Here is a 42,871-nt window from a genome sequence, read left to right as displayed (position 1 = left end):
TGGCTGACAAGTTTAGCTGCTGCAAGGCAAACGGATAAGCAATCATGGCCAGCGTCGACATGACCGTGACACCGACAACCGCCAGCAAGGTGAACTGCTCGTTTTCCTTCGTGGCCGGCAGCACGGATGAAACGGCCAGCACGGCCGATGCACCGCAAATACCTACAGCGCAGCCAGACAACAAACCTTCCTCACGAGACCTGCCTAGCCAGCTCGCCAGCAAAACACCCAGATAGATGGTCATGGCAACAGCCGCGAGGATAACTAGCGCCGTCTGAAGCCCCAGGCTTGCCACCTGGGGTGCGGTGATACGTGCACCCAGCAGGGCCACTCCAACTCGCAGCAGGGAACGACCGCAAAAATTAATGCCTACGGCCATCGCAGGATAGGCTGCCAGGAAATGAAACGACAGGCCAATCAGCAGGGCATAAAGAACCTGTGGTCCACCGTACGTGCTACTTAAAAAAGTAGCGGCTAATGCCAGCACCAAGCAGGTCATGATGCCTGGTAAATAAGTCTTTGCTAGAGCTTGTCCCTGAACCAATCGGGTGCTAAGCAGAGGACGTATTTTTTTAAGCATGATGATCTGAGCGCGTAAAGGGGTAATTCAGTGGCACCTTGATCGATTGAGTGGCTGAGCTTGCTCAAAAATGGAAATTTACGGATGATTTGTCGGATTTTTTGAGTCTGAAATCAAGGCTCGTGAAATTCCTTAATAAATCAATTGCCCTAAAGCTGTTACTTCTCAACATTGTTGAGTCTAGTCCGCAATGGCAGTGTTGCTCACTCCAGATCACCCGCGTCCTCATTGGCATATGCAATCGACCTGAGCGTGTCGCTCACTAATTTCATCTTATGCTGGCCGAACATGCGTTCGTAGTCGCGCTCGATCTGCGTGATGCATTTGTGCATGCGGGTCATGTAATCCAGTCCCACTTCGGTGAACTTGACGAGGGCGGCCCGGCCGTCGGCGTCGTCTGCTTCGCGGCTGAGCAGGCCTTCTTCCTCCAGCTCTTTCACCATTCGGGCCACTGCCTGTTTGGTTACGCCCATGCGGCGAGCCAGGTCGATGCTGCGCGTGCCGTCGACGTCGATATAGGGCAGTAGCCTGCCGCGCGCGTGCATGACCATGTCGGCTTCGCCGTTCATCTTGCCGGCAAGGCGGGAGATGAAGTCGCGGCGCGCCAGGAGGAGTAGTCGACCGATGCCGTAGCGCCGTGATTCTTTCAATGCATTAATTTGCTTCTTGGTGACCATGCAAGAAATATAGCATCCACATTGCGGCGGCTCGCTAAAAATCCTCATATGGTTCACACTGTTGACTATATATACATCGCAGCGTAGATTTGAAATCCAAGGGTCGTCGTGGCCTTGCTGCCCCTCACTTGTCAACACTGGAGACACTTTATGAAGCCGTTAACTTGCGTCCTGAGATTCCTCGCCAGCGTCTGTTCTATCGCGCTTTTGGCCGCTGCCGCCCAGCCTGCTGCCGCGCAGGACCGATTTCCCAACCAGCCCATCAAGATCGTCGTTCCCTACCCGGCGGGCGGCAGCACCGACCTGATTGCGCGCCAGTTCGCCGAGCAGCTCACCCGTGAAATGGGTCAGACGGTCATCATCGACAACCGCCCCGGCGGTGGCACCAACATCGGTGCCGAGGCCGTTGTGAAGTCCAAGGCTGACGGCTACACGCTGCTGTTCGGCAACAACAGCCAGGTACTGAATCCCGTATTCGGCCCGAACCCGCCATTCGATCTGAGCGCGCTTGAAGCAGTCAGCCTCGTCGCGCGCGTGGCCTTCGTTGTTGCAGCCAATCCAAAGACCCCTTTCAACACGGGCGGCGAGCTGCTGGCCGCGGCCAAGGCCTCCCCAGGCAAGATATCGGTGTCTAGTGCGCAACTCGAGCTGTACGTCGAACTGCTCAACGCCAAGGCGGGTACCAGCCTGCTGCACATTCCATATAAGGGCGGCGCACCTGCCACCACCGACGCGATATCTGGGCAGGTCGACATGGTCTATGCCTTGGTTCCTGTCTTGCTACCGCACATCCAAGCCGGTAAGCTTAAGGCGCTGGCGGTCACCACTGGCAAGCGCCTTGGCTCCTTGCCCGACGTGCCAACCTTGACTGAATTGGGCGTGGATTACGACGTCGCCATTTGGTACGGCCTGCTGGCCCCGGCAGGCACACCCAAGCCTGTCACGGACCGGATCGCCGCCGCCACCCAGAAGATCATGAGCAGCCCCGAAATGGGCCAGAAGATCCGTGCCGTCGGCGCGGAGTCGGCGTGGAACAAGCCGGAGGAATTCCAGGCGATGTTGCGCAAGGACCTGGTGTTCTGGCAGCAAGTGGCCAAGACCATGCCACACCTCGTGAAGAAATAAATCCTTTTCCTGGAAGAAATTGACATGGCATTTGAAAAAGAACTGGCCGAGTTCGAGGCGCGCCGAGCCCGGGCCTTGGCTATGGGGGGCGAGAAAAAGCTGGCCGAGCGCAAGGCCCTGGGCCTGCTGAATGCCCGCGAACGAATCGAGCACTTGGCTGACGCCGGGACCTTCATGGAGTCGGGCCTGTTCGCCACTTCCCTGCGTCCCGAGGCCCGCGACAAGTCGCCCGCCGACGGCAAGATCGCCGGCTTCGCCCACATAGATGGCCGCCAGGTGGCGATTGTGTCCAACGACTTCACGGTGATGGGCGCGTCCAGCAGTGATGTCAATACCTCTAAGGTCGGCCACGTCAAGAAGGTTGCCACTGGGCGCGGTATGCCCATGGTCTTTCTCGGGGAGTCCACCGGCGCACGCATGCCCGACGTGATGGGGGCCGCCGCCATCACTGGCGGCGACCGCCCGACGCAGTACCTGCGCATGCGCGAAACGCCTTGGGTCTCCGCCGTTCTGGGCCACTGCTACGGTTCGTCGTCTTGGTATGCCGCGTTAGGCGACTTCGTGGTCATGCGCAAGGGCGCGATCACGGCGGTCTCCAGTGTCAGACTGACTTCGATGGCGATCTCCGAAGAGGTCGATCCCGAAGAGCTGGGCGGCTGGAAGCTGCACACCGAAGTCACCGGCATGGTCGACCTGGCCGTGGACACCGACGAGCAGGCACTGGACGCGGTGCGCCGTTTCCTGTCCTACCTGCCCAGCCACCACAAGGAAACGCCGCCGGTACACCCGGTGCCGCCCGATTCGGGCAAGGAGGCTCACCGTATCCTAGAGATACTGCCCGAGTCTAGAACCAAAGTTTATGACGTGCGTAAAATACTAAATATTATTTACGATACTGGCAGCCTGTTCGAGTTGAAGTCCCGCTTCGGCCGCTCGGTGGTCACCGCGCTGGCGCGCCTGGACGGCAAGACCGTGGGCATCGTCGCCAACAATCCCTTCGTCAAGGGCGGCGCCATCGATCCCGACAGCTGCAACAAGGTCGTGAGCTTCCTAGTGCTGTGCGACTCGTTCAATATCCCGTTGATTTTCATGGTGGACCAGCCGGGCTTCCTAATCGGCGTCGAGGGCGAGCGTGCCGGTGCGATTGGCCGGGTGATGAACTGGATGAACGCGATCTCGTTGGTCACCGTGCCCAAGATTTCGGTGTCGATGCGCAAGTCTTATGGCCAGGCGGTGCTCAACATGGGCGGCGCAGGCAATGCGGACGAAGTGGTGGCCTGGTTCACCGCCGAACTCAACTTTATGGACCCACGATCCGCCGTCACCATTGTTCACGGCGTAACCGAGAAGAATGACCCCGAGCGCTTCCAGCAACTGCTCACCGAGATGAGCAAGGGTACTACGGCCTACGACGCGGCCGCCACCAACGCGGTGCATGCTGTCATTAACCCGGCCGATACACGCGACTACCTTATCCGCGTGCTGGACGTGCATCGCATGCGAATGAGCAACGGCGTCGGGCAGCACCTGATGCGCACCTGGCCCACAAGTTATTGAAACCATGACCGAATCACCCAATAGGAACCAGAGCGGCCCTCTAAGCGGGCACCGCGTCATCGAGCTGTCCTCTACGATCGCAGGCCCGGTTTGCGCGCGCCTGATGGCCGACTTTGGCGCCAATGTCATCAAAATCGAATCGCCTGAGGGCGACCCGGGCCGCAACTTCGGCGCACAGGTGGACGGTGTCTCGCTGTACGGCACGTCGATGTATCGCAACAAGCGCGCCATTGTGCTCGACCTGAAGAACCCAGAGGGTCGCGACATCGCGCTGCGGCTGCTCGATAAGGCTGATGTGCTGGTGGAGAACTTCCGCCCCGGCGTGCTCGACCGCCTAGGCCTAGGCGAGGAGGTACTGCGAAAGCGTAACCCTGGCCTGGTGACGGTGCGTATCAGCGGCTATGGTCAGACCGGCCCTTACCGCGACCTGCCGGGCTATGGCGCTATCTGCGAAGCCGTGGCCGGTGTGCGCCACCTCACCGGTGATCCCGACCGGCCGCCTGCGCGCTGCGCCTTGCCTACGACCGACTACCTCACCGCTGTCTACGCCGCCTTCGGAGCTGTTATGGCGCTGTATGAACGCACGCGCAGCGGCCTGGGCCAGATGATTGACGTTGCGCTTTACGAAAGCGCATTCTCCCAGATGGAAGAAGTCGTGCCATCGTATGATCGCACCGGCGCCATCCCCACCCGTCAGGGACCTCGCCTGATGAACACGGCGCCCAACAGCCTATACCCGACTAACGACAACCACTGGGTTTTAATCGGCGCCAATAATGACGCCATCTTCAGGCGGTTGGCCAAAATCATGGGCCGTGCCGAATGGGGTACTGACCCTCGCTACGCCACTCAGCGCGCGCGCGGCGAGCGCGTGGAAGAGGTCGACGGCTTAGTCACGGATTGGACATCCAAGCGCAGCGCAGACGAGGTAGAGCGCCTGTTGATCGAGGCCGAGGTGCCCGTGTCTCGCGTGAATACAATCGCCGACATCTTCGAGGACCAGCATTACAGAGCGCGCGAGATGTTGATGAAAATTCCGCATCCGAAGATTGGCGAGGTGACCATGACGGGCGTCGTACCCAAGATGTCGCGCACGCCCGGGCAGATTGTCAAGGCCGGCTCGGGCATTGGTGAGGACACGCGTGACGTGCTAGTGCGCGACTTGGGTCTGAGCGATTTGGAAGTCGATCGCCTTGCCGCTTCGGGCGCCGTGTGGTGCGGCGAGACGGGCGTCGCATCGACGCACACTAAAACATCTAAGACCGCGACTGGCTGAACCAAGAGCGCAGCATGTTCAAAAAAGTAGTCGTTACCAACCTTAGTGCGGTCGCCGCCCGCGTGCTGCGCACCCTGAAGGGGCAGGGCATTAAAACTGTGGCGGTTTATTCCAAGGCCGTCAGGGAGCTGCCCTGCATCGGTTTGGCCGACAAGAGCTGCGCCATCGGTGCGTCAGATCCACGCGCCAGCTTCTTTAACCAGGAGGTGCTGTTCGATGTGCTCAAGCGATCCGCCGCCGACGGCCTGCATCCGGGCTATGGCTTCCTGTTAAAGAATGCGGGCTTCGCGCAACGCGTCAACGAAAGCGGGGCGAGCTTCAACGGCCCCAGCCCGCGCTGAGTCGAAGCCATGGGCCACAAGACTCTCGCGCGCGATCTGATAGATGCCCATGGCATGCCCATGGGTGTGAGCTCGGGGCTGTTCAACACCGACGACGCCCTCACCTTGACCGAGGCAGCGCGGGTTTATTCTGTATTCGTTAAGCCGGCGGGCGGCGACGGTAACGGCATGTCGGCCGTAGGCGATGATGCACAACTGCTGCAAGCCGTGGAGCGGACCCGCTCGCTCGCGCAACGCAGCCTTGACAGTGCAGAATTGTATCTAGAGCGCCTGGTTGAGCGGCCGCGCCATGTCTAATTTCAAATCCTAGCCGACAGCCATGAAAATATACGCCAATTGTTCGAGCGAGACTGTTCGATCCAGCGGCGGCACCAGAAGGTGATCGAGGAGGCGGGCGCCCCCGTCATCGCGCGCGCCGAAGTGGCCGCCGCAGCGGAGACCATCACTCGCATCTTGGACCAACTTGGCTTCGACGTGATCGGCACGGTGGAGACTCTGAATGACGGCGCAGGCAATTTCAATTTCCTGGAAATGAACACTCGCCGGGCCAAGGCGGCGAAGCAGGCAGCGGCTACCACGAACACAGAAACAAGCACCATCACTTAAGGAGAAAAAATATGGCACGCATTGAAGTCAAGTCAGAAGTCACGGGCAAGGTCTGGAAAATTGAGGTCCCTGCCGGTTCGAAGGTGGACGCCAACGAGCCGGTGATGATCGTCGAGTCGATGAAGATGGAAATCCCAGTGTGCAGCGAAGAGGGAGGCACCGTCATCGAGCTGCTTGTGGCCGAGGGCGATGCCGTCGAAGACGGCCAGTTAGTGGCGATTCTCAAAAGCTGAAGGACTTTCGTGATTACCATGACCTCCACCGCCTCGCTGCTGCCGGGCACCCCCCTGCCCAACCTCGATAAGCAGCGCTTCACCAGCACCCACATCCTGCGCTGGCTTGCCGCGCAGCAGAACTGGGACAAGATTCATTTCGACCAGCAGTTCTGCCAAGACGTTGCTAGGCTTGATGCCCCGGTGATCAACGGCGCCCTGAAGCAGCACTTGATCGTGCAATTCCTGACCGAAGCCATGCCCTGCGCCTGGCCCTGGCGCGTGGACTACCAGTTCATCGGCCCTGACTACGTCGGCGACAAGCTGCGTGTGCAGGGCGTTGTCACGGGCAGCCAGGTGCTGGACGGCCGGATTTTTGTGTCGGTGGATGTAGAGATTCTTAACACCGACCGGGGCGAGGTCACCGCGCGCGGCAAGGCGGTGGTGGTGCAAAATATATCGGGCGTTCCCGTGCTCAACGCCATCGGCATCGCCGCGCCCGATGGCATGGGCCTGCCGCTCGCGACGTCACCGCCCGACGCTGCGACGGCAGAACATATTAGCCGACTCCTTGGCACTCAGATCGATGCTCGTGAATCGCATTATTCCATCGACCTGAGTCGGCTACGGCTGTTTGCCGACGCGGTGATGGGCCTGCCTCCCAAGCACTTCGACGCGCAAGCGGGCGCGGCGTCCCCTTGGGGCTGTGTGGTGGCCCCGCCGCTTTTCCCCCTGCATGGTATCGAAGCCCTGCCGGGCGCGCTGCCCTTGAGCGAAGATCCGCGCTCGCAAGGCCGCGAGGGTGTTAACGAAGTCGGCCGCGACCTGGCCCATATGTTCGGCATCGACCCCGCTGGCGGCATGAATGCCGGTAACCGGGTCGCGATCCATTCGCTGGCGTGTGCCGGCGAGCGCATCCACGCCGACAGCACACTGGTCGGGGCGCGGCGGCGCAGCGGCAAGCGCGGCGGCGACATGATTTTCTTCGAGACCCTGAACCGCTACTCAGAGGCCAGCGGCCGGCCGCTGGTCACCGAGCGGCAGACGGTTGTGGTCCGTCTAGTTGGCGACTGACGGGGAGATTCAGTACTGGTCTTAGATGGCGAGTGTGATCGATGGCAATTTCAATTGAAAGGCAGAAAGTAATGTGCCTCAGTTGGTAAGTGAATCGCCCCGTAATTCGTGGATGCCATTTGGAGTCTAAGTTTCGAGGCCTTTAGACATCTAACTTACTTGATGCAGATCCTAAGCATAGAATTATTTCACTTAGATATAATTAAGAAAGCACCTGCTTTTCACCGCGTAATGCCCCTTGACATGGTGGGGGTCGCTAGTTCGAATCTAGTCGCGCCTGCCAAATTCGGTAGAAAAAATAAGCATTTAGCGGTAACGCTCGGTGCTTTTTTTTATGGGCCCCCATGCTCATCCAGATCAGAAGACTTCAATTGCGCCAACGTCACGAAGTCAAGCGCACGTTCATGCGTGCAGGCCAGCACAACCGGGGGTGCCACACCGGACTCCCACGCCTCTTTCCATCGCAGCGAGCACAAGCACCAGCGGTCACCCGCTTTCAATCCAGCAAAACGGTAATCCGGGCGAGGCGTGATCAGGTCGTTGCCCCGATTCAGTGAAAAGTCCAAGAATGCTTGCGTGACTTTCGCGCACACCACATGGCTGCCCTGGTCCTGCGCATCGGTATTGCAGCAGCCATCGCGGTAATAACCGGTGAGCGGGTCATAAGAACAAGGAACCAAAGGGCTCCCCAAGACATTCAAGGCGTTTTGGCTCATGGAAGGACTCAGGCCGCGACCATGCCTTGGTGTCGCAACAAGGCGTTCAGGCTGGGCTCCCGACCCCGAAAAGCCTTGAAGGACTCCAGCGCTGGTCGGCTGCCACCCGCTTCCAAAATCGCTTGGCGGTACAAACGCCCGGTTGCCACATTGGGGGTGCCATCATCGGCGGCCGTTTCCTCAAACGCAGCGTAAGCGTCAGCACTGAGCACCTCGGCCCATTTGTAGCTGTAGTAACCGGCCGCATAACCGCCGGCAAAGATGTGGCTGAAGGTGTGGACCATGCGGTTGAAGGCAGGCGGGCGCATCACCGCCACTTCCTCACGCACCTGAGTCAACAGCGGCATAAAGTCTTGTGCGGGGTCATGTTCGGAGTGAACCAACATGTCAAACATTGAAAACTCGATCTGGCGCAGGGTTTGCAGGCCACTTTGGAAGTTCTTGGCCGCCAGCATTTTGTCGAACAAGGCGCGGGGCAGCGGCTCGCCTGTTTCCACATGCGATGTCATGTGGCGCAACACCGACCATTCCCAGCAAAAGTTTTCCATGAACTGGCTGGGCAACTCCACCGCGTCCCATTCCACGCCACTGATGCCCGAGACATCGCGTTCATTCACCTGAGTGAGCATGTGGTGCAGGCCGTGACCAAACTCGTGGAAGAGGGTGATCACGTCGTCATGGGTGAGCAAGGGCGGATGGCCGTTCACGCCCTCTGCGAAGTTGCACACCAGGTGCGCCACAGGCGTTTGCAAGGCACCGGTGTCCGGGCGCTGCCAGCGACCGCGCACATCGTCCATCCAAGCCCCACCGCGTTTGCCCGAACGTGCAGGTGGGTCCAGGTAGAACTGTCCAAGCAACTGGCCATCGCGCTCGATGCGGTAAAACGCCACGGCGGGGTGCCAACCCGGGGCTTGGTCAGTCCGGATATTCACCTCAAACAGGGTTTCAATGATTTTGAACAAACCGGCCAGCACTTTGGGTGCCGTAAAGTAGGGCTTGACCTCTTGCTCGCTGAAGCTGTAACGGGCTTCCTTGAGCTTTTCGCTGATGTAAGGCACGTCCCAAGCGTTGAGCGGTCCGCCGATGCCCAAAGCGCCGGCAGCGAACTCACGCAAATCGGCCAGGTCTTTTTCTGCAAAAGGACGGGCTTTGGCCGCCAAATCGCGCAAAAAGGCGATGACTTTCTCCGGGGACTCCGCCATTTTGGGCACGACCGACACCTGGGCATAGTTGTCAAAACCGAGCAGACGGGCTTCTTCTTGGCGCAAGGCCAGAATTTCCTGCATCAAGGGCGTGTTGTCGAATTTCCGAGCCTCTTCTGGCGCCTGGTCAGAGGCTCGGGTGACGTGGGCTTTGTAGAGCTGCTCGCGCAAAGCACTGCTGTCGGCAAACTGCATCACCGGCAAATAAACCGGCATTTTTAGGCTCAAGCGGTGGCCCTCTTGACCCTCTTTTTGGGCTGCGTCGCGCGTGGCCTGCAGCACATCGGCGGGCACGCCCTTCATTTGGTCTTCGCTCACGACAAGGGCAAAGCTGTCTGTCGCGTCGAGTGTGTTTTCGCTGAACTTCTGAGTGATTTCAGCCAGCCGCTCCTGAATCGCAGCGTAGCGCTCTTTGGCTGGGCCTTGCAGTTCGGCACCGCCCAATACAAAGGCGCGCAGAGCGTTTTTGCGGGCTTGCGTCTGTTCGGTATTGAGGCTGGTTGCGTCAATGGCTTTGTATTTGGCATACAGGCGCTCATCGCTGCCCAATCGGGTCCAGAACTCGGTCACTCGGGGCAGCGCCGCGTTGTAAGCCGCGCGCAACTCGGGGGTGTCGGCCACGCTGTTGAGGTGGCTCACAGCCCCCCAGGCCATGCCCAGGCGTTCGGTGGCCACACCCAAAATTTGTGCAATGGCCGTCCAGTCTGCAGGGAAGTCTTGCGCCGTGACTTGGTCCAATGCCTGCTCGGCGTTCTTGAGAAGCTCATCCAAAGCGGGGGCGACATGGTCGGGTGCAATGCGGTCAAAAAGGGGCAGGACAGACGTGTCAAGCAATGGGTTGGTCATGGGTTATCCAGAGTCAGTTCAATCAAGGCGTTGGATGCTCAAGCCATGCACCGCGGGTCCAGCGCGGAATGACACAACTCAAGCCTTGTATAGTTTTATCAGTTGGCGGCGCGTTCTGCAGCCTCAAGGGTATTGACCAGCAGCATGGTGATGGTCATTGGGCCGACACCGCCCGGGACAGGCGTGATGTGGCTGGCGACTTGTTTCACGCCTTCAAAGTCCACGTCACCGCACAGCTTGCCTTCGTCATTGCGGTTCATGCCCACATCGAGCACCACCGCACCGGGTTTGACCATGTCGGCCGTCAAGACATTGCGCTTGCCCACCGCAGCCACAATCACATCGGCTTGCAAGGTCATGGCTTTGAGGTCTGGGGTGGCACTGTGGCAAATCGTCACCGTCGCGTTCTTTTGCAAAAGCATCAGCGCCATGGGTTTGCCCACAATGTTGCTGCGCCCGATCACCACCGCATGCTTGCCCTTCAGGTCATAACCAATGCTTTCGAGCATCTTCATACAACCAAAGGGCGTACAAGGCCAAAACCCGGGCATGCCCGTCATCAAGGCCCCAGCACTGGCGATGTGAAAACCGTCCACGTCTTTGGCAGGACTGATGGCTTCGATCACTTTTTGCGCATCCATATGCCCAGGCAAAGGCAGCTGGACCAAAATGCCATGGATGCTGGGGTCCTGGTTGAGGGCATGCACACGGGCGAGCAAGTCGGATTCGGTCAATTTGGCGTCGTACCTTTCAAGCACCGAATGCAAACCGCTGTCCTCGCAGGCCTTGACCTTGTTGCGCACATACACCTGACTGGCCGCGTTGTCGCCCACCAACACCACGGCCAGGCCTGGGGTCACGCCTTTGGCCTTCAGAGCTTGGGTGCGGGCGGCCACTTCGGTACGCAGCTGTTTTGACAGGGCATTGCCGTCGATGGTGTGAGCAGTCATGTGTGGGGTTCGATCCAGTCAAAAAGTTGAACGCAAAACGCCCGGCGGATGCGGGCGTTTTGGGGAGAGGGCGAAAGATCAGGCCTTGGGTGCGTTTTGACCCAGGGCAATTTTGAGCAGGTCGGCCACCGTGTTGGCGTTGAGCTTTTCCATGATGTTGGCGCGGTGTGCCTCCACTGTTTTGATGCTGATGCCCAGGTCGTCAGCGATCTGCTTGTTCAGTCGGCCCGCCACGATGCGCTCCAGAACCTGTGCTTCACGGCCCGTCAACTTGGACAACAAAGCATCCCGGCTGGCGGCACTTTGATATTCAGCGAAGGCATCGCGCGCTTCGTCGAGCATGCGCTCGACCAAGCTCAAAAGTTCTTCTTCCTTGAACGGCTTCTGGATGAAATCCATCGCGCCTTTTTTCATGGTGTTGACCGCCATGGGCACGTCACCGTGACCCGTGATGAACACAATGGGCAAAGGCGACTTGCGCTCAATCAAACGGTCTTGCAGTTCCAGTCCGGTCATCCCGCCCATGCGGATGTCGGCAATCAAGCAGGCCACTTCGCGGGGGTCATAGCGGCCGATGAAGGATTCTGCACTGTCAAAACAACGAACCCGATAATCCTTGCCTTCAAGCAACCACTGCAAAGAGTCCCGCACCGCTTCGTCATCGTCCACAACGTAAACAGTGCCTTTTTTTGGAATCAAACTCATTCTTCTATCCCAGTGGGTTGTTGTTGGGCCAAAGTGTTTTCGACCGGAATCCAGAAGGAAAACCGGCAACCGCACACACCGCTGGCATTGTAGAGGTTCTCGGCAACGATCCTGCCCCGATGAGATTCAATGATGCTGCGGCACAAATTGAGGCCAATGCCCATGCCTTCCACCTTGGTCGAGAAAAAGGCTTCATAGACCCGCTCTATGTCTTCTGGCGGTAAGCCTTGACCCGTGTCGGAGACAGAAAACTCCACCACCTGCTGGTTGTCAATTTGCTTGGGCACGATGCGCAGTTCAACTTGGCGCTGTCCATCGGGCCGATTGGCGTTGTCAATGGATTCCGCTGCATTTTTCATCAAGTTGATGAGCACCTGTTCGATCAGGATGGGGTCGACCGTCAGCTGCGGCAATCGGGCTGCCACATGGTGGGTCAAGCGCACATGGCGACGGCGCATTTCGATTTCGGCCAGTTCCAAGGATTCGCTGACCATGGCCGACACATCCGACAAGCTTCTGTTGGGTTCGCTGCGTTTGACGAAACTGCGGATGCGCAAAATGATTTGCCCCGCCCGCTGCGCCTGGCGGGCGGTTTTATCGAGCGCCCACAGCAAGTCTTCTTCTTTGACTTGCTGGGTTTTGATGCGAGAGATCATGCCACTGCAGTAGTTGCTGATGGCCGTGAGCGGTTGGTTCAGCTCATGCGCCACGCTGGAGGCCATCTCGCCCATGGTGATCAAGCGGCTGGCCGTTTGTGCCCGCTCGGCTTGCTGGGCAGCCAACTCCTCTGCTTGACGTCTGGGCGTGATGTCGCTGGCAATCACCATTTGGGCCAATCGGCCATCCGCCCAATTGATGTAACGTGATCGAACTTCCAGCCATTTGCCCAGTTCAGCGACATAAATTTCGGCGTTTTCTGAGCGCGTGATGGTCAGGCTTTCCGTGGGAAGACCCGCCATGTCATCCACATCATCTGAAGGGGGCGGACTTTGGGATGCCCCCGCTTGCTGAACCAAGCGCAAATGGCCTTGGGTGTTTTGGCCAAACCACAGTCGGTACAACTTGTTGGCAAAGAGCAACTCCTCGCTTCCCAGTGGTGCCACCGACACCGATGCATCCAAGGCTTCCAAGACGATGGTGAAGCGTTCATGTGAGCTGGCCAATTGTTGCCGGATGCGGTTGGGCTCGGTGATGTCGGTCATCGAAGTCATCCAGCCCGTTTGCTTGCCCGTGGCATCGATCAAGGGCGACACGTACATGCGGGCATCGAACAATTGCCCACTTTTTCGCTTCACACGAACTTGAAATCCCCCAGCCGAGTGTTGACCACTGATTTCTTCTTCCAGCCTTTGGGTGAGCAGCTCGCGGTCTTGTTCGGGCCAATAGGGAAATGGCGCCACAGCGCCCACCAAGTCAGACTCGTTCCAACCCGTCATTTGGCAAAAAGCGGGGTTCACGTAGGTAATGCGTCCGCGCAGGTCGAGCGCACGCATGCCGGTCAACATGGAGTTTTCCATGGCGCGGCGAAAGTTGGTTTCGGCGACCAAGGCTTTTTGAGCTTGGATACGCCGACGGGTGTGGCGCCAGTTGCCGATCAGCATCCAAGCGGTCATCACGCTCAACATGCTCACCAGCCAAAACAAGCCGCTGCCCACCAGGCCTTGCGAAGTTCGCCAGGCTTGGGCCTTCAAAATGAGATCGTTGCCGACGGGGGACACCGGCACTTGGTAGTCGTTGTTGGGTTTATCGCTGCCGGGCAGCAAATTCCACAAGGCGATGCGTCCCGCAATGGTCTGTCCAGCCAACAGGCGGCCATTGCCGTCTTGCAGTGCCACCGCGTATTTGGCCAGCACTTCGGTGGGCACCCCGTAACGCAGCAGGCCCTCCATGCTGTATTCGGCCAAGATCACACCGTTGAACCGCCCTTGGTCATTGCTCAGTGGCGAATGCAGTTGCAAGACCGCCATTTGGGCATCCCGATCGGCCTCGCTGTCGATTTGACCGTAGATGGGTTGCATCAAGTCGCGGGCCAGGCTGAAGTGGCTTTCGGTTTCGCCCACTTTGAGGACCGAGCCAGCGCGCAAATGTTGGCTGGGCGATATGCTCGATACGCTTTGGTTGGCCAAGATACGGCGGCGATCGTCTATCCAGGTCAGAGATAGAAATTCGGGGTATTGCTGCACCAAGGCTTCGGCCCGGGACAGAAATTGCTCGGTTTTGATCTCTCGGTTGGACACATCACGCGCCAATCGCATCACTTGTTCTTGTCGCTCCAGCAAACGCAAACGCAAGCGCTGCTGCGCGTATTCAACGTCGCGTTTGATGGCTTCTTGTTCGCGTTCAATTTCTTCAAAACGCAGGTACCAAAAGGCGCTGGCGATCGCCGCCAGGAAAAGTACCACGGCCGCAACAGGGGCCAAATTGGCAAACCGGTCCTGCCGGTTGGGCGATTGACTTCGCCACCACGAGAGCCACCACGCCCAAGGGCCGACTTTCTGGACAACAGATGCTGCTTTGTTCAATTCCATGCATTCGAGTTTAGGTGACAACCCTTGGGGATTTGCCCTAGACATTCGCGCTTGCAAGGTAAATTCACTTGAATATTTCACTATGCAAAATCATTAAGCACGATTTGAAAAATTTAAAAATATATGTGAAAATTGGGGCATCATTTTCAAACTATACCCACAGGAGACAATCATGACCGCGGGAACACCTCATCGGCCGGCGCAGGATTTGGACAGCCAAGAAACACGTGAATGGATGGACGCGCTGTCCGCAGTCATCGAGAAACAAGGGGGCGAACGGGCGCACTTCTTGATTGAACAATTGCTCGAACATGCACGCGAAAACAGCATCGACATGCCGTTTTCTGCAACGACCGGTTATATCAATACGATTGAGCCCGATCAAGAAGCCCATTGTCCCGGCAACATCGAAATTGAAGAGCGCCTGCGCGCTTACATGCGCTGGAACGCGATGGCGATGGTGGTCAAGGCCAACCGCCACAACCCCGCTGACGGCGGCGATCTTGGCGGTCACATTGGCTCATTCGCATCCTTGGCCCACATGTTTGGTGCCGGCTTTAACCACTTTTGGCACGCCGAAAACGACTCCCACGGTGGTGATTGTCTGTACATCCAAGGCCATGTGTCTCCCGGCGTTTATGCCCGTGCATATTTAGAAGGGCGTTTGACCGAAGAGCAGTTGCTCAACTTCCGTCAAGAAGTGGATGGCAAAGGATTGTCGAGCTACCCCCACCCCAAACTCATGCCGGAGTTCTGGCAGTTTCCCACGGTATCGATGGGTTTGGGCCCATTGATGGCCATCTACCAAGCCCGCTTTTTGAAGTACTTGCATGCCCGGGGCATTGCCAACACCGAAAACCGCAAGGTGTGGGTATTTTGCGGCGACGGTGAGATGGACGAAGTGGAGTCCTTGGGCGCCATTGGTTTGGCGGCTCGTGAGAAGCTCGACAACTTGATTTTTGTTGTCAACTGCAACTTGCAACGCTTGGACGGCCCTGTGCGGGGCAACGGCAAGATCGTGCAAGAACTCGAAGGCGAATTCCGCGGCTCTGGCTGGAATGTCATCAAGCTCTTGTGGGGCAGCGAGTGGGACAAGCTCTTGGCGCGCGACAAGGATGGCGCTTTGCGCAAGATCATGATGGACACCTTGGATGGCGACTTCCAAGCCTTCAAAGCCAACGATGGCGCTTATGTGCGCAAGCACTTCTTTGGTCGCGATCCGCGCACCCTCGAGATGGTGGCGCACATGAGCGACGACGAGATTTGGAACTTGAAGCGTGGCGGTCATGACCCGCAAAAGGTTTATGCCGCCTACCACCAAGCGGTGAACCACAAAGACCAACCCACTGTGTTGCTGATCAAAACCGTCAAAGGTTTTGGCATGGGCAAAGCGGGTGAGGGCAAGAACAACGTTCACCAAACCAAAAAACTCACAGACGACGACATCCGCTACATGCGTGACCGCTTCAACATCCCGGTGCCCGACAGTGAGTTGGCCAATGTGCCTTTTTACAAGCCCGCGGACGACACCCCGGAAATGCGGTACCTGCACGATCGCCGCAAGGCCTTGGGCGGCTACTTGCCACACCGACGAACAAAAGCCGATGAGCACTTCACGGTGCCTACGTTGGACATCTTCAAATCGGTGATGGAGCCCACGGCCGAGGGCCGTGAAATCTCAACCACACAAGCCTATGTGCGCTTCCTAACCCAGCTTTTGCGTGACCAAGCCTTGGGGCCGCGCGTGGTGCCGATTTTGGTGGACGAAGCCCGCACGTTTGGCATGGAAGGTTTGTTCCGCCAGATCGGAATTTACAACCCCGCTGGTCAGCAGTACACACCCGTCGACAAAGACCAGGTGATGTACTACAAAGAGGATGTGGCAGGCCAAATCTTGCAAGAGGGCATCAACGAAGCTGGTGGCATGTCCAGCTGGATTGCCGCAGCCACCAGCTACTCGACCAGCAACCGCATCATGGTGCCGTTCTACGTTTACTACTCGATGTTTGGCTTCCAGCGCATTGGCGACTTGGCATGGGCTGCGGGCGACATGCAGGCACGCGGCTTCTTGTTGGGCGGCACATCGGGTCGCACCACCTTGAACGGCGAAGGCCTGCAGCACGAAGACGGTCACAGCCACATCATGGCCAACACCATTCCCAACTGCGTGTCTTATGACCCCACCTTCGCGCACGAAGTCGGCGTCATCCTGCACCACGGTTTGAAGCGCATGGTCGAGAAGCAAGACAACGTCTTCTACTACCTGACGCTGCTCAACGAAAACTACCCCATGCCTGGCCTCACACCCGGCACTGAAGAACAAATCATCAAGGGCATGTATTTGTGCAAGCCTGGCGCTGCGGGCGACAAGCGGGTGCAACTGCTGGGCTCGGGCACCATCTTGCGTGAATCCATTGCCGCGCAAACGCTGCTGGCCACCGACTGGGGCATTCAAGCCGATGTGTGGAGCTGCCCCAGCTTCAACGAGCTCACCCGTGACGGCCAAGACGCCGAACGGCACAACATGCTGCACCCCATGGAAACCCCTCGCGTGTCCTTTGTGGGTCAACAATTGGCCCAGCACAAGGGACCTGTGGTCGCTTCGACCGACTACATGAAAGCCTATGCCGAGCAGATCCGTCCGTTCATTCCAAAAAATGCGGACGGTACGGGCCGAACCTACAAAGTTTTGGGCACCGACGGTTTTGGCCGATCCGATTTTCGCAGCAAATTGCGTGAGCACTTCGAGGTCAACCGCCACTACATTGTGGTGGCCGCCCTCAAAGCACTGAGTGAAGACGGTGCTGTGCCCGCCACACAAGTGGCCGAGGCGATCCAAAGATACGGCATCAATGCCGACAAGATCAATCCTCTGTACGCATAACCTGAAACTTTGCCGGACAGACCGAAACGGTATTTTTCTGTCCTCAACTGAAAAAGCGAGACACATATGGCACTGTTAGAAGTACAAGTCCCGGACATCGGGGATTTTGATGAGGTGACCGTCATTGAATTGATGGTCAAAGTGGGCGACACCGTCAAAGCCGAGCAATCGCTGATCACGGTCGAGTCCGACACAGCCTCCATGGAAATTCCTTCCAGCATGGCGGGTTTGGTCAAGGAAATGCGCGTCGCCTTGGGCGACAAGGTCAAGCAAGGCTCGGTCGTTCTGTTGGTCGAGGCGGCGGGTGCTGCCGCAGTCCCTGCGGCCGCTGTGGCTGAAGCCCCAACTGCTCTTGCTGTCGCCCCTGTTGCTGCAGCTCCTGTAGCTTCAGCACCTGTTGCTGCACCAGCAGCATCAGGCCCCGTGCCAGTGCATGTGCCCGACATAGGGGACTTCAAAGACGTGGTCGTCATCGAAGTCATGGTCAAGCCGGGGGACAACATCAAGGTCGAGCAGTCGCTGATCACAGTCGAGTCCGACAAAGCCTCGATGGAAATCCCGTCCTCGGCGGCTGGGGTGCTCAAAGAGCTCAAAGTCAAAGTGGGCGATAAAGTCAACATCGGTGACTTGCTGGCCGTGCTGGAAGGCGCCGCATCTGCAGCAGTCGCTGTTACAACTGCTCCTGCAATTTTGGCTTCGGCTGCAGCCACAGTGGCCTTGCCATCGACTGTGGCAGCACCTGCCCACGCGCCAGGTGGCGCGACCTTGGGTTTGCCTCATGCCTCGCCATCGGTACGCAAGTTCGCGCGGGAGTTGGGCGTTCCGCTGGAAGAGGTCAAAGGCCATGGCCTCAAAGGCCGCATCACCGTCGACGACGTACAAGCCTTCACCAAGTCCATCATGTCGGGCGCAGTCCAAACCAAGGCACAGGCGGCCAAGGCCCCCGCAACTTCAGGTGGAGACGGGGCTGCCTTGGGCCTCATCCCATGGCCCAAGGTGGACTTCGCCAAGTTCGGCCCCATCGAACGCAAAGAAATGGGCCGCATCAAGAAGATCAGCGGTGCCAATCTGCTCCGCAACGCGATCATGATTCCAGCCGTCACCAACCATGACGATGCCGACATCACCGAGCTCGAAGCGTTCCGCGTCTCCACCAACAAAGAGAACGAAAAGTCGGGCGTCAAAGTCACCATGCTCGCGTTCTTGATCAAGGCTTGCGTGGCCACTCTCAAGAAATACCCCGAGTTCAACAGTTCACTCGATGGCGATGCACTGGTTTACAAAAACTATTGGCACATCGGCTTCGCTGCCGATACACCCAATGGTTTGATGGTGCCCGTCATCCGCGATTGCGACAAAAAAGGCGTCTTGCAAATCAGCCAAGAAATGTCAGAACTGGCCAAGAAAGCCCGCGACGGCAAACTCGGTCCCGCAGAAATGTCGGGGGCGACCTTCACCATCTCCAGCTTAGGCGGTATCGGTGGAAAGTACTTCACACCCATCATCAACGCGCCCGAAGTCGCCATTTTGGGAGTGTGCAAGAGCACCATGGAACCCGTCTGGGACGGCAAGCAATTTGTGCCCCGCTTGATGCTGCCCCTGTCGCTGACATGGGACCACCGCGTCATCGACGGCGCCGCAGCGGCACGCTTCAATGCGTTCTTGGGTCAAATCCTCAGCGACTTCCGTCGCGTATTACTTTGAACTTTGGGGGCGGACCAAAGCGAAGCTTTGCTCGGACCCCAACAAATTGAGAAGACTATGGCACTGATTGATATTCAAGTCCCCGACATTGGCGACTTCGACGAGGTGGCTGTGATCGAGTTGCTGGTCAAACCCGGCGACACCGTCAAGGCTGAGCAATCGCTCATCACCGTCGAGTCCGACAAAGCGTCGATGGAAATTCCATCGTCACACGCGGGCGTGGTGAAAGAGTTGAAGATCAAGCTGGGCGACAAGGTCAAGCAAGGTTCGGTGGTGTTGGTGCTGGAAGGCGAGAGTGCAACTGCAGCCCGGACTGCTGCGCCTGCTCCAGTTGCCGCGCCTGCTGTTGCACCGGTAGCAGCGGCCCCCGCACCCGTGGCCTCCAGCTTTGGCAGCTCGGCCGACATCGCGTGCGATGTGCTCGTGCTCGGCGGCGGCCCCGGCGGTTATTCGGCCGCGTTCCGCGCCGCCGACCTCGGCTTGAACGTGGTCATCGTTGAGCGCTACGCCACTTTGGGTGGCGTGTGTTTGAACGTGGGTTGCATTCCTTCCAAAGCGTTGTTGCATGTGGCAGCGGTGATGGACGAAGTGGCCCACATGGCCGACCTCGGTGTGGACTTTGGTGCCCCCGTGGTCAATATCGACAAGCTGCGCGGCCACAAAGAAAAAGTCATTGGCAAACTGACCGGTGGCTTGGCGGCCATGGCCAAAATGCGCAAGGTCACGACCGTGCGCGGCTTGGGCCAATTCGTGGGTGCGAATCACCTCGAAGTGTCGGAAACCACCGGCACAGCACAAGAACAAAACGGCAGCAAAAAAGTGATTGCCTTCAAGAAGGCCATCATCGCTGCGGGCTCGCAAGCGGTGCGCTTGCCTTTCATGCCGAACGATCCACGCGTGGTGGACTCCACCGGCGCGCTAGAACTCAAAGAAGTGCCCAAGCGCATGCTGATTCTCGGCGGCGGCATTATTGGCTTAGAGATGGGCACGGTTTACAGCACGCTGGGCGCACGCCTGGACGTGGTGGAAATGATGGATGGCCTCATGCAAGGCGCTGACCGCGACTTGGTCAAAGTCTGGCAAAAGATGAACGCCAAGCGCTTTGACAACATCATGCTCAAGACCAAGACCGTGTCCGCACGCGCCTTGCCCGAGGGCATTGAAGTCACCTTCGAAAGCGCCGAACCTGAGAGCACCGCCCCCGCACCCCAGGTGTACGACCTCGTGCTGCAAGCCGTGGGCCGCACGCCCAATGGCAAAAAACTCGCTGCCGAAAAAGCCGGTGTGGCCGTGACCGATCGCGGTTTCATCAACGTGGACATTCAGATGCGCACCAACGTGCCCCACATCTTTGCCATTGGCGACATCGTGGGCCAACCCATGCTGGCGCACAAGGCCGTGCACGAAGCCCACGTGGCAGCCGAAGTGATTGCCGGTGAACTGCAAGGCAACAAGGAACTGGCATCCGCCGCATTCAACGCCCGCGTCATCCCCAGCGTGGCCTACACCGACCCCGAAGTGGCCTGGGTAGGCTTGACCGAAGATCAAGCCAAGGCCCAAGGCATCAAGGTGAAAAAGGGCTTGTTCCCATGGAGCGCCTCGGGCCGAGCCATTGCCAACGGCCGCGACGAAGGTGTGACCAAGCTGTTGTTTGACGACTCCCCAGAAGCACACGGCCACGGCAAGATCCTGGGCGGCGGCATGGTGGGCACCCACGCGGGCGACATGATTGGCGAGATCGCCCTGGCCATCGAGATGGGTGCAGACGCGGTGGACATTGGCAAAACCATCCACCCCCACCCCACGCTGGGCGAAAGCATCGGCATGGCGGCAGAAGTGGCGCATGGCAGCTGCACGGACTTGCCGCCTGCGAAGAAGTAAACGCTTCGCGGTGCAAACAAAGAAGACCGGGCGGGAAACCGTCCGGGCTTTTGTATTTGGTCAGCAAAGGGAATTCATCCTATCTCAATGCGCCCCGAGGTAACACCCCTCAAGCCGCTCAACATCCACCTCATCACCTTCTTCGCTGCACAGCGCCGCAATCAAGGCTGAGTCCACCACTTGGCCTGGCAGCAGCAGTTCTTCGTTCGGCCAGCGCTTGACCAAATGGCCGTTGGCCACACCGCCGGTGTGTGGGGCTTGGTAGGCCCGGCGGTGTTGCATGGTGATGCCGCTGTTGGCGTTGGCGATGAAGCGGCTTTCACCCAAGGACCAAGGTTCAAAGTAGGCATTGGCCGCAGCATCCACGAGGCGGAAGTAGCTGCGCGCGCCCTCGGCGTTGAGCTTTTTGCGCACCGTACGCGTGATGAGGCCTTGCAAGTGGTCCAGAGCGGGACCGGCCATCTGGTCCACGGCGGCAAGGTTCAAGTCTTGCCCAATCAAAGCGGCGTTGACAGACAACTCGGCAGGCAGGACTTGCACCATGGCTTTGACCACATCAAGGTGTGGCGCTACGGCAGTGGCCACGCCGCGGGTTTGTGGCTGAATAGGGCAGCGAATTTCGACAAAACGGGGTTTGACGGGGCCTGTGCAGCCGTCGTGGTGGTAGTACTCGCCTTGGCTCAAACGTCCTTTGCTGGAGCGCCCGCGCACATCGCGGTAAGTGGGGTGATGGGTGTGTGAATTCCGGCAGACGACCAAGCCGGTGGCATCGACCAATTGGTAAAAGGCTTCGCGCCATTCGGGCAAGAGCAACTGTTCGTGCAAATAGTCGCTTGGCGCTTGCGCCTCTTGGCCCACTTCGCCTTCAATCACCAACACAAAGGGCTTGGGCCTGCGTACCCGCCATTGGCAATTGGCAAACTCCAGAACCACGCTGTCGTGTTCAGGATGATTGAAGCCACTGGGGAACTTGAGTGGGGTCATGTGAAGAGGCAATGAGGGTAGGCTTGAGCAATTCGCTGGTCGCTGATTTTAGGGCTTCCATCGGATGCCAAGGCTGAGCGAGGCGCATGCCATTTGACGATCAGGCAGGAGTCCCCCACAAGACATGGCCGCCTTGATCGATGCCTTGACTCTCGACACACTGATTCCTTCAATGCCCAGGAGTATTCGATGATTGCCATAGGAACCCGCGCCCATGGTGCGACCAAGCGGCGGCAACTGCCCAAGATGGCTGAGCATTTCTACAAGTCCGAATGGCTGGAGGCGGGCGAAGACCCTGTTCTTTCCCCAACGGCTTCTTTGATTGAGCAACCGCCCCATGCAACATTGGAAGCGCATTTCCATCGGCAAAACCAGTTCCAGGTGTTTGTTGAGGGCGATGGGCACATTGGCCCCCATGCTTTGGACTGCGTGTTGGTGCATTACGCCGGGGCCTTCACAAGCTTGGGAGTACCTGCAGGCACTCCCAAAGCGGTCTACTCCCTTGAACATCCAAATTCGCCATGCTTTTTACCTTCTTCTTGGTCGACAAACCCGATCACGCCACTACGCGCCAGCGTGTGCGGCCTGAACACAAGGCCTATTTGGCCGCTGTGGCAGACCACATCGCATTTGCAGGGCCGCTCACGCACGACGATGGCCTGACCATGTTAGGCAGCTTGTTGGTGATCGATTTTCCCAACCGGGATGCTGCACACGCTTGGCTGGCAGACGAACCGTTCACCAAAGCGGGTTTGTATGGCAGCACCGCTGTGCACGCTTTTGTGAATTTGTGGCCTCAAAAAGTTGGCTTTCCGCCGTAACCCCTAAAGCACTTGCGTATGAAGCAGGACATGGCAGATTTGCGCATCGCCCGCCACCAAGTGGATGACACGCCCCGTTGATTTTCAGGAGACAAGACATGAGCAATGCAATGCACGACGAGCTGTTGATTCGTCAAATGGTCGAGCGCTGGGCCGTCTGGCGAGATGCAGGCGACTGGGACCGATTTGCCACCGTTTGGCACCCCGAGGGGGTGATGATGGCCACCTGGTTTCAAGGACCGTTCAGTGAATTCATCCGCGTGACCCAGGAGGGTTGGGCCAAAGGCGTGAGCATCTTGCACTTTCTGGGCGGCTCTGCGGTCGAGGTGGTGGGAGACCGTGCCATCGCCCAAACCAAGATGACCATTTCCCAGCGCGGCATGGTGGAGGGTGAAAACGGCCCGGTACTTTGCGACGTGGTCTGCACAGGACGTTTTTATGATTTTGTCACCTGCCACAACGGCGAGTGGAAGTTGCTGCACCGCCAACCAATCTACGAAAAAGACCGCATTGACCCGGTGGACTCCACGGCCGTGCTCAAGCTCGACACTGCGGTGCTCGCCACTTTCCCCGAAGGCTACCGCCATCTGGCCTACATCCAGACGCGCATTGGCTACACGGTCAAGATGGACATGCCCATGCTCAAGGGCGACGTGGTCGACGAACTGTACAAACGCGGCGCACGCTGGTTGGTAGGCGGCGCTTTAGAGCGCTGATTTCAAAAACCCTCTCTTTTTTGGAGTTGAATTCCATGAATCCAAGCCTGTTCACTTTGACCGACGTGCGCCGACGCGCCATCTTGCATGCTTTGCCTGCTGCCGGACTGCTTGCCTTGGCCCCTCAAGCATTAGGGCAGGCGGCTTACCCCAACCGCGCGCTGCGCGTCATCGTGCCCCAGCCGCCCGGAGGGGGGTTTGACTTTGTGGCCAGAGCACTGGCCGAGCGCTTGGGCAAGTCCTTAGGACAAAGCATCGTGGTGGAAAACAAGCCCGGCTCGGGCACGCTGGTGGGCACGGACGCTGCAGCCAAAGCCGACCCGGATGGCTACACACTGTTGGTGGGCTCGGTGTCCAACATGGCACTGAACATGGGGCTTTACGACAAGCTCTCTTACGACAGTTTGCGGGATTTCGAACCGCTGGGTTTGGCCGTCAGTTACAGCTACACCTTGATGGCCCGCAAGGACCTGCCCTTCAACTCGCTCAAAGACGTGGTGGCCTATGCCAAGGCCAACCCTGGCAAGCTGAGCTATGCCTCTGCAGGCAACGGCTCAGGCCAACATGTCTTGGCCGCAGCCCTTTGGCATTTGGCAGGCGTCAACCTCATTCACGTGCCTTACCGTGGCGCCCAAGCGGCTTATCAGGACTTGCTGGGCGCTCGGGTGGACCTGTTCTTCGATCTGTCGTCCACGGCACGGGTGCAAGTCAATGCGGGCACTGTCAAGGCTTTGGCGGTATCGGGTGCCGAGCGCAACCCCATGCACCCCGATGTACCCACCATTTTGGAAAGCGGTGTGGCGCCACTGGATTTGGAATCGTGGTTTGGTTATTTTGTACCCAAAAAGACGCCACAGGATGTGCAAGATCGCTTGCGCTCTGAGCTGGCCAAAGTGATCGCGCAAGCCGACTTGCAAGACAACTTCCGCAAGGCAGGCGGCAAGCCTCTGACTCTGAATGCCGATCAAACCCGAGCGCTGGTGCGCCGCGATGTGGAGCGCTGGACCAAGCTGGTGCGAGACATCGGCATCAAAGCCGAATGAGTTTTTCTTATTTCAACCAGGATACCCCCATGAAAATCGACAATGCAGCCATTCAACATTTGTTCCTTGAAGCCCGCACAGCCAACGGCTTTCTTGACCAACCCGTGTCCGAGGCATTGCTCAAAGAGATCTACGACATTGCCAAGATGGGGGCCACGTCAATGAACACACAGCCCACCCGCTATGTGTTTCTCACCAACGAAGCGGCCAAGCAACGCATCTTGCCGGCACTGAGTCCTGGCAATGTGGGCAAGACCCAATCGGCACCTGTTTGCGTGATCGTGGCCACGGACAACCAGTTCTACGAACACATGCCTGTGGTCTTCCCCAACAACCCCGGTGCCAAAGCGCTGTTTGAGGGCAACGCCGCTTTGGCCCAAGGCACGGCCACACGCAATGGCACCTTGGGTGGGGCTTATTTCATGATCGCGGCCCGCGCTTTGGGCTTGGATTGCGGACCCATGAGCGGCGTGGACTTGGCCAAAGTGAACGCAGAGTTTTTCCCCGATGGGCGATGCACGGCCAACTTCCTCATCAACCTGGGCTATGGCGACGAAAGCAAGCTGTTTCCGCGCAACCCGCGTTTGAGTTTTGAGCAGGCCTGCACGGTTTACTGAACGTCTTCAGACCTTCAAGGCTTCCCAAACACGGAAGGCCGCATAGGCGTCGTTGGCGGCATACACCAGTTGCGTCTCGCTCAAGCGGGGGTTGGCCCAGTTGCTGGTGGCGGCTTTTTTGGACTTGATGAAGCGCTGATGGAACAGTACGGCCACAGCGCCCTTGACACCCATGTCTTTGCGGTAACCCCGTTGGTGAAAAAGGGTGTTGAGCTCCAAAATCCCCAGAGGCTCGATGCCCAGTTTGTGGATGATGCGCTTGCGGTCATCCCCGAGACCAAAACCAGCCTTGTCGATGCCCGGATGGGCCAGCAACGCGGCTGCCACGGCGCTGCAATCGGGGTCGTGCAGCTGAAACACCCAAGCCCGCTCGGCCGTGGACAGTTGCAACACATGGGGGCCATCCGATTGTTCGCCCACTTTGAAGGTGGGTTTGGACTCGGTGTCAAAACCCCAGGCCGGGGATTCAAGCAACTGCCTATGTGCCTCTCGCGCTTTGGGGCCTGTGTCGACCAGCGTGATGCGGTCCAAGCCCACTCGCTCAAAAGGGGGGAGCAGGGCGATGGCGTCTTTGTCCGGCGTGGTCAGGCGTGTGTTCATTCAGGCGTTCAGAATTCATGGTCATGCAAGCACTGTAACGCCCAGGCCCATCACATGCGCCAAGATCTTGGTGGCCTGCAGACCGTCTTGTCCACGCCAAGCCACGATTTGATCTGGGCGGATCAACACCAAGGGGGCCTCGTAAAGCACCTCGATCTCGGGACTGGGCTGGTGCACGACTTTCAAATCCACGCCCAGGGATGCCGCTGCGCTTTCAAAGGCGGTGGTGTCGGCAGGCTCGGTGCCCAACACCAGCAGGGTCCATTCGGCATGGAAGGTGTCAAAAAGCGAACGGCCATCGGCCAACCACGCATGGGGTGGTCTGCCACCCGGCGTGGCGCATGGTGTGTAGCTGTTGGCTGAATCGGGCGGGGCGGTGCTGCCATCGCCCACGATGATGGGGCTGTTGTCATAGCGCCCGCCAAAGGTCACGCCCGGTATGTTGAATTCGCGCCGAACATGGCCATTCAGGTAATCCGAAGCGATGGCACGGGCCGCTTCACCTTGCGGGCTGTCATCTTCGAGCTCGGGTGCGGCTTCAAACAGGCCGATCGAGTCGGCAAACTGCCTGGCATAGCCGGTGTTGCGCCTGGCCAGAGGGTGTCGCTCGAGGTGGTAGCTGTCCAGCAAGGCGGCTGGGGCCTGGCCTTTGATCACGCTGGCCAGTTTCCAGCTGAGGTTGACGGCATCTTCAACCGCCGTGTTGTAGCCCAGGCCCCCTGTGGGGGTGAAAAGGTGCGCCGCATCACCCCCCAAAAAGACGCGACCTTGCTGGAAGGATTCGGCCACCAGGGCGTGACCCGCCATCCAGGTGGCCATGGACAGGATTTCGATGTCAATGGTCTGACCATAAGCCAAGGCAAACAAGCGACGTGCATCGGCTGGGGTCAGCGCTTCGGTGGCGGCATCGTCGGCCATCTGGATGTGGAAGGCAAACTCACTCACGCCATCGACCGACATGATGAAGGCGCGCAGCTCGGGGTTGACCACCACATACATCCAAGAGCGGTCGTTGGGGTTGCGGTCATAAAAGTCAGGTGCCTTGAGGTAGACCGCCAGCATCTTGCCGCCCATGAACTTGCGCTTGAAGCCGGTGGCGCCGCCCCAGGGAATGCCCAGCTGGTGGCGCACAAAACTGCGCGCACCGTCTGCGCCCAGCAGGTAGGCGGCTTTGACGTTCAGGCGATCTTCGCCGTGCACGGATTGCACCACCGCTTCGATACCGTCGCCCATGTCTTGAAACGATGAGAGCTGCCAGCCGTAGCGCATCTCGACGCTGGCCTGCTGCTGCGCATGGCGATGCAGGCAGACCTCGACGTATTTTTGCGAGACGCGGTGGGGCAGCTCGGCAGCGCTCCACGAGCCCGACATGTTCTTGATGGCTTGTGGCGCATCGGCGGCGGTGGGCAGGCGCAAGCGGGCCAACTCGGTGCCCGCAAAGCGCGTCAGGTAAGCGATGTCGGTGGGGTGGTCGGGCGGCAACCCCATGCTGCGGATGTCATGCGCAAAGCCCAGACGGCGAAAATGCTCCATGGTTCGGGCTTGGGTCGCATTGGCCTGCGGGTTGAAGGCCGTGCCAGGTTTGGCATCCACCAACAAACAGCGGATGTTGCGCCGTCCCAATTCAATTGCCAGCATCAAGCCGCAAGGACCGCCACCGGCGATCAGCACATCCACTTGGAGATTGGGTGTCATGAAGGGGGCTACTTTCAGCGTGCCTTCAGGCCAACCTGGTTGCTCAAAACACCGATGCCTTCGATGTCGATTTCGATGGTGTCGCCAGGCTGCATCCAAACCGGCGGCTTGCGCGCGTAGCCCACGCCTGCAGGGGTACCCATCACAATCACATCACCGGGCTCCAGCGTCATGCAGGCCGACATCATGGCAATGGTGGGGGCCACATGGAACACCATGTCGGTGGTCGAGGCACTTTGCATCACTTGGCCGTTCAGGCGGGATTCGATGTGCAGCCCAACGCAACCTGGGGGTAACTCGTCGGCGGTGACCAAGCAGGGGCCAAAACCACCGGTTTCGTCAAAGTTCTTGCCCACGGTCCATTGGGTGGTTTTGCGTTGAAAGTCTCTAAAAGTTGCATCGTTGAAGCAGGCGTAAGCAAACACCGAGTCGAGCGCTTGGTCCTCAGTCACGTTTCGGGTGGTCTTGCCGATCACCAGGGCCAGTTCGGCTTCGTAATCCAGAGATGAGGAAATGGGGGGAATCGGGATGGTGCCGCCATGTGCCAAAAGAGAGGAGGGGCCCCGAAAAAAGATGGTGGGGTAGTCCGCCACTTTGTTGCCGCCTTCGGCCGCATGGTCATGGTAATTGACCCCCAGGCAAAGAATTTTGCTGGGGCGGGGCACGCAGGGCAGCAGGCTGACTTGGTCCACTGGCGTGGCCAAGGCGCTGGTTGCACGCTGCACAATGCTGGCCATCAGCGCGGCGTTACCGCTGGCCAGCCCAAAGAAATCATTGATGCTGCTGGGTGCGTTGTCCATGCATTCACGCATGTCCACCACCCCGTGGTCCTTCAAAACCCCATAGCGGGTGGTGTGGTTTTGCGTGTAGCTGATCAGTCGCATGGGGTCTTTCTTTGAGAGGGTGGATTCGGAATAGGGGAGAGAATTGATCAGTCCACTTTGGCACCAGTTTGCAGGACCACTTGCCCCCACTTCTTGGCTTCGGTACTCAGGTAGTTGTCCAGCGTGATACGGTCCATGCGCACCGTTTCAAGCGACTGCGCAGCAAAGCTGTCATTGAGCGCTTTGTTTTGCAGAATTTTGTTGACCTCGCTGTTGACGCGGTCGAGCACTTCACGCGGGGTGCCTGCAGGTGCCAACATGGCGAACCAGGTGTTGGCTTCAAAACCAGCGTAGCCCAATTCGGCCACGGTCGGCACATCGGGGAGGGCTCCGCTACGCTTGCTGCTGGTCACGGCCAAGGCGCGAACTTTGCCCGCTTTGGCCAGTTGCACCACAGGGGGAATGGAGGTCGAACCGACAGGCACTTGCCCACTGACCACGGCATTGGCCGCAGATGCCGGTGCATGTGGAATGTGCAAGATGTCCACTTTGGCCAGGTTGCGAAACAGCAGTTCAGCCCCCAGGTGGGTGGTCGTGCCATTGCCTGAAGAGGCGTAGCTGAGCTTGTCAGTGGGCGCCAGCGAGAGCAATTCCTTGAGACTGTTGGCCTTGACCGAGGGGTGCACATAAATGATGTTGGGGGAAACGGCGGCCATGGCCACGCCCGTCAGTTCTTTGCCGACTTCGTAGCCAGCCTTGCTGTAGAGCGAGGGGTTCACCGAGTAAGCCACACTGTGCATCAGGAAGGTGTAGCCATCGGCTGCGGACCGGGCCACGGCCTGTGTGCCAATGTTGCCCCCTGCGCCTGGGCGGTTTTCGATCACCACAGGCTGGCCCAAGGCCTCTGACAAAGGTTGCCCGAGGGCGCGGGCCACGATGTCGGTGGAGCTACCGGGCGGGAATGCGACCACGATTTTGATGGTCTTGTCAGGGTAGGCCGCTTGGGCTGCACCCATGACCAACACCAGTCCAGCAAAGCACTTTTTGATTGAATTTTTCATCGTCTGTCTCCAAGCAGTTCATCTGCTTCAAAACATCCTAGAGGAAAAACACAGGCGGCAGTGTCTCGCTTGAGGCTGTCCGATCACAGGCGTGACAGCTCGCCCATGGAATCACTTGCGCGGTGCCTTTTTGGCTTTTTCGGTGCTCTTTTTTCGCACAGCCCGCTCGGCGTCGGCCTTCTTGCCCTCGTCCAGCCATTGGAAGAACTCCTTTGGCGTTTCCAGCGTAACTGGCCCCAATGCGCAAGCCCGAAAATCGTGAATCACCAGGTGCGCAGCTTTTGTGGTGTTGACACGGCCACCGCTTTGCACAGCGCCGCGCACACGCCCGATGGCTTCGAGCAGGGTTTCGTCGGTGTGACCCGACACATCGTTGATCTTGTACCGGTCTGTCAGCGCTTGAGGGTAGTGGGGAATCAGGTAATGGAGTAATTCAAGTGCAACCACCTCTTCGTCAAAAGCATTGACACCAATGGCACCACTGGCGGCTAAATTGAAGCCACTTTGTTCGACGATGATGCGCGGCCACAGCACACCTGGGGTGTCATAGAGGTAAAAATCATCGGCCAAAGCAATGCGCATTTCCTGCTTGGTCACACCCGCTTCGTCACCGGTTTTGGCGGCACGCTTGCCTTTGAGGGTGTTGATCAGGGTGGATTTTCCGACGTTGGGGATGCCACAAATGAGCACACGCATGGGTTTGACCATCCCGCCGCGCCGCGGTGCCAATTGTTGACAGGCTTCGATCAAGGCTTTGGCGGGTGAGACCATGCTGGTGTCCAAAGCCAAAGCCCGCACGTCTGGCAGGGCGTTGTAGTGTTCCAACCATGCACGGGTTTGAACGGGATCGGCCAAATCTTGTTTGCTCAAGATTTTGAGACCCGGTTTGCCTTGTATCAGCTCTGCCAACATGGGGTTGGCGCTGGAGCCGGGCAAACGGGCATCCAACATTTCAATGACGACGTCGATGTCTTTGATGCGCTCCCCAATCGCTTTGCGCGTGAGGTGCATGTGTCCTGGGAACCATTGAATCGCCATAAAAACTGCTGTCATCCTGTAGTTGATGACTGTGATTGTGCTTCACTTCCCCTAGGCTGAATTCGTTCAGTTCATCACCCGTCTGTTCGCATCCCAGTCAGGGCAGCACATGCAAGGTCATGGCATAAAAAAAGGCAGCCAGGTGACTCACCTAGGCTGCCTCTCGGCGAAGCAATACGCGATTACTTCTTTTTGTTCACAGCAGCTTTGAATGCAGCACCTGCAGAAAAACGGGGCACAGTGGCCGCGGCGATTTTCAATTTCTCACCAGTGCGTGGGTTCTTGCCAACGCGTGCTGCGCGCTTGGCAGCTTTGAATGTACCGAAACCAATCAATTGCACGTCTTGTTTTTTGGCAACGGTTTTGGTGATGATGTCCACCAAGGCGCTCACAGCACGGCCGGCAGCTGCTTTGGACATGTCTGTTTCTTTGGCCAATGCTTCAATCAGTTCTGCTTTGTTCAAGATTTTTCTCCAAATGAATAGAACGGCATGATTTTGCCATGCGAGTGATGTGTGCTGCACATAAATTTTCGCAATTTCATCAACTTGCTTGCTTGTTTTTAACTTTACATAATATGCATCGTATGAACTTAATGATATCAGAGGTGGCATCTAGACGCCACCCGCGCATCACCAACCAGTCTTGAAAGCCTTTGAAACAGACTCAGTTGCAGGGTCTGCTGGTGAAGGAAGCTTTGCAGCACGCGCAGCCTCGCGCTGCAGGCCTGTCTCAATCAGTTCCTTCGCGTTTTGACGGTTGCCGCGCACAGCAAAATCCAGCGCGGACAAACCCAATTGGTTCTTGATGTTCAAGTCGGCACCCGCCTGGATCAGCACCTTGACGGCTTGCGGGCTGCCATACATCGCCGCCATCATCAGTGGCGTGGTGCCATTGGGCGACTCGGCATCGATGTAAGCACTGTTGTCCAAGAGGTACTCGATCACGGGCACTTGACCAGCGGACGCCGCGTAATGCAATGGCGTCCAGCCGGTTTTGTTGACATCGGCATCGCGCTCAACCAGCTTTTTGACCAAAGGCAAATACCCTTTGAGTGCCGCCAGCATCAGCACACTCTCGTCGTTCTCATTGCGGACTTCAGCCTTCACCTTGGGCGAGTTGGCCAACAGTTCAGCCACTTTGAGCGAAGGCTCGCGCACAGCCAACATCAAACCAGTAACACCGTTCGTATTGACGGTGTTGGGATCAAATCCACGCTGCAATAAGGCCTGAACGGTTTTGACATCGTCCAAGTGTATGGCCTTGAAAAAATCCTCATAGGCACCTGCGAAAGCACATGAAGTGTGACCAAAAAATACAATATAAACAATGAACTTTTTCAAAAGGCTAATGTTTTTCATGAAATTTCAAACAGCTGTTTTGGAAAACAAATTCAAGAAGTTTTGCGTTGTCAATTCGCCAATCGACTCCGAACTGACGCCTCGCAACTCACCCAACAACTTGGCCACATAGGGCACATAAGAGGGGTTGTTCAACTTGCCACGGTATGGCACAGGTGCCAAATACGGACTGTCGGTTTCGATCAACAAGCGGTCATCGGGCACAAATTTGGCCACTTCGCGCAAATCCACGGCGGTCTTGAACGTCAAGATCCCGGACAGAGAAATGTAAAAACCCAAGTCCAGCGCCGCTTTGGCCACCTGCATGCTTTCGGTGAAACAGTGAAAAACACCCCCAGCGGAAGCCGAGTCGCCCCATTCACCCTCTTCTTTCAATAGGGCGATGGTGTCGTCAGAAGCCTGTCGGGTGTGAATCACCATGGGCAGTCCTGTCTGGCGCGCTGCACGGATGTGGGTGCGAAAGCGCTCACGTTGCCACGCCATGTCGGCCACTTTGCGCCCGCCTTTGCGCTCCTCCATTTGGTAATAATCCAGACCGGTTTCTCCGATCGCCACCACTTTGGGGCGGGCTGCGCCATCGAGCAAGTCTTGCAAGCTGGGTTCACGCACACCTTCGTTGTCAGGGTGCACACCCACCGTAGCCCACATGTTCTCGTGGGCAATGGCCAAGCCGTGAACCTCGTCAAAATTTTCCATGGTGGTGCAAATGCACAGGGCGCGGGTCACCTGGGCCGCCATCATGGCCTGGAGGATGTTGTCCAACTGACCCATCAACTCGGGAAAGTTCAGGTGGCAATGAGAATCGGTGTACATGGCTCAGCCCTTGGACATCAGGGTTTGTTGGGCGTCAGCGGTCAAAGCTTCCAGCATCAGACCGGCATTGAAGGGGTGCTCGGCCGTCCGGGCAGACTGCATCAGGCGCTTGAACCAATCGGTCAGCACCGCCAATGGGGCATGGCTGGCGGGCAATTGGGCCGTTTCAAAGAAGCGCGGAGAAGCACCCGACTGGTGCAACACCAAATCATGGCAAAGCTTTTGCAAAGCGTCCACAGCCTGCGCTGGACTCAAATCCGCCAGATGCCGGGCATCGCCATGGCGCATGGCTTGGGGCAGAGCGGCCCACCACTCGGGTGACAAGCCGGCCTCGCCCTGGCGCAACACATCGTTGGGCCTGCCACCTGCGCTGCGCAACAAAGACTGCGCCACAGGGGCGGAAACACCCTGCCCGCTCAACCAAGTCAAGGCTTCGTCGGTCCCCGGCCACTGCATGGTGTGGGACAAGCACCGGCTGCGGATGGTGGGCAGCAGCATGTGGCTGGCCTCGGTGGCCAGTACAAAACGCACATCGCCAGGCGGCTCTTCCAATGTTTTGAGCAGGGCATTGGCCGTGATGGTGTTCATGCGCTCGGCAGGAAAAACCAGCACCGCTTTGCCGCGTCCGCGGGCATCGGTGCGCTGAGAAAACTCCACCGCATCACGCATGGCATCCACTCGAATCTCTTTGCTCGGCTTGCGGGTTTTCTTGTCGATCTCGTCTTGGGCCTTTTCCGACAAAGGCCAACCCAGCGCCAGCATTACGGTCTCGGGCATCAGCACGGCCAGATCGGCATGGGTACGCACTGCAATCGCATGGCAGCTGGGGCAGTCACCACAAGCGCCCTGCAACGTAGGTTTTTCACACAACCAAGCGCTTGCCAAAGCCAATGCCAATTCATATTGGCCCAAACCCGACGGGCCTTGGAGCAACCAGGCATGCCCCCGCTGTGCGAGCAATTCCTTGGCCTGGCGGGCAATCCATGGGGCGTTCAGGACAGCGCTCATGCCACGGCCCCACTCAGCAAAGCTTGAATCAACCGAACCACATCGTCTGCGACGGCCTGCACAGGCTGGGCTGCATCGATGCGGGCAAACCGGCGGGGCATTTCGGCCATGCGCCGGGCATAGCCGGCGCGCACGGCAGTAAAAAAGTCAGCAGATTGAGACTCAAATTTGTCGGGCACCCTGGCCGTTGCCAAGCGCTGGGCGGCGATGTGCGGCTCCAGGTCAAACCAAACGGTCAAATCCGGTTGGCGCAAAGCGCCACCGGGCAAGGCTTGAACCATGCGCTCCAGCTGCCCCAATACCTGCCAATCAAAGCCGCGTCCACCGCCTTGGTATGCAAAGGTGGCATCGGTGAAACGGTCGCACAAGACCACATCGCCCCGTGCCAGCGCAGGCTCGATCACCTGAACCAAGTGCTCGCGGCGGGCAGCAAACATCAACAAGGCTTCGGTCAAGGCATCCATCGGCTCATGCAAAGCCAAGTCACGCAATTTTTCAGCCAAAGGGGTGCCGCCGGGCTCGCGGCTGAGCACCACCGCCCTGCCCGCCTCCCGAAACAGCTGAGCCACCAGCGCCAAGTGGGTGGATTTGCCCGCACCGTCGATGCCTTCAAAACTGATGAACAAACCGCGTGTCATGGAATCTCAAATGGATAAAACCCGATTGTCGCAGGCTCAAGTCGGGCTTTCTCAAGGGCTTGATTGGATGCCGCGCTGGTAACGGTTCACGGCCCGGTTGTGCTCATCGAGCGAGGCGCTGAAATGGCTGCTGCCATCGCCCTTGGACACAAAATACAAAGCGCTTGTTTTGGCAGGTTGCAACGCCGCCATCAATGCAGCCTTGCCCGGCATGGCAATGGGGGTGGGCGGCAAGCCGCCGCGCGTGTAAGTGTTCCAGGGCGTGTCGCGGGTCAGGTGGATACGGCGCAAGTTGCCATCAAAAGCTTCGCCCAACCCATAAATCACCGTCGGGTCGGTTTGCAAGCGCATGCCGATGCGAAGCCGGTTGTTGAAAACGCCTGCGATCAGTGGCCGGTCCGAGCCCTTGGCGGTCTCTTTTTCAACAATGCTGGCCAAAATCAGGGCTTCCTCAGCCGATTGAACCGACACACCCGCTTGCCGCCCATCCCAGGCTTGCTGCAAATGCTTGTCCATGGACAACATGGCCCGCTTCAACACAGCCAAGTCGCTGGCTCCTTTGGCGTAGGAATAAGTGTCGGGGTAAAACCGACCCTCTGGAGCGACACCGGGACGGCCCAACTGCGCCATCACGGCCTCATCAGCCATCCCTCGGCTGTCGGGCTGGAGGTTCTCGGATTTGGCCAAGGCTTGGCGAACTTGCCGCCAGTTCCAGCCTTCCACGATCGTCACGGCGCGCAGGGTTTCTTCGCCACGCACCAACATGTTCAGCAGCCGCTTGGGGCTGGTGTCCGGCGAAATTTCATAACTGCCCGCCCGCATCTGACGCGACTGCCCTGAAAGGCGAAACCAGGCGTACAAGAGCGTGGGTGAAGTGTGTGCTCCAGCGACAGCCACAGCCTGTGCAATGGCTTTGGGCGATGTGCCGGGCTCGATGGACAAATCGAGCGTGGCTTGGCGTGTGCCCATCGGCTGATGCACCCACCACAGCGCAGCTGCACCCAACCCCAGAACAAGGAGCAGCAGGCTTGTCAGCAACTTCATCAAGCCTTTGAGCACAGCCATGTCCTTTGATCGGGTGTTGAAAACTTGGGGGGATGATAATTCACGACTTGCCAGACGACAAAGCCACGCCATGAACACCCTTGCAGAATTGAGCCCTCCGTTGAAGACCGCTTTGAACGGCGTCAGTGCCCTGCCGCATTGGGGGGTGATTCAGGCCCAAGGCGAAGAGGCCGCGAACTTTTTACACAACCAACTGAGCAACGACGTCTTGCTTTTGCCGGTGGGCCAATCTCGCTTGGCGGCTTTTTGCTCGGCCAAGGGCCGCATACAGGCCAGTTTTGTGGTCGTCAAGACCGCACCCGATACAGTTTTGCTGCTGTTGAGCCTCGATTTGCTGGCCCAAACCCTCAAGCGTCTGTCCATGTTCGTGCTGCGGGCCAAAGTAAAAATGACCGATGTCAGCAGCCAATGGCAATTGTGCGGTTTGCTGGGCGACTGCGCCATCGCTGGGGTGGGGCATGCCGCACCTTGGCAAACGGTGTCTCAGGGCGGTGAGCACACTTTGGCGCTTTACCCCGCCGTGCTGGGCGAGTCCAAAATCCCTCGCGCTCTGTGGCTCGCCCCGTCTGGACACGCGCGGCCTTCAGGCGACGAGGTGCAAAGCGGTGTTTGGCAGTGGGTCGAAGTCCTGAGCGGCGTGACCCTGGTCACCCAGCCCCTGTTCGAGGCCTTTGTGCCACAAATGCTCAATTACGAATCGGTGGGCGGCGTGAACTTCAAAAAAGGCTGCTACCCCGGGCAGGAGGTTGTCGCCAGGAGCCAGTTCCGTGGCACCCTCAAGCGCCGCATGGCGTTGGTGCACAGCACAGTGGCCCTGACCGTCGGACAAGACGTTTTCACCCCCACCGACCCGGAGCAAGCTTGCGCCACCGTGGTCTTGAGTGCCGCCCAGCCGGATGGTCAGGGCTTTGATGCACTGGTCAGTGGCACACTGGAAAGCCAATCAAGCGGTTGGTACGCCGATTTGCATGGGGAGGCGATGAGCTTTTTGCCCCTCCCCTATGCGCTGCTGGCAGACATCTGAAGTGACTCTCCAGGGCAACAAGCCATGGTGTGCAGCGAATTTCTTGCGACGAAAGCGTGACACCTAGAGGTTGCGCACCATCTCGATGTGTGCAATGCCCGCCTCTTCAAAAACGCCGCCATGTGGCTCAAAACCAGAGCGCTTATAAAAACCTTCTGCGCTGCATTGGGCATGCAAGATCACCTGGGTGTCACCCCGGTGTTGTGCGGCTTCCATCAGGGCGTGCAGCACGCGGCGGCCCAAATCGCTGCCACGCATTTGTTTTTTGACGGCCATGCGGCCGATGCGGCCGACACCGGGCGCATGTTGCAGCAGCCGACCTGTGGCCAAGGCCATGCCCATGCGGTTCAGGGCCACGGCATGTAAGGCGGTGTCATCTTGGTGGTCCCACTCCATCTCGGCGGGAACTTTTTGCTCGTGCACAAATACTTCGGTGCGCAGCGGACTGGCCAGTTTTTGAAAGTCATGCCATGAACCCACATGCACCTGCACCATGTCTTCGCCACGCTCATAGCCTTCCAGCAGGTCACGCAAAGGGGCCGGGATGGGTTGGCTTTTTTTAGCCACCGGGTCGGCGTACACATACACCAGCTCGCTGGTGATCAGCAACTCATCGCCCCTGAAAATCGCGCCCACAAAGGTCATGGACGAGTTGCCCATGCGATCGCAGCGCATGCACACCTGCAAAAAATCATCCATTTCGGCGCTGGCGTGGTACTCCACACTGGCTTTTTTGACAAACAGATCGCCGCCGAGCAAGTGCATGGTGTCCGCATAAGGCATGGCCAGTTGCCTCCAATAATCGGTAACGGCCGTATCGAAATACATGAGGTAATGCCCATTGAAGACGATGTGCTGCATGTCCACTTCGACCCAGCGCACGCGCATGCGGTGCGAAAAACGAAAGTCTTGGCGTTTCATGGTGTCAACTTTCAAAAGCGTGTTTCAAAGCCCGGCCCGCATCGGCGTGCGCCTGCAGGGCATCGGGAATGGCGCGGCCCATGGTGATGAAGCCATGGATCACACCCCGATAAATCTCCAAATCGACCGCCACACCGGCCATGCGCAGCGTGTCGGCATAACGCACACCTTCGTCCAGCAGCGGATCGCATTCCGCCAAGCCCACCCATGCCGGGGCCAAGCCGCTGTGCTCAGCGGCCAAGCTGGGGGCAAAGCGCCAGTCTTGGCGATCGGCCTCGTCGATGTAATGGGAAAAAAACCAATCGATGGTCTCTTTGTCAAGCATGAACCCATCGCTGAAGGCGCTGTGCGATGGCGTGTCTTGCCGGGCGCCGCAGCCAGGGTAAAACAGCAGTTGCAAGCACAATTTCAATCCTGCATCTCGGGCCATCAGAGCACAGACAGCGCTCAAAGTGCCGCCCGCACTGTCACCGCCGACCGCCAAACGGGTGCTGTCCAGTCCCCAACCAGCGCCGTGTGAATGCAGCCAGGTCAGCGCGTCCCAGGCGTCGTGTACGGCCGTGGGAAACCGGTGCTCGGGGGCCAAACGGTAGTCCAAGGAGACCACCGCGCAATGGCCAAGACGGCTGAGCTGTCGGCACAGCACATCGTGCGTGGTGAGGCTGCCCACGGTGAAGCCGCCTCCGTGCAGGTACAGCAGCACAGGCAAGGGCTCGTGACTTTGCGGCGCATAAAGCCTGGCAGACATGGCATGACCGTCACGGGCCGGTATGTGCAAGTTGACGACACGGTCCACTTGGGGAGGTGGATTCAAGTCGAGCAAAGGGTTGCCAATGTCCACAAAGGCGCGGGCCATGGCCACCGTCAGGGCATGCACGGGCGGACGTCCGGCGCGCTGAACACGCTGGAGCAATAGCCGCGTGGCCTCGTTCAACAAGGATTTGGGGGAAATGTGGTGGCTGCTCATGGTTTCATGACCTATCGCCGAAGTGACGGTCGGGGACCGCCCAAGCTGTGGGTTCAAAGCGTTGTGGTTCAAAATGAATGGCATCGTACAACGCGCCGGGCCCCTTGCCTGTCAACCCCGTCGCATCCCACCGGAGAGCTTCACATGTCGTTCATCAACTACGTCACCCAAATCCAGATCGACTTTGGCGCGGTCAAACTGCTGCAGGCAGAATGCGAGCGCGTGGGCATCCGCAAACCCCTGATCGTGACCGATGCGGGCGTCAAGGCCGCTGGCGTGCTGCAAAAAGCCCTCGACGCCCTGCCCGGTTTGCCCGTCACGGTGTTTGACCAAACACCCTCCAACCCGACCGAGTCGGCCGTCCGCGCCGCATCGGCCATGTACAAGGCCCATGGCTGCGATGGCCTGATCGCAGTGGGCGGTGGCTCGGCGATCGACTGCGCCAAGGGCGTGGCGATTGCCGTCAGCCACGAAGGCCCGCTCAAAACCTACGCCACCATCGAAGGCGGCTCGCTCAAAATCACCGACCGCGTGGCCCCCATCATTGCCGTGCCCACCACCAGCGGCACCGGCAGTGAAGTGGCCCGTGGCGCGATTTTGATCCTGGACGATGGCCGCAAAGTGGGCTTTCACAGCTGGTTCATCGTGCCCAAAGCCGCCATCTGCGACCCTGAACTGACGTTTGGCCTGCCCCCCATGCTCACGGCCGCCACCGGCATGGACGCCGTGGCGCACTGCATGGAAACCTTCATGGCCGCGCCTTTCAACCCGCCCGCCGACGGCATTGCTTTGGACGGATTGGCCCGGGGCTGGGCCCACATTGAACGCGCCACAAGCCATGGACAGGACCGTGAAGCACGTCTGAACATGATGAGCGCCAGCATGCAAGGCGCGATGGCTTTTCAAAAAGGCTTGGGCTGCGTGCACTCGCTCAGCCACAGCTTGGGGGGCGTGAATCCGCGGCTGCACCACGGCACCTTGAACGCCATGTTTTTGCCTGCGGTGGTGCGATTCAATGCGGCGGCCGAGTCGGTCCAACAAGAAAACCGCCTGAACCGCATGGCCCAAGCCATGGGACTGCAAAGCGGCACGGACATCCCCGAGGCCATCCGGGACATGTGCGCCCGACTGGGACTGCCCAATGGCTTGGGCGCGATGGGCGTGACGGAAAGCCTGTTTGATGCGGTCATCACCGGGGCACTGGCCGATCACTGCCACAAAACCAACCCCCGCATCGCTTCGGCAGACGAATACCGAGACATGTTGCTGACCAGTTTGTGAGGATGGGTGTCCCAGCGTGAGCTGGGCATTTCACCCCCCGGTGTGGATGGCAAACGGGTGCAGTTCGCTCAGTTGCTGGTCCAGCGAAAAAGAAACCAGCATAGCCACCGACATGAGCGAGACCACCGCGTTGATGTTGGCATCGTGCGAGACGGCATCGTCCAAGCGGCGTTTGAGGTGGCGGTTGACGGTCTGCACTTCCCCATACATGCGGCTGAGGCTGTCCAATGTGAAATCGGCCACACCACCTTGCTGCCCCTTGAGGTATTGGCCCACAAAATAAGCGCCCACCATTCTGAACAAGGTTTCATGCACGGTGGCAAAAGGCATGTGAAGGCGCCCGGGGCCCTTCATTTGCGACAAGACCGGACAGGCGCTGGTGGCCAAGCTCAGCCCCAGCAAAGACTGCAAAGCGGTCTGAATGTCGGTCTCTTTGCTGTGCTGACGGTCGCCCATCTGCACATCCACCTGTACTTTGGCGTGCGAATTCACGTGGCAAAAAGACTCGACGATGTGCTCAATGTCCAGGGCTGCCGGGCAATACCGCTGGCTGGCGGCCAGAGGGCAATTGGGGCACTGGTGGTGGCTGAGCAAGGTCCACGGAGGCGCTTTTCTCAAGGGGTCGCTGTCCACAGCGCGGTCTGAGTCCACCGTGCGTTCAGTGTCTACGGCAAACCTGACCGGTTCGCCGTGTTGCAAGGACAGCGTATAGGTGATGACCGACATGAGAGAAAAAGCCTTTGAGAGTCCATCTGCGCATTGGCGCGTTTTCTCAATTATTTGATCAATTTGAGAAATCTTTTGTAATTGTGATTTTTTTACTTTAATTTACAAACCTGATGTCTGTAAACCAGCGGCAACGCAAGGCTCGTGGGGTCAAGGCCTTCACATGTCGTGGTGACTGGGCATCTTGGCACCCACATGCAGCTCACCCCGAGATTCAGCCAACTCGACCTGGCGCTGGCGTTCGGCCATTTTTTCCTTTTGCTCGGGGGTGCGCTGGTCGTGGCAATGTGCGCAGCTGACACCTAAAACATAATGCGCAGACAGCTTGTCTTGCGCACTCAGAGGCCATCGGCATGAACGGCACAACTCATGGTGGCCCAAACCCAAGCCGTGGCCCACGCTCACGCGCTCGTCGAACACAAAGCAGTCGCCTTCCCAAGTGCTTTGCTCAGGCGGGATTTCTTCGAGGTACTTGAGGATGCCGCCTTCGAGGTGGTAAACCTTGTCAAAACCACGCATTTTCATGAGGGCAGTGGATTTTTCGCAGCGGATACCGCCGGTGCAAAACATCGCCACCTTGGGCTTCTTGACCGCATCGGTTTTCAGGTTTTCCTGGGTGTCCAACCAAGCGGGCAGCTGCACAAAGGTTTTGATGTTCGGATTGATCGCGCCCTTGAAGGTGCCAATGGCCACCTCGTAGTCGTTGCGTGTGTCAATGACCACCACATCGGGATCGGCCAGCAAGGCGTTCCAATCGGCGGGTTTGACGTACTGGCCCACCGTCTTGTTCGGGTCCAACTCGGGCACGCGCAAGGTCACGATCTCTTTTTTGAGCTTGACCTTCATGCGGGTGAACGGCGGTTTGGGGCTCCAGGATTCTTTGTGCGGCAAGCTGGCCAAGCGAGGATCGGCATGCAAAAACGCCAACACAGCGCGAATGCCCGCTTCAGGCCCGGCAATGGTGCCATTGATGCCTTCGTGCGCGAGCAGCAGTGTGCCCTTCACACCGTTGGCTTCGCAGCAGGCCTGCAAAGGCCCTTGCAGGTCAGCAAAGTCGGGTAAGTCGACGAATTTGTAGAGGGCGGCGGTGAGGAACAAAGTCTCGGCTTTCATAGAGGCAGATTATCCCAGTCTGCTCACAAAGGGCGAATTTGCAACGGGTCAGGCTTTGCCAGCCAGGCCTCAAACTCCTGCGCCAGCTGTTGACTGGACCGGGCCGCAACTGTCCAAACTTTGACCCGCCCCGCCCAATCGTGGTCATAGGTCATGAAGTCCGTGCGATCCGGCAGTTTGCCGTTGGGCAGGGTCAGCACCCACTCAGGATTGGGAGCCAGGACGATGGTGTTGTCCAAAAAAGCCGTTGCGCCATGTCGCCACTTAAGGGCTTTGTCGAGCCAGCCGGGCACCACGTTTTGCTGGAAATGCGGGTAAAGCACCACGGCTCGGTCGCTGCCATGCTCTGGTGCAATCCAATTCAAGTGCAGGTGGTAGTCGGTGATCCCGCCATCCCAATAGGCCCCAGTCGGTGCGCCGGGGATGTCGTGCACCGCTTGGAGCGCAAACGGGATCGAACAACTCGCTTGCAATGCCGCCATGAAGTTGCCCTCGTTCAGGGCCATGGATTGCGTGCGGAAATCTTGCGCGTCAAAAGGCAACTCAACGTCTTGTGCAGAAAACACCACCCGCTCCAGCCAGCCCCCCAAAGCCCTGCGGCTTAACACATTGCACAAGTAGGCCCCAGCGTAGCCCAGTGGGGTAGCCAGCGAATTTTCTCGGTGCAAGATGTGCCGCCCATGCGAGGTGACGATGTGCAGCCGGTAACGTGGATGGTTCAGCACCTGCTGGATGCGCCCGCCGTAAAAGGCCTGCAGACTTTGGCCAAAGGCTTCGCTCACCTGCTGGGCCTTCACACGTTTTTCCCCTGGCAGCGGCTCGTAATGCTGATGGATGTAGTCACGCTCCAGACGCTCAAAGGCCGTCACGGAATCGTTCAGGCAGGCGGTGGCCATGCGCCACGCGCCAATCGATGCGCCCACCAGGTCCACAGTCTGCTCGCTTTGGGCGAGCCAATCGCCAAAAATGAATCGGTCCAACGGACCCAGTATCAAGCCCTTGGGGCCGCCAGCGGCGCCCGGTATGGCAGCAATGTGCTCTGGCTGCAAGCCGTGTTCACGGATGTGCGCCAAGGCCTTGGGGCCAGCGTGGATGTGCAGCGCCTGCATGGCGGTTACTTTTTCAGGCCTTGGAGCTTGGCAAAGGCGCTGGCCATGGTGGAGCCAGAACCGGCGGCGGCGGGCGAGGTGTAGCCACCACGGCCAGCACCACGCTGGCGGTGATCGCGCCCGGCCCCTTCAAACTTGTTGTCTCGTGGGCCATCGCGTCGTGCTGGCGCAGCGTCGAGCTTCATGGTCAAACTGATGCGCTTGCGGGCCACATCGACTTCCAGCACCTTCACTTTGACGATGTCACCGGTCTTGACCACCTCGCGGGCGTCGGTCACAAATTTGTTGGCCAGCTGGCTCACATGCACCAGGCCGTCCTGGTGCACGCCCAAATCGACAAAAGCGCCAAACTGGGCCACATTGCTCACAGTGCCCTCCAAAGTCATGCCTTCTTTCAGGTCCTTGATGTCTTCCACGCCGTCGGTCAGTCGGGCAACCTTGAAGTCGGGGCGCGGGTCGCGGCCGGGTTTTTCCAGCTCGCCTAGGATGTCCTTCACCGTGATGACGCCAAACTTGTCGTTGGCGAACAGCTCGGGGCGCAGGGTTTTGAGCATCTCGGCGCGTCCCATCAGCTCGGCCACC

Annotated in this window: 41 protein-coding genes and 1 pseudogene; 16 read left to right on the top strand and 26 right to left on the bottom strand. The window is 58.5% G+C overall.

Annotation, left to right across the window (positions count from 1 at the left end):
• Both Q0O19_RS03510 and Q0O19_RS03505 read right to left on the bottom strand, forming a co-directional pair.
• The coding region (locus Q0O19_RS03510) for a putative sulfate exporter family transporter (protein ID WP_295520109.1) at positions 1 to 580 on the bottom strand (580 nt) is incomplete at its 3' end.
• A 203-nt stretch (positions 581 to 783) separates the two neighbouring features.
• Positions 784 to 1,257: a MarR family transcriptional regulator gene (locus tag Q0O19_RS03505; protein ID WP_295520107.1), complete on the bottom strand. Its 474-nt coding sequence runs from the start codon at positions 1,255 to 1,257 to the stop codon at positions 784 to 786.
• 150 nt (positions 1,258 to 1,407) lie between these two features.
• On the opposite strand from Q0O19_RS03505, the gene Q0O19_RS03500 reads away from it, so the two are divergent.
• The 7 genes and pseudogenes from Q0O19_RS03500 (at position 1,408) to Q0O19_RS03470 (ending at position 7,448) form a co-directional block, all read left to right on the top strand.
• On the top strand, positions 1,408 to 2,382 hold the full coding sequence (locus Q0O19_RS03500; protein WP_295520106.1) for a tripartite tricarboxylate transporter substrate binding protein: 975 nt from the start codon (positions 1,408 to 1,410) through the stop codon (positions 2,380 to 2,382).
• Between the two features lie 24 nt (positions 2,383 to 2,406).
• Entirely contained in the window at positions 2,407 to 3,939 is a 1,533-nt protein-coding gene (locus Q0O19_RS03495) for a carboxyl transferase domain-containing protein (protein ID WP_295520104.1), read from the top strand.
• A 4-nt stretch (positions 3,940 to 3,943) separates the two neighbouring features.
• Complete coding sequence (locus Q0O19_RS03490; RefSeq protein ID WP_295520102.1) at positions 3,944 to 5,215, top strand: CoA transferase; 1,272 nt, start codon at positions 3,944 to 3,946, stop codon at positions 5,213 to 5,215.
• Positions 5,216 to 5,229: 14 nt separating this feature from the next.
• Positions 5,230 to 5,556: a biotin carboxylase N-terminal domain-containing protein gene (locus tag Q0O19_RS03485; RefSeq protein WP_295520100.1), complete on the top strand. Its 327-nt coding sequence runs from the start codon at positions 5,230 to 5,232 to the stop codon at positions 5,554 to 5,556.
• A gap of 9 nt (positions 5,557 to 5,565) precedes the next feature.
• Positions 5,566 to 6,162 (top strand): annotated as a pseudogene (locus Q0O19_RS03480) (hypothetical protein).
• 11 nt (positions 6,163 to 6,173) lie between these two features.
• Positions 6,174 to 6,395: an acetyl-CoA carboxylase biotin carboxyl carrier protein subunit gene (locus Q0O19_RS03475; RefSeq protein ID WP_295520099.1), complete on the top strand. Its 222-nt coding sequence runs from the start codon at positions 6,174 to 6,176 to the stop codon at positions 6,393 to 6,395.
• 18 nt (positions 6,396 to 6,413) lie between these two features.
• On the top strand, positions 6,414 to 7,448 hold the full coding sequence (locus Q0O19_RS03470; protein WP_295520098.1) for a MaoC family dehydratase N-terminal domain-containing protein: 1,035 nt from the start codon (positions 6,414 to 6,416) through the stop codon (positions 7,446 to 7,448).
• Positions 7,449 to 7,780: 332 nt separating this feature from the next.
• Here the strand turns inward: Q0O19_RS03470 and Q0O19_RS03465 are convergent, their stop codons facing one another.
• The 5 genes from Q0O19_RS03465 to Q0O19_RS03445 form a co-directional block, all read right to left on the bottom strand.
• Positions 7,781 to 8,164: a DUF2237 domain-containing protein gene (locus tag Q0O19_RS03465; protein WP_295520096.1), complete on the bottom strand. Its 384-nt coding sequence runs from the start codon at positions 8,162 to 8,164 to the stop codon at positions 7,781 to 7,783.
• 8 nt (positions 8,165 to 8,172) lie between these two features.
• A complete protein-coding gene (locus tag Q0O19_RS03460) occupies positions 8,173 to 10,212 on the bottom strand; it encodes a M3 family metallopeptidase (RefSeq protein WP_295520095.1) in 2,040 nt (679 codons plus the stop codon).
• 98 nt (positions 10,213 to 10,310) lie between these two features.
• Positions 10,311 to 11,162: a bifunctional methylenetetrahydrofolate dehydrogenase/methenyltetrahydrofolate cyclohydrolase FolD gene (gene folD / locus Q0O19_RS03455; RefSeq protein ID WP_295520094.1), complete on the bottom strand. Its 852-nt coding sequence runs from the start codon at positions 11,160 to 11,162 to the stop codon at positions 10,311 to 10,313.
• A gap of 78 nt (positions 11,163 to 11,240) precedes the next feature.
• A complete protein-coding gene (locus Q0O19_RS03450) occupies positions 11,241 to 11,867 on the bottom strand; it encodes a response regulator transcription factor (protein ID WP_295520093.1) in 627 nt (208 codons plus the stop codon).
• Positions 11,864 to 14,395: a PAS domain S-box protein gene (locus Q0O19_RS03445; protein WP_295520092.1), complete on the bottom strand. Its 2,532-nt coding sequence runs from the start codon at positions 14,393 to 14,395 to the stop codon at positions 11,864 to 11,866. The genes Q0O19_RS03450 and Q0O19_RS03445 overlap by 4 nt, the downstream gene beginning before the upstream one ends.
• Before the next feature lie 172 nt (positions 14,396 to 14,567).
• Between Q0O19_RS03445 and aceE the strand changes: the two genes are divergently transcribed.
• The 3 genes from aceE (at position 14,568) to lpdA (ending at position 20,864) form a co-directional block, all read left to right on the top strand.
• On the top strand, positions 14,568 to 17,279 hold the full coding sequence (aceE, locus tag Q0O19_RS03440; protein WP_295520091.1) for a pyruvate dehydrogenase (acetyl-transferring), homodimeric type: 2,712 nt from the start codon (positions 14,568 to 14,570) through the stop codon (positions 17,277 to 17,279).
• 66 nt (positions 17,280 to 17,345) lie between these two features.
• On the top strand, positions 17,346 to 18,983 hold the full coding sequence (aceF, locus tag Q0O19_RS03435; RefSeq protein WP_295520089.1) for a dihydrolipoyllysine-residue acetyltransferase: 1,638 nt from the start codon (positions 17,346 to 17,348) through the stop codon (positions 18,981 to 18,983).
• Between the two features lie 57 nt (positions 18,984 to 19,040).
• Positions 19,041 to 20,864: a dihydrolipoyl dehydrogenase gene (gene lpdA, locus Q0O19_RS03430; protein WP_295520087.1), complete on the top strand. Its 1,824-nt coding sequence runs from the start codon at positions 19,041 to 19,043 to the stop codon at positions 20,862 to 20,864.
• A gap of 84 nt (positions 20,865 to 20,948) precedes the next feature.
• Here lpdA and Q0O19_RS03425 read toward each other — a convergent pair whose 3' ends face one another.
• Together Q0O19_RS03425 and Q0O19_RS03420 are read right to left on the bottom strand one after the other, a co-directional pair.
• A complete protein-coding gene (locus Q0O19_RS03425) occupies positions 20,949 to 21,848 on the bottom strand; it encodes a hypothetical protein (protein WP_295520085.1) in 900 nt (299 codons plus the stop codon).
• A gap of 48 nt (positions 21,849 to 21,896) precedes the next feature.
• Complete coding sequence (locus Q0O19_RS03420) at positions 21,897 to 22,289, bottom strand: hypothetical protein (protein WP_295520083.1); 393 nt, start codon at positions 22,287 to 22,289, stop codon at positions 21,897 to 21,899.
• Between the two features lie 80 nt (positions 22,290 to 22,369).
• Here Q0O19_RS03420 and Q0O19_RS03415 point away from each other — a divergent pair, with 80 nt between their 5' ends.
• From Q0O19_RS03415 to Q0O19_RS03400, 4 genes are all read left to right on the top strand, one after another.
• Positions 22,370 to 22,669 (top strand): YciI family protein, encoded by a 300-nt coding sequence (locus Q0O19_RS03415; RefSeq protein ID WP_295520081.1) that lies wholly within the window; start codon positions 22,370 to 22,372, stop codon positions 22,667 to 22,669.
• A gap of 98 nt (positions 22,670 to 22,767) precedes the next feature.
• Positions 22,768 to 23,385 (top strand): nuclear transport factor 2 family protein, encoded by a 618-nt coding sequence (locus Q0O19_RS03410; protein WP_295520079.1) that lies wholly within the window; start codon positions 22,768 to 22,770, stop codon positions 23,383 to 23,385.
• A 35-nt stretch (positions 23,386 to 23,420) separates the two neighbouring features.
• The gene (locus Q0O19_RS03405; RefSeq protein WP_295520077.1) at positions 23,421 to 24,428 is read left to right on the top strand and encodes a tripartite tricarboxylate transporter substrate binding protein; all 1,008 of its coding nucleotides are present in this window, start codon (positions 23,421 to 23,423) and stop codon (positions 24,426 to 24,428) included.
• Positions 24,429 to 24,457: 29 nt separating this feature from the next.
• Complete coding sequence (locus tag Q0O19_RS03400; RefSeq protein ID WP_295520075.1) at positions 24,458 to 25,045, top strand: malonic semialdehyde reductase; 588 nt, start codon at positions 24,458 to 24,460, stop codon at positions 25,043 to 25,045.
• Between the two features lie 6 nt (positions 25,046 to 25,051).
• On the opposite strand, the gene Q0O19_RS03395 is transcribed toward Q0O19_RS03400, so the two are convergent.
• From Q0O19_RS03395 to mltG, 11 genes are all read right to left on the bottom strand, one after another.
• Positions 25,052 to 25,645: a 3'-5' exonuclease gene (locus Q0O19_RS03395; RefSeq protein ID WP_295520073.1), complete on the bottom strand. Its 594-nt coding sequence runs from the start codon at positions 25,643 to 25,645 to the stop codon at positions 25,052 to 25,054.
• A 21-nt stretch (positions 25,646 to 25,666) separates the two neighbouring features.
• Positions 25,667 to 27,340, bottom strand: a complete 1,674-nt coding sequence (locus Q0O19_RS03390; protein WP_295520071.1) for an FAD-dependent oxidoreductase — start codon at positions 27,338 to 27,340, stop codon at positions 25,667 to 25,669.
• A 14-nt stretch (positions 27,341 to 27,354) separates the two neighbouring features.
• Positions 27,355 to 28,224, bottom strand: a complete 870-nt coding sequence (locus Q0O19_RS03385; RefSeq protein WP_295520069.1) for a fumarylacetoacetate hydrolase family protein — start codon at positions 28,222 to 28,224, stop codon at positions 27,355 to 27,357.
• Positions 28,225 to 28,271: 47 nt separating this feature from the next.
• Entirely contained in the window at positions 28,272 to 29,225 is a 954-nt protein-coding gene (locus Q0O19_RS03380) for a tripartite tricarboxylate transporter substrate binding protein (protein ID WP_295520067.1), read from the bottom strand.
• Between the two features lie 111 nt (positions 29,226 to 29,336).
• Complete coding sequence (ylqF, locus tag Q0O19_RS03375) at positions 29,337 to 30,263, bottom strand: ribosome biogenesis GTPase YlqF (RefSeq protein ID WP_295520112.1); 927 nt, start codon at positions 30,261 to 30,263, stop codon at positions 29,337 to 29,339.
• Between the two features lie 182 nt (positions 30,264 to 30,445).
• A complete protein-coding gene (locus Q0O19_RS03370) occupies positions 30,446 to 30,727 on the bottom strand; it encodes an HU family DNA-binding protein (RefSeq protein ID WP_100171317.1) in 282 nt (93 codons plus the stop codon).
• Between the two features lie 168 nt (positions 30,728 to 30,895).
• Positions 30,896 to 31,624, bottom strand: a complete 729-nt coding sequence (locus tag Q0O19_RS03365) for an ankyrin repeat domain-containing protein (protein ID WP_366939024.1) — start codon at positions 31,622 to 31,624, stop codon at positions 30,896 to 30,898.
• A gap of 6 nt (positions 31,625 to 31,630) precedes the next feature.
• Positions 31,631 to 32,437 carry a TatD family hydrolase gene (locus Q0O19_RS03360; protein WP_295520063.1) on the bottom strand — a complete coding sequence of 269 codons (807 nt, stop codon included), beginning with the start codon at positions 32,435 to 32,437 and terminating at the stop codon, positions 31,631 to 31,633.
• Positions 32,438 to 32,440: 3 nt separating this feature from the next.
• A complete protein-coding gene (locus Q0O19_RS03355) occupies positions 32,441 to 33,445 on the bottom strand; it encodes a DNA polymerase III subunit delta' (protein ID WP_295520061.1) in 1,005 nt (334 codons plus the stop codon).
• A complete protein-coding gene (gene tmk, locus Q0O19_RS03350; RefSeq protein WP_295520059.1) occupies positions 33,442 to 34,083 on the bottom strand; it encodes a dTMP kinase in 642 nt (213 codons plus the stop codon). The genes Q0O19_RS03355 and tmk overlap by 4 nt, the downstream gene beginning before the upstream one ends.
• A gap of 51 nt (positions 34,084 to 34,134) precedes the next feature.
• Positions 34,135 to 35,148, bottom strand: coding sequence for an endolytic transglycosylase MltG (gene mltG, locus Q0O19_RS03345; protein WP_295520057.1), 1,014 nt, complete (start codon positions 35,146 to 35,148; stop codon positions 34,135 to 34,137).
• Between the two features lie 70 nt (positions 35,149 to 35,218).
• On the opposite strand from mltG, the gene Q0O19_RS03340 reads away from it, so the two are divergent.
• Positions 35,219 to 36,172, top strand: a complete 954-nt coding sequence (locus Q0O19_RS03340) for a folate-binding protein (protein WP_295520055.1) — start codon at positions 35,219 to 35,221, stop codon at positions 36,170 to 36,172.
• A 63-nt stretch (positions 36,173 to 36,235) separates the two neighbouring features.
• On the opposite strand, the gene Q0O19_RS03335 is transcribed toward Q0O19_RS03340, so the two are convergent.
• Both Q0O19_RS03335 and Q0O19_RS03330 read right to left on the bottom strand, forming a co-directional pair.
• A complete protein-coding gene (locus Q0O19_RS03335; protein WP_295520054.1) occupies positions 36,236 to 37,093 on the bottom strand; it encodes a YbgC/FadM family acyl-CoA thioesterase in 858 nt (285 codons plus the stop codon).
• A 4-nt stretch (positions 37,094 to 37,097) separates the two neighbouring features.
• Positions 37,098 to 38,060: an alpha/beta hydrolase gene (locus Q0O19_RS03330; protein ID WP_295520052.1), complete on the bottom strand. Its 963-nt coding sequence runs from the start codon at positions 38,058 to 38,060 to the stop codon at positions 37,098 to 37,100.
• A 144-nt stretch (positions 38,061 to 38,204) separates the two neighbouring features.
• Here Q0O19_RS03330 and Q0O19_RS03325 point away from each other — a divergent pair, with 144 nt between their 5' ends.
• The gene (locus Q0O19_RS03325) at positions 38,205 to 39,341 is read left to right on the top strand and encodes an iron-containing alcohol dehydrogenase (protein WP_295520050.1); all 1,137 of its coding nucleotides are present in this window, start codon (positions 38,205 to 38,207) and stop codon (positions 39,339 to 39,341) included.
• Between the two features lie 30 nt (positions 39,342 to 39,371).
• Here the strand turns inward: Q0O19_RS03325 and Q0O19_RS03320 are convergent, their stop codons facing one another.
• From Q0O19_RS03320 to Q0O19_RS03305, 4 genes are all read right to left on the bottom strand, one after another.
• The gene (locus Q0O19_RS03320; protein WP_295520048.1) at positions 39,372 to 40,067 is read right to left on the bottom strand and encodes a hypothetical protein; all 696 of its coding nucleotides are present in this window, start codon (positions 40,065 to 40,067) and stop codon (positions 39,372 to 39,374) included.
• Between the two features lie 159 nt (positions 40,068 to 40,226).
• Positions 40,227 to 41,180 (bottom strand): rhodanese-related sulfurtransferase, encoded by a 954-nt coding sequence (locus Q0O19_RS03315; RefSeq protein WP_295520047.1) that lies wholly within the window; start codon positions 41,178 to 41,180, stop codon positions 40,227 to 40,229.
• A gap of 23 nt (positions 41,181 to 41,203) precedes the next feature.
• On the bottom strand, positions 41,204 to 42,289 hold the full coding sequence (locus tag Q0O19_RS03310; protein ID WP_295520045.1) for a phospholipase: 1,086 nt from the start codon (positions 42,287 to 42,289) through the stop codon (positions 41,204 to 41,206).
• Positions 42,290 to 42,294: 5 nt separating this feature from the next.
• On the bottom strand, positions 42,295 to 42,871 hold a 577-nt coding region (locus Q0O19_RS03305; RefSeq protein ID WP_295520043.1), incomplete at its 5' end, for a S1 RNA-binding domain-containing protein.

Source organism: Limnohabitans sp. Rim8 (genome assembly GCF_945869175.1).
Taxonomy (GTDB): domain Bacteria; phylum Pseudomonadota; class Gammaproteobacteria; order Burkholderiales; family Burkholderiaceae_C; genus Limnohabitans_A.
This window is presented reverse-complemented; position numbering and strand designations above follow the sequence as displayed.

Coding starts and splice junctions, on each gene's coding strand:
- Q0O19_RS03330 (WP_295520052.1), bottom strand. CDS start 38,060: ATGAGCAGCCACCACATTTCCCCCAAATCCTTGTTGAACGAGGCCACG.
- Q0O19_RS03425 (WP_295520085.1), bottom strand. CDS start 21,848: ATGACCCCACTCAAGTTCCCCAGTGGCTTCAATCATCCTGAACACGAC.
- Q0O19_RS03475 (WP_295520099.1), top strand. CDS start 6,174: ATGGCACGCATTGAAGTCAAGTCAGAAGTCACGGGCAAGGTCTGGAAA.
- Q0O19_RS03495 (WP_295520104.1), top strand. CDS start 2,407: ATGGCATTTGAAAAAGAACTGGCCGAGTTCGAGGCGCGCCGAGCCCGG.
- Q0O19_RS03420 (WP_295520083.1), bottom strand. CDS start 22,289: ATGCACCAACACGCAGTCCAAAGCATGGGGGCCAATGTGCCCATCGCC.
- aceF (WP_295520089.1), top strand. CDS start 17,346: ATGGCACTGTTAGAAGTACAAGTCCCGGACATCGGGGATTTTGATGAG.
- Q0O19_RS03360 (WP_295520063.1), bottom strand. CDS start 32,437: ATGTACACCGATTCTCATTGCCACCTGAACTTTCCCGAGTTGATGGGT.
- folD (WP_295520094.1), bottom strand. CDS start 11,162: ATGACTGCTCACACCATCGACGGCAATGCCCTGTCAAAACAGCTGCGT.
- Q0O19_RS03315 (WP_295520047.1), bottom strand. CDS start 41,180: ATGAAAGCCGAGACTTTGTTCCTCACCGCCGCCCTCTACAAATTCGTC.
- Q0O19_RS03320 (WP_295520048.1), bottom strand. CDS start 40,067: ATGTCGGTCATCACCTATACGCTGTCCTTGCAACACGGCGAACCGGTC.
- Q0O19_RS03390 (WP_295520071.1), bottom strand. CDS start 27,340: ATGACACCCAATCTCCAAGTGGATGTGCTGATCGCCGGTGGCGGTCCT.
- Q0O19_RS03380 (WP_295520067.1), bottom strand. CDS start 29,225: ATGAAAAATTCAATCAAAAAGTGCTTTGCTGGACTGGTGTTGGTCATG.
- Q0O19_RS03490 (WP_295520102.1), top strand. CDS start 3,944: ATGACCGAATCACCCAATAGGAACCAGAGCGGCCCTCTAAGCGGGCAC.
- Q0O19_RS03470 (WP_295520098.1), top strand. CDS start 6,414: ATGACCTCCACCGCCTCGCTGCTGCCGGGCACCCCCCTGCCCAACCTC.
- Q0O19_RS03415 (WP_295520081.1), top strand. CDS start 22,370: ATGCTTTTTACCTTCTTCTTGGTCGACAAACCCGATCACGCCACTACG.
- Q0O19_RS03385 (WP_295520069.1), bottom strand. CDS start 28,224: ATGCGACTGATCAGCTACACGCAAAACCACACCACCCGCTATGGGGTT.
- Q0O19_RS03325 (WP_295520050.1), top strand. CDS start 38,205: ATGTCGTTCATCAACTACGTCACCCAAATCCAGATCGACTTTGGCGCG.
- Q0O19_RS03365 (WP_366939024.1), bottom strand. CDS start 31,624: ATGAAAAACATTAGCCTTTTGAAAAAGTTCATTGTTTATATTGTATTT.
- Q0O19_RS03405 (WP_295520077.1), top strand. CDS start 23,421: ATGAATCCAAGCCTGTTCACTTTGACCGACGTGCGCCGACGCGCCATC.
- Q0O19_RS03410 (WP_295520079.1), top strand. CDS start 22,768: ATGAGCAATGCAATGCACGACGAGCTGTTGATTCGTCAAATGGTCGAG.
- lpdA (WP_295520087.1), top strand. CDS start 19,041: ATGGCACTGATTGATATTCAAGTCCCCGACATTGGCGACTTCGACGAG.
- Q0O19_RS03500 (WP_295520106.1), top strand. CDS start 1,408: ATGAAGCCGTTAACTTGCGTCCTGAGATTCCTCGCCAGCGTCTGTTCT.
- Q0O19_RS03465 (WP_295520096.1), bottom strand. CDS start 8,164: ATGAGCCAAAACGCCTTGAATGTCTTGGGGAGCCCTTTGGTTCCTTGT.
- mltG (WP_295520057.1), bottom strand. CDS start 35,148: ATGGCTGTGCTCAAAGGCTTGATGAAGTTGCTGACAAGCCTGCTGCTC.
- Q0O19_RS03450 (WP_295520093.1), bottom strand. CDS start 11,867: ATGAGTTTGATTCCAAAAAAAGGCACTGTTTACGTTGTGGACGATGAC.
- Q0O19_RS03460 (WP_295520095.1), bottom strand. CDS start 10,212: ATGACCAACCCATTGCTTGACACGTCTGTCCTGCCCCTTTTTGACCGC.
- Q0O19_RS03340 (WP_295520055.1), top strand. CDS start 35,219: ATGAACACCCTTGCAGAATTGAGCCCTCCGTTGAAGACCGCTTTGAAC.
- Q0O19_RS03310 (WP_295520045.1), bottom strand. CDS start 42,289: ATGCAGGCGCTGCACATCCACGCTGGCCCCAAGGCCTTGGCGCACATC.
- Q0O19_RS03355 (WP_295520061.1), bottom strand. CDS start 33,445: ATGAGCGCTGTCCTGAACGCCCCATGGATTGCCCGCCAGGCCAAGGAA.
- ylqF (WP_295520112.1), bottom strand. CDS start 30,263: ATGGCGATTCAATGGTTCCCAGGACACATGCACCTCACGCGCAAAGCG.
- aceE (WP_295520091.1), top strand. CDS start 14,568: ATGACCGCGGGAACACCTCATCGGCCGGCGCAGGATTTGGACAGCCAA.
- Q0O19_RS03335 (WP_295520054.1), bottom strand. CDS start 37,093: ATGAAACGCCAAGACTTTCGTTTTTCGCACCGCATGCGCGTGCGCTGG.
- Q0O19_RS03485 (WP_295520100.1), top strand. CDS start 5,230: ATGTTCAAAAAAGTAGTCGTTACCAACCTTAGTGCGGTCGCCGCCCGC.
- Q0O19_RS03445 (WP_295520092.1), bottom strand. CDS start 14,395: ATGGAATTGAACAAAGCAGCATCTGTTGTCCAGAAAGTCGGCCCTTGG.
- Q0O19_RS03505 (WP_295520107.1), bottom strand. CDS start 1,257: ATGGTCACCAAGAAGCAAATTAATGCATTGAAAGAATCACGGCGCTAC.
- Q0O19_RS03400 (WP_295520075.1), top strand. CDS start 24,458: ATGAAAATCGACAATGCAGCCATTCAACATTTGTTCCTTGAAGCCCGC.
- Q0O19_RS03395 (WP_295520073.1), bottom strand. CDS start 25,645: ATGAACACACGCCTGACCACGCCGGACAAAGACGCCATCGCCCTGCTC.
- tmk (WP_295520059.1), bottom strand. CDS start 34,083: ATGACACGCGGTTTGTTCATCAGTTTTGAAGGCATCGACGGTGCGGGC.